The 57,671-nt window shown below is 28.7% G+C and carries 46 protein-coding genes, 1 tRNA gene and 1 other annotated feature (2 of these 48 cut by a window edge); of the genes, 40 read left to right on the forward strand and 7 right to left on the reverse strand.

Going from position 1 to position 57,671, the window contains the following annotated elements:
- The 6 genes from ABFX13_RS06145 to mprF form a co-directional block, all read left to right on the forward strand.
- Window positions 1-69 carry the 3' portion of a TrmH family RNA methyltransferase gene (locus ABFX13_RS06145; RefSeq protein WP_346043927.1) on the forward strand. The gene continues 729 nt to the left of window position 1, outside the view, so only the last 69 of its 798 coding nucleotides appear in the window; its start codon lies off the left edge, out of view; the stop codon is at window positions 67-69.
- A 61-nt stretch (window positions 70-130) separates the two neighbouring features.
- Window positions 131-366 (forward strand) — a binding site (T-box leader).
- 53 nt (window positions 367-419) lie between these two features.
- Window positions 420-1,439 (forward strand): phenylalanine--tRNA ligase subunit alpha, encoded by a 1,020-nt coding sequence (pheS, locus tag ABFX13_RS06150; protein ID WP_346043929.1) that lies wholly within the window; start codon window positions 420-422, stop codon window positions 1,437-1,439.
- Between the two features lie 15 nt (window positions 1,440-1,454).
- Complete coding sequence (pheT, locus tag ABFX13_RS06155; protein WP_346043933.1) at window positions 1,455-3,845, forward strand: phenylalanine--tRNA ligase subunit beta; 2,391 nt, start codon at window positions 1,455-1,457, stop codon at window positions 3,843-3,845.
- Window positions 3,846-3,873: 28 nt separating this feature from the next.
- Window positions 3,874-4,452 carry a cell division protein ZapA gene (locus ABFX13_RS06160; protein ID WP_346043935.1) on the forward strand — a complete coding sequence of 193 codons (579 nt, stop codon included), beginning with the start codon at window positions 3,874-3,876 and terminating at the stop codon, window positions 4,450-4,452.
- A 72-nt stretch (window positions 4,453-4,524) separates the two neighbouring features.
- Complete coding sequence (locus ABFX13_RS06165) at window positions 4,525-6,933, forward strand: U32 family peptidase (RefSeq protein WP_346043938.1); 2,409 nt, start codon at window positions 4,525-4,527, stop codon at window positions 6,931-6,933.
- A 522-nt stretch (window positions 6,934-7,455) separates the two neighbouring features.
- Window positions 7,456-9,990, forward strand: a complete 2,535-nt coding sequence (mprF, locus tag ABFX13_RS06170; protein WP_346043940.1) for a bifunctional lysylphosphatidylglycerol flippase/synthetase MprF — start codon at window positions 7,456-7,458, stop codon at window positions 9,988-9,990.
- Between the two features lie 37 nt (window positions 9,991-10,027).
- Here mprF and ABFX13_RS06175 read toward each other — a convergent pair whose 3' ends face one another.
- Window positions 10,028-11,476 (reverse strand): aminoacyl-histidine dipeptidase, encoded by a 1,449-nt coding sequence (locus ABFX13_RS06175; RefSeq protein ID WP_346043942.1) that lies wholly within the window; start codon window positions 11,474-11,476, stop codon window positions 10,028-10,030.
- 145 nt (window positions 11,477-11,621) lie between these two features.
- Here ABFX13_RS06175 and ABFX13_RS06180 point away from each other — a divergent pair, with 145 nt between their 5' ends.
- The 4 genes from ABFX13_RS06180 (at window position 11,622) to ABFX13_RS06195 (ending at window position 17,416) form a co-directional block, all read left to right on the forward strand.
- Window positions 11,622-14,000, forward strand: coding sequence for an endonuclease MutS2 (locus ABFX13_RS06180; protein WP_346043944.1), 2,379 nt, complete (start codon window positions 11,622-11,624; stop codon window positions 13,998-14,000).
- Window positions 14,001-14,016: 16 nt separating this feature from the next.
- Window positions 14,017-14,466, forward strand: coding sequence for a 2-thiouracil desulfurase family protein (locus ABFX13_RS06185; RefSeq protein ID WP_346043946.1), 450 nt, complete (start codon window positions 14,017-14,019; stop codon window positions 14,464-14,466).
- 70 nt (window positions 14,467-14,536) lie between these two features.
- Window positions 14,537-16,237 (forward strand): arginine--tRNA ligase, encoded by a 1,701-nt coding sequence (argS, locus tag ABFX13_RS06190; protein ID WP_346043948.1) that lies wholly within the window; start codon window positions 14,537-14,539, stop codon window positions 16,235-16,237.
- 255 nt (window positions 16,238-16,492) lie between these two features.
- Window positions 16,493-17,416 carry a hypothetical protein gene (locus ABFX13_RS06195; RefSeq protein WP_346043954.1) on the forward strand — a complete coding sequence of 308 codons (924 nt, stop codon included), beginning with the start codon at window positions 16,493-16,495 and terminating at the stop codon, window positions 17,414-17,416.
- On the opposite strand, the gene ABFX13_RS06200 is transcribed toward ABFX13_RS06195, so the two are convergent.
- Window positions 17,413-17,613 carry a hypothetical protein gene (locus ABFX13_RS06200; RefSeq protein ID WP_346043956.1) on the reverse strand — a complete coding sequence of 67 codons (201 nt, stop codon included), beginning with the start codon at window positions 17,611-17,613 and terminating at the stop codon, window positions 17,413-17,415. The genes ABFX13_RS06195 and ABFX13_RS06200 overlap by 4 nt on opposite strands.
- Before the next feature lie 182 nt (window positions 17,614-17,795).
- Here ABFX13_RS06200 and ABFX13_RS06205 point away from each other — a divergent pair, with 182 nt between their 5' ends.
- The 25 genes from ABFX13_RS06205 (at window position 17,796) to ABFX13_RS06325 (ending at window position 43,994) form a co-directional block, all read left to right on the forward strand.
- Window positions 17,796-19,556, forward strand: a complete 1,761-nt coding sequence (locus ABFX13_RS06205) for a B12-binding domain-containing radical SAM protein (RefSeq protein ID WP_346043958.1) — start codon at window positions 17,796-17,798, stop codon at window positions 19,554-19,556.
- Window positions 19,557-19,566: 10 nt separating this feature from the next.
- Window positions 19,567-20,712 carry a tetratricopeptide repeat protein gene (locus ABFX13_RS06210; protein ID WP_346043960.1) on the forward strand — a complete coding sequence of 382 codons (1,146 nt, stop codon included), beginning with the start codon at window positions 19,567-19,569 and terminating at the stop codon, window positions 20,710-20,712.
- Between the two features lie 163 nt (window positions 20,713-20,875).
- Entirely contained in the window at window positions 20,876-21,787 is a 912-nt protein-coding gene (locus ABFX13_RS06215; protein ID WP_346043962.1) for a bifunctional enoyl-CoA hydratase/phosphate acetyltransferase, read from the forward strand.
- Window positions 21,788-21,951: 164 nt separating this feature from the next.
- On the forward strand, window positions 21,952-23,880 hold the full coding sequence (gene cooS / locus ABFX13_RS06220) for an anaerobic carbon-monoxide dehydrogenase catalytic subunit (protein WP_346043964.1): 1,929 nt from the start codon (window positions 21,952-21,954) through the stop codon (window positions 23,878-23,880).
- Between the two features lie 182 nt (window positions 23,881-24,062).
- A complete protein-coding gene (locus tag ABFX13_RS06225; protein ID WP_346043967.1) occupies window positions 24,063-24,836 on the forward strand; it encodes an ATP-binding protein in 774 nt (257 codons plus the stop codon).
- Window positions 24,837-24,885: 49 nt separating this feature from the next.
- Window positions 24,886-26,565: a formate--tetrahydrofolate ligase gene (locus ABFX13_RS06230; RefSeq protein ID WP_346043969.1), complete on the forward strand. Its 1,680-nt coding sequence runs from the start codon at window positions 24,886-24,888 to the stop codon at window positions 26,563-26,565.
- Window positions 26,566-26,738: 173 nt separating this feature from the next.
- On the forward strand, window positions 26,739-27,371 hold the full coding sequence (locus ABFX13_RS06235) for a cyclodeaminase/cyclohydrolase family protein (RefSeq protein ID WP_346043971.1): 633 nt from the start codon (window positions 26,739-26,741) through the stop codon (window positions 27,369-27,371).
- A gap of 51 nt (window positions 27,372-27,422) precedes the next feature.
- Window positions 27,423-28,295, forward strand: a complete 873-nt coding sequence (locus ABFX13_RS06240; protein ID WP_346043974.1) for a bifunctional 5,10-methylenetetrahydrofolate dehydrogenase/5,10-methenyltetrahydrofolate cyclohydrolase — start codon at window positions 27,423-27,425, stop codon at window positions 28,293-28,295.
- 26 nt (window positions 28,296-28,321) lie between these two features.
- Window positions 28,322-28,993, forward strand: coding sequence for a methylenetetrahydrofolate reductase C-terminal domain-containing protein (locus ABFX13_RS06245; RefSeq protein WP_346043976.1), 672 nt, complete (start codon window positions 28,322-28,324; stop codon window positions 28,991-28,993).
- 32 nt (window positions 28,994-29,025) lie between these two features.
- Window positions 29,026-29,907, forward strand: a complete 882-nt coding sequence (locus ABFX13_RS06250) for a methylenetetrahydrofolate reductase (RefSeq protein ID WP_187006487.1) — start codon at window positions 29,026-29,028, stop codon at window positions 29,905-29,907.
- A gap of 23 nt (window positions 29,908-29,930) precedes the next feature.
- Window positions 29,931-31,325: a dihydrolipoyl dehydrogenase gene (lpdA, locus tag ABFX13_RS06255; RefSeq protein WP_346043979.1), complete on the forward strand. Its 1,395-nt coding sequence runs from the start codon at window positions 29,931-29,933 to the stop codon at window positions 31,323-31,325.
- A gap of 43 nt (window positions 31,326-31,368) precedes the next feature.
- Complete coding sequence (locus ABFX13_RS06260) at window positions 31,369-32,139, forward strand: ATP-binding protein (protein ID WP_147547103.1); 771 nt, start codon at window positions 31,369-31,371, stop codon at window positions 32,137-32,139.
- Between the two features lie 18 nt (window positions 32,140-32,157).
- Window positions 32,158-33,102: an acetyl-CoA decarbonylase/synthase complex subunit delta gene (acsD, locus tag ABFX13_RS06265; RefSeq protein ID WP_147547106.1), complete on the forward strand. Its 945-nt coding sequence runs from the start codon at window positions 32,158-32,160 to the stop codon at window positions 33,100-33,102.
- A gap of 28 nt (window positions 33,103-33,130) precedes the next feature.
- A complete protein-coding gene (gene acsC / locus ABFX13_RS06270) occupies window positions 33,131-34,507 on the forward strand; it encodes an acetyl-CoA decarbonylase/synthase complex subunit gamma (protein WP_346043982.1) in 1,377 nt (458 codons plus the stop codon).
- Window positions 34,508-34,540: 33 nt separating this feature from the next.
- Entirely contained in the window at window positions 34,541-35,353 is an 813-nt protein-coding gene (gene acsE / locus ABFX13_RS06275; protein WP_147547110.1) for a carbon monoxide dehydrogenase/acetyl-CoA synthase methytransferase subunit, read from the forward strand.
- Window positions 35,354-35,384: 31 nt separating this feature from the next.
- Window positions 35,385-37,520, forward strand: a complete 2,136-nt coding sequence (gene acsB / locus ABFX13_RS06280; protein WP_346043985.1) for an acetyl-CoA decarbonylase/synthase complex subunit alpha/beta — start codon at window positions 35,385-35,387, stop codon at window positions 37,518-37,520.
- Window positions 37,521-37,547: 27 nt separating this feature from the next.
- Window positions 37,548-37,922, forward strand: a complete 375-nt coding sequence (gene gcvH / locus ABFX13_RS06285) for a glycine cleavage system protein GcvH (RefSeq protein WP_346043988.1) — start codon at window positions 37,548-37,550, stop codon at window positions 37,920-37,922.
- A 179-nt stretch (window positions 37,923-38,101) separates the two neighbouring features.
- A complete protein-coding gene (acsV, locus tag ABFX13_RS06290) occupies window positions 38,102-40,030 on the forward strand; it encodes a corrinoid activation/regeneration protein AcsV (RefSeq protein ID WP_346043990.1) in 1,929 nt (642 codons plus the stop codon).
- A gap of 4 nt (window positions 40,031-40,034) precedes the next feature.
- Window positions 40,035-40,901 carry a LipS1 family lipoyl synthase gene (gene lipS1 / locus ABFX13_RS06295; RefSeq protein WP_346043993.1) on the forward strand — a complete coding sequence of 289 codons (867 nt, stop codon included), beginning with the start codon at window positions 40,035-40,037 and terminating at the stop codon, window positions 40,899-40,901.
- Window positions 40,898-41,854 carry a LipS2 family lipoyl synthase gene (lipS2, locus tag ABFX13_RS06300; RefSeq protein ID WP_346043995.1) on the forward strand — a complete coding sequence of 319 codons (957 nt, stop codon included), beginning with the start codon at window positions 40,898-40,900 and terminating at the stop codon, window positions 41,852-41,854. Before lipS1 ends, lipS2 begins: the two co-directional genes overlap by 4 nt.
- A gap of 1 nt (window position 41,855) precedes the next feature.
- Window positions 41,856-42,671 (forward strand): lipoate--protein ligase family protein, encoded by an 816-nt coding sequence (locus ABFX13_RS06305; protein ID WP_346043998.1) that lies wholly within the window; start codon window positions 41,856-41,858, stop codon window positions 42,669-42,671.
- A 154-nt stretch (window positions 42,672-42,825) separates the two neighbouring features.
- Window positions 42,826-43,017, forward strand: coding sequence for a CooT family nickel-binding protein (locus tag ABFX13_RS06310; RefSeq protein WP_346044000.1), 192 nt, complete (start codon window positions 42,826-42,828; stop codon window positions 43,015-43,017).
- A 46-nt stretch (window positions 43,018-43,063) separates the two neighbouring features.
- Window positions 43,064-43,480 carry a DUF3842 family protein gene (locus ABFX13_RS06315; RefSeq protein WP_147547127.1) on the forward strand — a complete coding sequence of 139 codons (417 nt, stop codon included), beginning with the start codon at window positions 43,064-43,066 and terminating at the stop codon, window positions 43,478-43,480.
- 17 nt (window positions 43,481-43,497) lie between these two features.
- On the forward strand, window positions 43,498-43,785 hold the full coding sequence (locus ABFX13_RS06320) for a DUF8180 domain-containing protein (protein WP_346044003.1): 288 nt from the start codon (window positions 43,498-43,500) through the stop codon (window positions 43,783-43,785).
- A 117-nt stretch (window positions 43,786-43,902) separates the two neighbouring features.
- Window positions 43,903-43,994: transfer RNA gene (locus tag ABFX13_RS06325), tRNA-Ser, on the forward strand.
- Window positions 43,995-44,025: 31 nt separating this feature from the next.
- Here ABFX13_RS06325 and ABFX13_RS06330 read toward each other — a convergent pair.
- Complete coding sequence (locus tag ABFX13_RS06330; protein WP_346044006.1) at window positions 44,026-44,943, reverse strand: ribonuclease H-like domain-containing protein; 918 nt, start codon at window positions 44,941-44,943, stop codon at window positions 44,026-44,028.
- Window positions 44,944-45,021: 78 nt separating this feature from the next.
- Here ABFX13_RS06330 and ABFX13_RS06335 point away from each other — a divergent pair, with 78 nt between their 5' ends.
- Window positions 45,022-47,067 (forward strand): ATP-dependent helicase, encoded by a 2,046-nt coding sequence (locus ABFX13_RS06335; protein WP_346044008.1) that lies wholly within the window; start codon window positions 45,022-45,024, stop codon window positions 47,065-47,067.
- A gap of 91 nt (window positions 47,068-47,158) precedes the next feature.
- Here ABFX13_RS06335 and ABFX13_RS06340 read toward each other — a convergent pair whose 3' ends face one another.
- Entirely contained in the window at window positions 47,159-48,154 is a 996-nt protein-coding gene (locus tag ABFX13_RS06340; protein WP_346044011.1) for an asparaginase, read from the reverse strand.
- A 682-nt stretch (window positions 48,155-48,836) separates the two neighbouring features.
- Here ABFX13_RS06340 and ABFX13_RS06345 point away from each other — a divergent pair.
- Window positions 48,837-49,988 carry a cysteine desulfurase family protein gene (locus ABFX13_RS06345; protein ID WP_147547138.1) on the forward strand — a complete coding sequence of 384 codons (1,152 nt, stop codon included), beginning with the start codon at window positions 48,837-48,839 and terminating at the stop codon, window positions 49,986-49,988.
- Window positions 49,989-50,004: 16 nt separating this feature from the next.
- The gene (thiI, locus tag ABFX13_RS06350) at window positions 50,005-51,183 is read left to right on the forward strand and encodes a tRNA uracil 4-sulfurtransferase ThiI (RefSeq protein WP_147547140.1); all 1,179 of its coding nucleotides are present in this window, start codon (window positions 50,005-50,007) and stop codon (window positions 51,181-51,183) included.
- Window positions 51,184-51,221: 38 nt separating this feature from the next.
- On the opposite strand, the gene pflA is transcribed toward thiI, so the two are convergent.
- Together pflA and pflB are read right to left on the reverse strand one after the other, a co-directional pair.
- Window positions 51,222-51,956 carry a pyruvate formate-lyase-activating protein gene (gene pflA / locus ABFX13_RS06355; RefSeq protein WP_346044015.1) on the reverse strand — a complete coding sequence of 245 codons (735 nt, stop codon included), beginning with the start codon at window positions 51,954-51,956 and terminating at the stop codon, window positions 51,222-51,224.
- A gap of 239 nt (window positions 51,957-52,195) precedes the next feature.
- Complete coding sequence (gene pflB / locus ABFX13_RS06360) at window positions 52,196-54,427, reverse strand: formate C-acetyltransferase (protein WP_147547144.1); 2,232 nt, start codon at window positions 54,425-54,427, stop codon at window positions 52,196-52,198.
- A gap of 293 nt (window positions 54,428-54,720) precedes the next feature.
- On the opposite strand from pflB, the gene ABFX13_RS06365 reads away from it, so the two are divergent.
- Both ABFX13_RS06365 and ABFX13_RS06370 read left to right on the forward strand, forming a co-directional pair.
- A complete protein-coding gene (locus ABFX13_RS06365) occupies window positions 54,721-55,677 on the forward strand; it encodes a calcium/sodium antiporter (RefSeq protein ID WP_346044018.1) in 957 nt (318 codons plus the stop codon).
- Window positions 55,678-55,827: 150 nt separating this feature from the next.
- Window positions 55,828-57,417 (forward strand): DEAD/DEAH box helicase, encoded by a 1,590-nt coding sequence (locus tag ABFX13_RS06370; RefSeq protein WP_346044021.1) that lies wholly within the window; start codon window positions 55,828-55,830, stop codon window positions 57,415-57,417.
- Between the two features lie 41 nt (window positions 57,418-57,458).
- On the opposite strand, the gene ABFX13_RS06375 is transcribed toward ABFX13_RS06370, so the two are convergent.
- A protein-coding gene (locus ABFX13_RS06375) for an LL-diaminopimelate aminotransferase (RefSeq protein WP_346044023.1) crosses the window boundary here: on the reverse strand, window positions 57,459-57,671 show its end. It continues 1,023 nt past the right edge of the window; only the last 213 of its 1,236 coding nucleotides appear in the window; its start codon lies off the right edge, out of view — the gene reads right to left on this strand; it ends in the stop codon at window positions 57,459-57,461.

A 57,671-nucleotide genomic window follows, 5' to 3' on the forward strand; every position in this document is an offset into this window, starting at 1 on the left:
GCTGAGTCTTTAAATGCAGCTATAAGCTCAGCGATATTAATGTATGAGATTAAAAAATATATGATATAATAGAGCTATATTGAAAAAATATGGCATATATGATATAATCTACAATTAAAAGTTATATATTTTAAATACAATGAAAGAGAAAAGTATTTTAATAAAACTTAGTACAGAGATAAGTGCCTAGGCTGAAAGTACTTTCTAAGCTATTAAAAGAAGTTCCCTCTGGAGTATCATAGCTGAAAATAAAGTAGGTTATGACGTTATAAAACGCGTTAAGTTTTTCGAGTGGTTTGCATAGTTTATTTAAGTAAAGCAAACTACTAGGGTGGTACCGCGAAATAATAGTCTTTCGTCCCTAGATAGGGATGAAGGGCTTTTTTTATATGAAAAATTAAATTGAAAGGGTGACTATAGTGCAAGAAAAATTACTTAATTTACAAGAAACAGCATTAAGTGAAATAAAAGACATGCAAAGTATAGAACAAGTAGAGTCTTTAAGAGTTAAGTACTTAGGAAAAAAAGGTGAAATAACATCTATATTAAAAGAAATGGGTAAATTATCAGCTGAGGAAAGACCTGTAATAGGAAAGGTTGCTAATGAGGTTAGAGAAGCAATAAATGATGCTATAAGTTCTAAAAAAGAAGAATTAAAAAATATTGAAAAACAAAGAAAATTAGCTGAAGAAGTTTTAGATGTAACTATGCCAGCTAAAGAATTTAGAGTAGGTAAAAAACATCCTATATCTAAAATAACAGATGAAATAAGTGATATATTTATAGGTATGGGATTCTCTATAGCAGAAGGTCCAGAAGTTGAAACAGTTGCAAATAACTTTGATGCATTAAATGCACCAAAAGACCATCCATCAAGAGATATGAGTGATACTTTCTATATAAATGAAGAATTATTACTTAGAACTCAAACTTCTCCAGTTCAAGTTAGAACTATGAAAAATGAAGAGTTACCAATAAAGATAATATCTCCAGGTAGATGTTTCAGATTTGATGCTCCAGATGCTACACATTCACCGATGTTCCATCAAATAGAAGGTCTTGTAGTTGGTAAAGATGTTACAATGGCTCAATTAAAAGGAACTTTAGATATGTTTGTTAAAAAGCTATTTGGAGAAAATACAAAAACTAAATTTAGACCACATAACTTCCCATTCACAGAGCCAAGTGCAGAAGTAGATGTTACTTGCTTTAAGTGTGGCGGAGAAGGATGTCCAATGTGTAAAGGTGAAGGATGGATAGAAATATTAGGTGCTGGTATGGTACATCCAAATGTACTTAGAAACTGTGGAATAGATCCAGAAGTTTACAGTGGATTTGCTTTTGGTATGGGACTTGATAGAATAACAATGCTTAAGTATGAAATAGATGATATAAGATTATTATTCGAAAATGATATGAGATTTTTAAATCAATTTTAATTAGGAGGAATTAATATGTTAGTACCTTTAAAATGGCTTAGAGACTACGTTGATATAGATAGAGAAACTCAAGAATTTGCTGATATGATGACTATGACAGGGTCAAAAGTTGAGAAAGTAGAATTCTTTGGAAAAGAAACTAATGGAGTTGAAGTATGTAAAATACTTGAAATAGAACAACATCCAGATGCAGATAGATTAAAAGTTACTAAAGTTGAAGTTGCTGATGGTCAAATACTTCAAATAGTAACAAATGCAACAAATATAAAAGTAGGAGATTTTGTTCCTGTTGCTAGAATAGGAGCAGTATTACCTGGTGATTTTAAAATAAAAAAAGGTAAGTTAAGAGGAGTTTTATCAGAAGGGATGTTTTGTGGAGCTGAAGAACTAACTATACCTTCTCAATACGTTGAAGAACATAAAAAAGATGGAATATATATACTAGATCATCAAGATTCATTCGAATTGGGTATGGATGTAAGAGAAGTTTTAGGTATAAATGATGCTTTAATAGAGTTTGAAATAACTTCAAATAGACCAGATTGCAGATCTATATTAGGAATAGCTAGAGAAGCTGCTGTTACTTTAGGTAAAGAATTAAAATTCCCAGAAATAAAAGTAAATGGTTCAGATGAAGAAATGCAGTTTGAAATAGATGTTCAAACTGATTTATGTAAAAGATATTGTGGAAAGATTGTAAAAGATGTAAAAGTAGGACCTTCTCCATATTGGATGCAAAGAAGACTTATAGAAGCAGGAATGAGACCAATAAACAATATAGTGGATATAACAAACTATGTTATGTTAGAATTAGGTCAACCACTACATGCTTTTGATTTAGATGATATAAAATATAATAAAATGACAGTTAAATTAGCTCAAGAAGGTGAAAAGTTTACAACTTTAGATGGTGTTGAAAGAATATTAACATCAGATATGCTTGTTATAGGAAACAAAGATAAAACTTTAGATTTAGCTGGTATAATGGGTGGAGAAAATTCAGAGGTAAAAGATACAACTACTTCTATATTCTTAGAAGGTGCAAGCTTTGCTAAAGAAAATATAAGAGCTACATCTAAAAAATTAAGCTTAAGAACAGAAGCATCATCTAGATTTGAAAAAGGAATAGATGTAAACTTAACAGAAGTTGCTGTAAATAGAGCATGTCAGTTAATAGAAGAATTAGGTTGTGGTAGAGTTCTTAACGGTATGTTAGATTATTATCCTAAAAAAGAAGAAGTACAAAAAATAACAGCTAATCCAGAAAGAATAAATAAATTATTAGGTGTTAATGTGCCTATGGATCAATTTATAAATATATTAGAAAGATTAGAATTTAAATGTAACTTAATATCTTCTGATAAGTTAGAATTAGAAGTTCCAAGTTTTAGATTAGATATAACTGAAGATGCAGATATATTAGAAGAAATAGCTAGAATATATGGATATGATAATATACCATCAGCTACATTAGAAGGAAATGCTACAGCTGGTGTTAAAACAGAAAAACAAAAATTCATAGATGATATAAAATTCAACTCTATAGCAGTAGGTTTAAATGAAATATTAACATATTCATTTGTAAGCCCTAGAGGAGTAGATAAAATAAACTTAGCTCAAGACGATGAAAGAAGAGAGTTTGTTAAGATAATAAATCCATTAGGTGAAGAAACTTCTGTTATGAGAACTACTTTAATACCTAATATGATAGATGTAATATCAACAAACTTATCTCATAAAGTTGAAGAAGCTTATGCTTTTGAGTGTGGAAATACATTTAAACCACAAGAAGGATTACCTGTAGAGACAAAGAAAATGTCTATAGGAATGTACGGAAAAGATGTAGATTTCTTTGCATTAAAAGGTACTGTTGAAACTATATTAAATAACGTTGGATTTAAAGGTTATGAAATTGAACCTGAGACTAAAAATTTAACATTCCACCCTGGAAGATGTGCTAAATTAGTGTATAATAATATATGTATAGGTACTTTTGGAGAATTACATCCAGATGTATTAGAAAATTACGATTTAAATCAAAGAGTTTACATTGCTGAAATAAATGTAGACTTAGTATTTGAGAACTTAAACAATACGAAAGTTTATAATCCATTACCTAAATATCCATCAACTACTAGAGATATAGCTTTATTAGTTAAAGATGAAGTATTTGTTAAACAAATAGAAGATATAATAAAAGCAAATGGAGAAGATATATTAGAAAGTTACCAATTATTCGATGTTTATAAAGGAGCTCAAATAGAACAAGGACATAAATCTATAGCATACTCAATAACATATAGAAGTAAAGATAAAACTTTAACAGATGAAGAAGTAGCTAAAGTTCATGATAAAATAGTAAGTGAACTAAGTGAAAAACTAAATGCGAACTTAAGATCAAACTAATTACGTAGCAAATGTAGGGGGGGTTAGGATGAATAAGGTCACAGTAAAGATACATGGATCTGAATATCCTATGGTGTCTGAGAAATCTAAAGATTATATGATAAAAATAGCTCACTATGTAGATGAAGAAATGAGTAGGATTTCAGAAGCAAATTCACTACTTAGTACATCTCAAGTAGCCATATTATCAGCTTTAACTGTTACAGACTTATTATTTGAATGCTCAGAAGAAAATGATAAGTTATCTAAAGAAAATGAAGAGTTAGTTAAAAAAGCAGAAAAACCTAACCAAGAAGTTCAACTAGAGATGAAAAAATTAAAGTTAGAACTTAATAAAAAAGTTGAAGAACTTGGAGCAAAACAAACTGAGATAGATACTTTAAGGTCAGAACTAGAAAATAAATCAAATGACTTAGAAGAAATGAATCCTCTGAAAAAAGAAATAGAGGAACTTAAAAATAGTTTAGCTGAAGCAAATGAAAAAACTGAAATAGCTGAGAAACTTGCATCAGATTTTCAAAATAAATTATATGACTTACAATTAAAAAATATTGAGTTAGAACAAGAGTTAAATTATATAAAAGCTTCAGGAAAACTATTAAAATAATAGAATACTTTAAAAAACCTTCAGGAAAACTAACCTGAAGGTTTTAGTTTTTAATGACTTAAGGAGGTAGTTATGAATACAGAATTGCTGGCACCTGTAGGTAGTTTTGATGCATTAAAAGCTGCAGTACAAAATGGAGCGAATGCAGTTTATCTAGGTGGAAAAGAATTTAGTGCTAGAGCCTCTGCTAATAACTTTGACAGAGAAGAGTTAAAAGAAGCTGTTAGATATGCTCATATAAGAAATGTAAGAGTATTTGTAACAGCAAATACACTTATAAAACAAAATGAAATAGAAGATTTTTTAGAATATATAAAATATCTATATGATATAGATATTGATGCAGTTATACTTCAAGATATAGGTATGGCAAAATTGATAAAATCTATGCTTCCAGATTTTGAATTGCATGCAAGTACTCAAATGGTAGCACATTCTCTTGAAGATACTCTATATCTTCAAAACCTTGGATTTGATAGAGTAGTTTTAGCAAGAGAACTTAATATTGATGAAATAGAATATATATGTAAAAACTCTGATGTTGATATTGAAATATTTGTTCATGGAGCACTATGTGTATGTTATTCAGGGCAATGCTTAATGAGTAGTATGATTGGAAATAGATCAGGAAATAGAGGTAGATGTGCACAACCATGTAGACAAAAATATGAATTAATAGATATAAACTCAGGACAAACTATAAATACAGAGGGTGATTATTTATTAAGTCCTAGAGATTTAAATACAATAGAAGAGATAGATAGAATAATTGATGCAGGCGTACATTCTCTTAAAATTGAGGGAAGAATGAAAAGACCTGAATATGTAGCTACAGTTATAAGTAGTTATAGAAAGACGATAGATGAATATATAAATAAAAATAAAGTAAGTGTATCTGATGATACAATGAATAATTTATATACTATATTTAATAGAAAGTTTACTAAAGGATATTTATTAGGTGAAGTTGGAGAAGATGTAATGAACTCAAATAGACCTAATAATGTAGGGCTTTATATTGGAAAAGTATTAGATTATAATCGAAAAGCTAAAAGACTTAAGATAATGTTAGAAAATACACTTAAAAAAGGTGATGGAATAAACTTAGGTGGAGGTACTATAGGAAGAATTATAAAGGCTAATAACCAAATTAGTGACAGAGGAGAAAAAGGAGAACTTATAGAATTAGATTTTATAGGAGATGCAAAAAGAGGTCAAATAGTATACAAAACATCAGATAGTGATCTTTTAAATAGTGTTAAAAAAACTTTCGAAGAAGACATTGAAAATATAAAAATACCTATAGATGCTAAAATAGAACTAAAACTTGGTAAAATGCCTTTGTTAAGTTTAAAAGATGGAAATGGTAATATTATATCAGTTAATGCAGATAAAGTTGTAGAAAAAGCTATAAAAGTTTCTTTAAGTAAAGAAAAAGTAATATCTCAAATAAGTAAGTTAGGTAACACACCGTATTTTATAAATGATATAGAAGTAGATATTGATGAAAATATAAGTTTACCTATAAGTATACTAAATCAATTAAGAAGAGATGCTATAGATAAATTAAGTAATGAAAGAATATCTATAAAGAAAAGAGTTTATAAAAATCAAACTTTAATATATACTCCTAAATCTGTAATTAGAGACAAAGATATAAAGCTTAGAGTAAAAGTTAAAAATATAGATCAATTAAAATCTGTATTAAAATATGATATAGATGCAGTTTATTATGAAGATATAAATACTTTAGATGAAGCTATTGAAATTTCTAATAGTAAAGTAAAAATAATATATTCGCCACCAAGAATACTTAGAAATAAAGATTACAAAATTTTAGATAAATTAAAAAGTGATAGTAAATTATCAGTACAAGCAGAAAATTTAGGTTGCGTTAGTTTATTTAAAGAAAATGAGTTATATATAGATACTTATTTAAATTCATTTAACAGTGAAACAATAAATCATTATAAATCTGAGGGTGCAAGAACTGTGTGTATTTCTCAAGAGTTAAATTTAACAGAAATTAAAGATATGGTAAGATACACAGATGTCGATATAGAAAGTATTGTTTATGGATACACTCCTCTTATGATTAGTGAATACTGTCCTATGGGAGTTTTAGTTAGAAATTGTAAAAAAGATAAAAGAAGTGCTATATGTAATAAGAGTATGTATGCATTAAAAGATTCTAAAGATGAAATATATAGATTATCACAAGATATATTCTGTAGGACAAGTATATATAATTCAAAACCTATATGTATGTTAGAAGACTTAAATGAACTAAAAAATTCATATATAAATATATTTAGATTAGATTTCACACTTGAAGATAATGAACAAATAGAAAAAATAATAGAAGCATATATAGAAACTATAGAAAATAATTTTATTATGGGAAGTAAGTCTAAAAAGTTATTTAATAATTTAGATAAGATAGGAACTACAACTGGTCATTACTATAAAGGTGTTGAATAGATTATAATTAATATAGTATGTAAGTTTAAAAAGTTATGCTTATATACTATATTTTTTTGTAATCACTTTATTAAATATAGTAAACTTGAAAAAATGAAATAAATATCATATAATTTCTTTAGAAAAAATTTAGATTTATATATTGATTTTCTTTAGAAAATATTTTTACAATAAATTTAGATATACCAATTAGATTTTAATATTTTACAAAAATACAAATAATAAAATGCTTTTATACATAAAATGTATTTAAAATAAAGCATAGAGTATTAAATTTTCTCTATGCTTTATTTTATTTAATTAATGAATAGTTTACATATAAATTTGTAAAATATAAGAAATGATGTACATAATTTATAGCTTACAATTATGTAAGTGGATTTTATAAATTAAATTTTATAGAATTATATAAAATAAGGTATAATATAAGGTATTGAGAAAGTAAAAATTTGTAAAAATATATATGAAAATGTATAAAAAAGAGTTTTTAGGTGAAAAAATTATTGAGGAGGGATTTGTTAGATGAATAAGCATAAATTGCTAAAATGGATAAAAATAATTTTTGCCTTAGCAATTTTCATTATAGTAATGAAAGAATTTAAAAACATATTTACATCTTTTGATATGGAAGTATTTAAAAGATATGCAGATAAATTAACTATATGGAATATGCTAATTATAGCTATTTTAGGTATGGTTTCTTATCTACCTTTAAGTTTTTATGATTTTATACTTAAAAAAAGGGTTGGAATAAAATTAAGTAATATAAAATTATATAAATACTCATGGATAGCCAGTTCTATAGCTAGTATAGCGGGGTTTGGAGGTAGTACAGCTATAGCTCTAAAAACTAATTTTTATAAAGACCATGTTAAAGATACAAAGCTATTAGTAAAAGAGATATCTAAAATAGTAGCATTAAACTTAACAGGTTTTTCTATGGTTTGTTTTGTTTATGTAATAACAAATTTTAGTAGTTTAAGAGTAAATGAGTTTGTAAGTATAATGACAGTTCTAATAAGTACTTATTTTCCTATTTTATCAATATATTTAGGATTTAAATATATTAAATCTACTCAAGAAGAAAAAGTAGACATTATAGATGCTGTTAAAATAATGATTATATCAGCTTTAGAATGGGCTACTACTATATTCTTAATTTATAGTATAATGAGAATTTTAGGAGAACCAGTTCCAATTTCTAAATTCTTACCTATATTTGTAGTAGCTATAGTGGCAGCTATTGTAAGTATGGCACCAGGAGGAATAGGTTCATTTGATATAACTCTTTTATTAGGATTACAAGCTTTAAATATCTCATCAGAGAAAGTTTTACTAGCAATATTTTTATATCGTGTGTCTTACTATATAATACCATTAGTTATAGGGCTAATATTATATGGACAAGAATACTTTGTAAATTTAGATGAAGATGTAAAAGATATAATAACAACAGTATTATCAAAAATTGCACATATAGGTATTATGTTACTAGTTTTAATATCAGGAGTAACTTTACTAATATCAGAAGCAACTCCAGATTTAGCTAGGAAGTTTAATATTGTAAATAAATTTTCATATTTTTCTATAGTTCATATTCCACAGAAAATATCTATAATAATAGGATTTTTATTAATAGCAATTTCTAGGATAATGAGTTATAAATCAAAGGGAATATACAAAATAACTTTAGGATTAATAATAGGAGCTGTATTGTTAACTTTAGTTATAGATCCTAATTATTATAGAAGTATATACCTAATAATAGTTGCAATACTTATATGGGTTAGTAAAAAACAATTTTATAGAGAAAGTTTTGTAATGAGATGGGGAGTATTTATACAGGATATAATCTTGTTACTATCTTTCCAAATATTATATATATATACAGTATATGCGAACTTAAGTGGTAAAATAGGAAAACTTCCTGTTGCCAATTATAAAATTCAATCAATCAAACATTATGGAGCATCATTATTAGGATTTAGTATAAGTGGATTTATAATAGCTATATTTTTAATATGGATATTATACAAAATAAATAAAGATAATGATTTTCCACGTAAGAAATTAGAAGAATGTGAAGATCAAGTTAAAGAAATAATAGATAAGTTTGGAGGATCACCAGTAATACATTATATATATTTACATGATAAATATGTATATATAAATGAATCTAAAGATGTATTGTTACAATATCAAATATCTGCCGATAAAATTGTAATACTTGGAAATCCTGTAGGTAATAAAGAAAAAATATTTGAAACGATACAAGAATTTTATAATTTAGCAGATAAGTATGGATATGTTCCAGTATTTTGTGCAATAGATAAAACTATGATGCCAAATTTACATGAGACAGGTTATGAATTTTTAAAGCTAGGAGAAGATGCCTTAGTTGATTTAACTAAGTTTACTTTAGAAGGAAGAAAAATGAAAAGTGTAAGAAATGCACTATCTAGAGTAGAAAAGGAAGGGTACAGCTTTGAGATTGTAAAACCACCTTTTACAGATGAGTTTTTAAATGAACTAAAATCAGTTTCGGATGAATGGTTATCAGGAAGACAAGAAAAAGGATTTTATATAGGATTTTTTGATAAAGGGTATTTAAGTAGACAGCCTATTGCGATAGTAAGAAATAAAGATAATGAAATAAAAGGTTTTAGTAACTTAATGCCTATGTATGATAATAAAAATACGTTATCTATAGATCTAATGAGATTCTCCCATGACACTTGTAATGGTATAATGGATTTTATATTTGTAAATCTATTTAAATGGGGTCAAGAAGAAGGTTATTCTAGGTTTAATATGGGTATGGCACCATTATCTAATGTAGGTAGATCTAAATATTCATTCTTATCAGAAAAAGTAGCATCACAAATTTATTCACATGGACAAAATTTTTATTCTTTTAAAGGATTAAAGAGATTTAAAGAAAAATATTGTGATATATGGGAAGGTAAGTATATGGCATATAGAAAGAAAACATCTATACTTACAACAGCTTTACAAATCATAATAGTAGCTGAAAAACCAATAGATAAAATAAAGTAAATAAAAAACTCCTCTGATTAGAGGAGTTTTTTATTTATTATTTTATAGATTTTAATACTTCTAATAAGTATTTCCAAGTATTTTCAGTTGAAGATATACTTAAATGTTCATTTGGAGTATGTACATCATACATATTAGGTCCAAATGATATAGCTTCAGCATTAGGTATTTTGTCTAGTAATAAACCACACTCAAGACCTGCATGTAAAGCCATTATTATAGGTTCTTTTCCAGTAAGGTTTTTATACGCTTCTATACATACTTTTTCTAAATTAGAATCTTTAGCATATTCCCAAGCTGGATAGTCACTTATTAATTCAAGATTTCCACCAAGCTCAGTTACTAAAAGTTCCATTCTAGCGGTTATATCTTCTTTAAGAGATTTTACAGAACTTCTAACTGCACATTCAAAAGTAACTGTAGAATCTGTAGTTCTAAGAACTCCTAAGTTAGTAGAACTTTCAACTAAGTTTTCTATATCCATACTCATAGTTTGTATACCATTAGGTATTAAATTAAGCATTTTTATAACTCTATCTTTAGAAGTTGAATTAAGAATTAATTCTGGAGTAGCAGTTTCAGAACATACTATTTCAAGTCCTGGGTCAGAAGTTCTTAATTCATGTTTAAATATATTAGTTATATCTTTTAATTGAGTTGTAAATTCATCTATTTGATCGTTATTAACCATTATTACACAATCAGCTTCACGAGGGATAGCGTTATTTTTTGAACCGCCTTCAACCTTAGCGATATCAAAATCAACATTTAATAAATTTAAAAGTCTTCCTAATAATTTATTAGCATTACCTCTTTGTTTTATTATATCCATACCAGAGTGTCCACCTAATAATCCTTTTATCTCTAAAAGATAAGCTTTTTTAGTAGATTCTGGTTTTACAAATTCAACAGGTAAAGTTGATAGGGCAGTTACACCACCAGCACAACTTACTAAAAGGTAACCTTCTTCTTCAGAATCTAAGTTTAGTATATATTTACCTTTTACTAAGCTTCCATCTAATGCCATAGCACCAGTCATTCCAGCTTCTTCATCTACAGTTACAAGAAGTTCTAAAGCAGGATGAGCTATATCATTAGAAGCAAGTATTGCAAGTCCCATAGCAACAGCTATACCATTGTCAGCACCTAAAGTTGTATCAGTTGCATATACATAATCTCCATCTATTCTTAGTTTTATTGGGTCTTTCATAAAGTCATGATTTGTACTTTTATTTTTTTCACATACCATATCCATATGACCTTGAAGTACTACACCAGGTGCATTTTCATATCCAGGAGTTGCTGGCTTTCTGATTATTATATTTAAACTTTCATCTTGTATAGTTTCTAAGCCTAAGCTTTCACCAAAGTTACGTAAGTAATCGCTTATACCTTTTTCATTTTTTGATCCTCTTGGTATTTGAGATATCTCTTCAAAATACTTAAAAACTAAACCAGGTTGTAAATCATTTAAAACTCTGTTCATAAAAAACATCTCCTTAATAAAAATTAAATTAGATTAAATTATATTACAAAATAGTATTGATTATGTATAATATATAAATAGTATAGTACAAATTTACATAAAATACACTTAAAATTTATATAAAAATTTTACTTAAGGAGGAAGCATGAATAAAAAATCATTAAAAGCTTTAGAATTTGATAAGATAATAGCACTACTAAAAGAAAAGGCTTCATCTTCTTTAGGATTAAGATATATCAATGAGTTAGAGCCTAGCTCTGACTATGAAGAAGTAAAATATATGTTAGAAGAAACTAGCGAAGCACAATCTATACTTATAAAAAAGGGCGGAGTAAATTTACAAGGTTTATATGATATAGAAGATAAGGTTAAAAGAACTAAAGTAGGAGCCTCTATAGATGCAGGAAGTTTACTAATGATAGCTGATACTCTTAGAGTTGCTAGAATTTTAAATAATACTTTATCATCATCTGAAGAAGAGGATTTTAATTATCCGATAATACAATCTCTATCTAATTCATTATATATACATAGAGATATTGAAGATAAAATATTTAATTCTATAGTTAGTGAAGTTGAAATATCAGATAATGCTTCAAGCGAACTAAGAGGATTAAGAAGAAAAATTATACAAAAAAATCAATCTATAAGATCTAAATTAAATGGGATAATAAGTTCATCAACGTATCAAAAATATTTACAGGATGCAATTATATCAATAAGAGGAGATAGATTTGTTATTCCAGTGAAAGCGGAGTATAGATCTCAAGTTTCAGGTATTGTACATGATCAATCATCATCAGGAGCTACATTGTTTATAGAACCTATGAGTATAGTAGAAATGAACAATGAGCTTAGACAACTTAGATTAAAGGAAAAAGAAGAAATAGAAAGAATATTAAGTGAACTGTCAGCTCTTGTAGGAGATATAAGTGATGATTTATTAAGTAATCAAGAGATTCTAGGAAAAATAGATTTTGCTTTTGCAAAAGGTAAATTATCTATACAAATAAAAGGTGTAGAACCAAAGTTAAATAAAGAAAAGTATATAAATATAAAAAATGGTAGACATCCATTATTAAATGCTAGCTCTGTAGTGGGAAATGATATACGTTTAGGTGAAGAATTTCATACATTAGTTATAACTGGACCTAATACTGGTGGTAAAACAGTAACTATAAAAACTGTAGGATTATTTGCGTTAATGACTCAAAGTGGTCTTCATATTCCAGCAGATTATGGAACTAGTATGTGTGTATACGATAATGTTTTTGCAGACATAGGAGACGAACAAAGTATAGAACAAAGTTTATCTACATTTTCATCACATATGACTAATATAGTTTCTATATTAGATGAAGTTACTGAAAACTCACTAGTAATATTTGATGAGCTAGGAGCAGGAACAGATCCTGTAGAAGGAGCAGGACTTGCGATAGCTATACTTGAAGATGTAAATATGGCAGGAGCAAAATGTATAGCGACAACACATTACAGTGAAATAAAACACTATGCACTTACAAAAGATGGTGTAGAAAATGCAGCAGTAGAGTTTGATTTAGAAAACCTAAGACCTACGTATAGATTATTTATAGGTGTTCCAGGAAAATCTAATGCTTTTGCTATATCAAAGAGATTAGGATTAAGTGAATATGTGATAAGTAGAGCAAAAGAGTTTATAGATACGGATACTATAGCTGTTGAAGATGTTATTCATAGCTTAGAAAAATCTAGAGTAGAAGCAGTTGAAGAAAAGGAAGAAGCAACAAGACTTAGAAAAGAAATTCAAACTCTAAAAGAAGAATATGATGAAAAGCTAAGTAAAATATCACTTCAAAGAGAAAGATTATTAGAAGAAGCAAGACAAGAAGCTTTTAGAATAACTAGACAAGCTAAAGAAGAAACAGAGCTAGTTATAAAAGAACTTAGAAGATTAGAAAAAGAAAGTATGTCTAAAGAAAAAAATAGAAAGATTGAAGAATTAAGAAAAGAAATTTCAAGTTCTATGGGAGCATTACAACCAAGTGTTAAAAGCATGATAGTTCCTAAAACTGCATCAAAAGAAGTTAAAGATTTAAAACCTGGAGATGAAGTAAAAGTTATAACTTTAAATCAACAAGGTTCAGTAATATCTGCAGATAATAAGAAAAAAGAAGCAGTAGTTCAAATTGGTATAATGAAAATGACATTACCATATAAATCATTACAAAAGGCAAAGAAAGATGCAAAATCAACAGTTACTAAAGCAACTAGAAATGTCATTAAATCCAAATCAGGTAGAGTTAAGAGTGAAGTTGATTTAAGAGGAATGACATTAGAAGAAGCAAGAGAAGAAGTTGATAAGTACCTTGATGATGCTTGTTTAGCTGGATTAGAAAATGTAACAGTTATTCACGGTATAGGTACAGGGGTATTAAAAACTGGAATTACAGAAATGCTAAAAAGACATAAACATGTAAAGTCTCAAAGACCTGGACAATACGGTGAAGGTGGAATGGGAGTTACAATAGTAACTTTAAAATAATTAAGGGGATGAAAAAATGATATTAGTATCAGCTTGTTTATTAGGCATAAACTGTAAATATGATGGCGATAATAACAATCATGAAGGAGTTAAAAATTATCTAAGGGACAAACAATTTATATTAGTTTGTCCTGAGCAATTAGGTGGATTATCAACTCCAAGAATTCCTTGTGAAATAGTTAATGGAACAGGTAATGAAGTTTTAAATAATAAATGTAAGGTGAAAAATAAACAAGGAATGGATATGACAGAAAATTTCTTAAAGGGAGCTTATGAAACCTTAAAAATAGCAAAGTTATATAATTGTAAAAAAGCTATTCTAAAAGAAGGAAGTCCATCTTGTGGAAGTAACAAAATATATGATGGAACATTTCGAGGAAATAAGATTAATGGATTAGGAGTTACAGCTTCAATTTTAAAAAATGAAGGAATAGATATTATAAGCGAGAAGCAATTAGAAAAGTAGACATATACTTGAAAAAAAATACAATTTGTTTTATCATAAAGTGTTATAAGAATAAGGAAGGAGCACTAATATGCAAGATTTTAAAATAGAAGTAGCTAAATCTTTAAAAGAAAAAATAGAAGATTTAACATTAGAAGAAATAATTGGATTAATAGAAGTACCACCAAATAGTGAAATGGGAGATTATGCATTCCCATGCTTTAGATTAGCAAAAGTATTTAGAAAAGCGCCTAATATGATAGCAGCTGATATAGCACAAAGTATAGAAGCTAATGAAGCTATATCAAAAGTTGAACCAGCAGGAGGATATGTTAACTTTTTCGTTAATAAATCTCAATTAGCTAAAACTGTTATAAATGATGTTTTAACTAAAGGTAAAGATTATGGACACAGTGATTTAGGAAAAGATAAAACTGTAGTAATAGATTTCTCATCTCCTAACATAGCTAAGCCATTCCATATAGGACACATAAGAACTACAGTTATAGGTAATGCTTTATACAAAATATATGATTCTCAAGGATATAATACTGTAAGAGTAAATCATCTTGGGGATTATGGAACTCAATTTGGTAAGCTTATAGTTGCATTTAAAAAATGGGGAAGTAAGGAAGCTGTTGAAGCTAACCCAATACCTGAGTTATTAAAATTATACATACAATTCCATGATGAAGCTGAAAAACATCCAGAAATGGAAGATGAAGCTAGAGCTTGGTTTACAAAATTAGAAAATGGAGATAAAGAAGCTGTTGATTTATGGCAATGGTTTAGAGATGAAAGTTTAAAAGAATTCTCTAGAGTTTATGACTTACTAGATATAGAATTTGATTCATATGCAGGAGAAAGTTTCTACTCAGATAAAATGGATAGAGTAATAGATATAATAAAGGATAAAGATTTATTAAAAGAATCTGAAGGAACTAATATAGTTGATTTAGAAGAATATAATATGCCTCCAGCACTTATAACTAAAAAAGATGGATCTACATTATATATGACTAGAGATTTAGCAGCTGCATTATACAGAAAAGAAAACTATGATTTTGAAAAATGTATATATGTAGTTGGATCTCAACAAAGTTTACACTTCCAACAATTATTTAAAGTTTTAGAATTAGTTGGATTTGATTGGGCTAAAGATATGGTACATGTTCCATTTGGTATGGTTGCATTAGAAGAAGGTACTATGTCTACAAGAAAAGGTAGAGTAGTTTTCTTAGAAGATGTTTTAAAACAAGCTATAGAAAAAACAAAAGAAACAATGCTTGCTAAAAATCCTAATGCTAAGAATGTAGATGAAATAGCTAAACAAGTTGGAGTTGGAGCAGTAGTATTCCAAGAATTATCTAATAGTAGAATAAAAGATTATACATTCTCTTGGGAGAGAACTTTAAGCTTTGAAGGTGAAACAGGACCATATGTACAATATACACATGCTAGATGTTGTTCAGTTTTAAGAAAAGCTAATATGGAAGTAAGTACAGATATAGATTATAATTTATTAACTGATGCTGATAGTTCGGAAGTAATAAAATTAATAGCATCATTTAATAAAAATATATTAGTAGCGTTAAGAAAAAATGAACCACATATAGTAACAAGATTTGTATTAGACTTAGCTCAAGCATTTAATAAATTCTATCATGAAAATCCAATATTAGTTGATGATATAGAAGTTAAAAAGGCTAGAGTAGCTTTAGTTGCAGCTACTAAACAAACTATAGAAAATGCTCTTGCATTATTAGGTATGAGTGCACCAGAAAGAATGTAATATATCTTATATACATTTGTCGAAAAATAATGCTTTACATCTAAATTTCGGTTATTGTATAATTATATTAAGAAATAGCTCGATAGTTGAGCTAGTAAAAATCAAAAGAGATATATGGAAGTAGAGTATCGATAGTATTCTACTCCCCCCCTACATTTACGGCAGCTAACAGCTGCCTATTTTTTTTAAAAAGTATACTAAGTTAATTAATTGATAAAACTATAAAGTAGTTTATACGTTAGGAAGGTAGTATTTATGAAAGAGGATTTATTAAAGAAAGCATATATAAATGCATTTGGTATAGAGAATAAATATATTAAAGATATGATTATTTTAAATACTAAGTCTTTAGTTGATGATATAACTCAAAGATACGTAAAAATAGATAAAAATAGATTAAAAGATGAATTATTATATTATAAATTTTATGGACAAAAATTAAAAGATTTGAATATAATAAATATTTTACTTCCAATTATTATATCAAATACAAATATGAAAAAAAGTGAATTAGAAGTATTAAAGGTTATTAAATATCATGTTTTATATAATAAGGTTAATGAGTATATGAATGATTACATATTAGCTAGTTTAATATATAATACATTAATTCACTCTATAGTTGAAAATTCGGATATAGAATATGAAGATTTAATGCAAAAGATAAAAACTGTTATAATTGAATTTAATCATAATATGGATAAATCAGAAGTTATAAAATTTGAAATGAAGAGAATTCAAACTATACAAGCTATAGATAGATACATAGACCTTAAAGTAAGTGACTACGAAAATACTAATATAATAACAAACTTATTAAACTCTATATATGATGTTTACATAGAAGATAGAGAAGTTAGCTTAGATGGTATAAAAAGCATAAAAAAATCTATATTATCTATTCTCAATTTAAATATTGAAAGTAATATAGACAATATAGATTTTATAAACTCTATGTCAGAATATATTATAAAACTTAGGAAATATAAGATATCTAAAAAAGAATATAATATAAAATCTGACCCAAGATATTTAATAAACTTAGAAATTGGAGATGTAAAATCTGATCCAATACTAAACAATATAAAAGTTGTATCAAAAGATTTTTCTAACAATATATTGACTATTAATTTGGTATCAAAATCTGGTAATTATAGCTTTAAATTTAGAAAAGCTTAATTATCAGATTCTAAATATTCAACAAAAACTTCTTCTTTAGTGCTTGTTAGAAAACAAAGTTCTTTTATAAGGCTGTTTCTAAGGTCGATGAAATCTTCTAAATTAGTATTTTCATAGGTATATTCTAATGCTTTTACAATAAGCAATAAATCTCTTTTAGATAGTGCATCAATAGATACTTTGTCGAACAATTTCATAAAAAACTTCCTTTCATGTGTAATTTAGTGATTAAGAAAATATATAATAAGATATAATTCTACAACAATATAAAAAAACCTTCTTTTTATATACATAATATTATAAATAAAAATCATACATATAGTATTTTAACAAAAATAGACGATTAAAGCTAAAAAAATTAACAAAAGAGGTGAATTAATTGAAAATACTTTTAACTACGTTAAATTCAAAATTTATACACACAAACTTAGCAATAAGATATCTAAAACAAATGGTAAAAGATATTGAAGATATAAATGTAGATATAAGAGAATATACAATAAACAATGAACTAGATTTTATATTAAAAGATATATATACAAATAATTATGATGTTATATTATTTTCAACATATATATGGAATGTAAATGATATAGTTAAGTTATGCAATAACTTAAAGAAAGTTAAACCAAATATAAAAATAGCTTTAGGTGGACCAGAAGTAACTTATGACAGTGAAGAAGCTATGAAAAAATATGATTTTATAGATTATATACTTTATGGGGAAGGAGAACTTATATTTAGAGATTTTACAAAGCATCTTATAGGTGATATGAAAATAGAAGACGTTGATGGAATAGTTTATAGAAATAATGATTCTATTATAACTAATAAACCTATGAAACTTTTAGAAAATCTAGATTTAATACCTAGTCCTTATGAAGAATTAGATAAAAAAGAATATGAAAATAGAATTGTATATTATGAAACATCGAGAGGTTGTCCTTTTAACTGTCAGTACTGTTTATCTTCAGCAATAGAAGGATTAAGATATTTTAGTATAGATAGAGTAAAAAAAGATTTAAAGAAACTTATATATGCTAGAGTATCTCAAATCAAGTTTATAGATAGAACATTTAATGCAAATAAAAAATTTGCAATGGAAATAATGAAATTTTTAATGGAAAATGATAACGGGTATACAACATATCATTTTGAAGTTACAGCACACTTATTAACTGATGATATGTTAGAATTTTTAAAAGACTGTAAAGAAGGTCTATTCCAATTTGAAATAGGAGTTCAATCTACAAATGAAAAAGTATTAGATGCTGTAGGTAGAAGAGATGATTTTAAAAAATTATCATATGTAGTTCAAAAGATAGCATCATTTAGAAATATACATCAACATCTAGATTTGATAGCAGGATTACCATATGAAGATTATAGTAGCTTTGAAAACTCATTTAATGATGTATTTAATCTAGGAATAGAGCATTTACAATTAGGTTTCTTAAAAATGATAAAAGGTACAGGAATTAGAAATCAAGCAGATGAACATGAATTTAGATATAAAGATTATCCTCCATATGAAGTTTTATATAATAAATATATAAGTTACAATGAGATATTAAAATTAAAAGATATAGAAGAAATATTAGAAAGATACTTTAACTCTAAAAACTTTGTTCTTTCAATGAGATATATAATACATAATTATTATAAAGAAAGTCCTTTTAAGTTTTTTGAGGAGTTTGCAACATATTTCAATGATAATGGATATTTCAATGCATCACAAGGAAAGAATCAATTATATAAGATATTAGTAGATTTCTATACAGATAAAATTAATATAGAAACTGAATTATTTAAAGAAATTGTAAAGTATGATTATATATCTTTAGGAAAAACATCTAATGTGCCTGCATTTATGGATAAAGTAGAAGTAGATGATTTTAAGAATAGATGCCATTTATTTTTACAAAATGAAGAAAATATATTAAAATATATACCTAGATTTGAAAATACTCCTGCAAAACAAATAATAAAATATGTTCATTTTGAGACATTTAAGTATGATATATTACAATTAAAGAAAAATATAACTGCTAAATTACAACCAAAAGAAAGTATAATATTATTTGTTTATGATGATAAAAAGGTGTTTGAGAAATCTAAATCATACACGGTGGAAATATAGGAGGTATAAAGTGAGATTTAGAAGTGAGAAATATATACTAAAAAAAGCGGAAGAATTAGCATTTTTAAGAATAAAAAATGAAGCAGAATTTAATTTAAAAGGATATGAATTCCCTAAAGATGGGCTAGATGTACCTATAAAAAATGATGTATTAGTAAAAGGTATAAAAACTAACACAGCTCAAAATGGGTTAAGTTCAATGTCTATAGCTGACGCTATGATATATATTATGGGAATTGATAGTAAGTTTAAACTTAATGATGAGTATAAAAAATTTTTAGAGGCTATACAAAAGAATCTAGATTTAGATTTAAAAGCATATATGGGATATATGTCTAGAAAGTATTTTGAAGCTGGAGAATATACAGATTCTTTAATATACTTAAAATGTAGTGTAAGTTTATATCCTAATGATGTAAATGCTCTTTATCATTATGCTATAGTTTGCCAAGAATTAGCTAAACAACATCAAAAAAATGGTGATGAACAACCTATGGAAGCATTTTTACTAGATGCTATAGAAGCATTAGAAAAAGTTAGAGATTTAGATGAGTCATTTGCACTAGCATACTATCATTTAGGGTATCATTATTATAATCAAAATCAGTATATAAAAAGTAAAGTTACATGGGAAGAAGCAATCAAGTTAGGATTACCAGAAGACTTATGTGGTGAGATACAAGAACTTATAGGAAAAATGGATTTTAAAGTTCAATATGAAGAAGGATATAATTTAGTGTTCCAAGGGAAAAATGAAGAAGGACTAGAAAAATTGCTTCCATTAGCAGATGAGCATGGAGACTGGTGGAATCTTTTATTTATGATAGGATTAGCTTATAGAAATATGAATGATATAGGGCAAGCTCAAAAATATTTTGAAAAGATACTTATAATAAGACCAAATCAAGTGGATACATTAGTTGAGTTAGGTCTTTGTGAGGCTTCAAATTATAATATGAAAGGTGCTATAGAATATTTTGAGAAAGCTGCTAAGTTAAAAAAAGAAGACCCAGAAATACTTTGTAATTTAGGTATGGCTTATTTAAACGATGGAGATTTAGATAATGCTATTTATTACATAGAAAGAGCATATGAAATAAATCCGCAAGATGAAGTAACAGTAGCATGTTTAAGAGAACTAGATAGTTACAGATAATATAATCTAAATTTATAAAGCTATGAGAATTTATTCTTATAGCTTTTTTATTTAAATAAAAAGGAGTAGGAGTTAATATGTCAAATTAGGTTTATTATAAGTATTAAAAATTTATATACATATTTATAAGTTGAAAAAAATAAGAATATAAGGGGGTGTTATATTGATTAAAAATTTAAGCGATATAATAAATGAGCTAAAACTAAATGAAAAAGTTAAGTTAGCTGTAGCGGCAGCACAAGATGAAGAAGTTTTATGTGCTGTAGTAGAGGCTATGAATATGAACATAATAGAACCTATTTTAATAGGTAAAATTGATAAAATAAAAGAAATAGCTAAAAATTTAAATTTAAATTTGAATAATGTTAATATGATTGAAGCTAGCACTTATGAAGATTGTGCTCAAATAGCTGTTAAATTGGTAAGTAGCAAAAAAGCTGATTTTTTAATGAAAGGAATACTAGATACATCTATTTTATTAAAAGAGGTTTTAAATAAAGATTATGGATTAAGAACAGATAGTTTACTTAGCCATGTTATGATATATGATATACCAACTTATCACAAGCTACTTATACTTACAGATGGGGGCATGAATATAAATCCTTGTTATGAGCATAAAGAAAAAATTGTTGAAAATGCAATAAAAGCATGTAAGCCACTTAAGTTTGAAAAAATTAAAGTAGCAGCCTTAGCGGCAAAGGAAAAAGTAGATTCTAAAATGCAAGCAACAATAGATGCAAAAAAATTGCAAGAATCTAGTGAAAATAAAAAGTTTGGAGAAAATATTATACTGGAAGGACCATTAGCACTTGATTTAGCTATATCATCTGAATCAGCAAGAATAAAAGGCATAAACAGTAAAGTGTCTGGAGATGTAGATATTCTTTTAGCTCCAACAATAGAAGTTGGAAATGGAATTGGTAAATCTTTGACTTATTTTGCTGGTGCAAAATCTGCAGGAGTGGTTATGGGGGCAAAAGCGCCTATAGTTTTAGTATCAAGAGCTGATACACATGAATCAAAATTATACTCTATAGCTTATGGAGCATTAATAGCTATGATGGAGAAATAATATATAATGCTTGTTAAAAAATTACCTAAATTATAGTGAAAGTAAAAGATATTGTTGTTATAATTTAGGTAAATAAAATTATTTTAAATGTAGAAATATACAAAGCTCATATATAACAACATACTCAGCTCTATTAAAAATTTTATAAAAAAGGGGATAGAAGTATGGAGAAAAAGATGTTAACTATCGATTTAAACAGCCAAGAACTTATAGAAAAGGCTGAAAGAGATGGTGTAGAAACTATGTATGACAGAAAAGTTGCAATGAAAGCTCAATGTGGATTTGGGTTACAAGGAGTATGTTGTAGAATATGTGCAGCAGGACCTTGTAGAATAACTCCTAAAACACCACTAGGGCTATGTGGAGCTGATGAACATGTTATAGTAGGTAGAAACTTTGCTAGAATGGTTGCAGCAGGAACTGCAGCTCACTCAGATCATGCTAGAGGTATAGTACATACAATGGCTATAGCTAGCAGAGATGGAAATTATACTATAAAAGATGAAGCTAAATTAAAAAACTTAGCAAAAGAATGGGGAGTAGAAACAGAAGATAGAGATATATATGATATAGCTCATGAGGTTGCAGATATAGCTTTAATGGAATTTGGAAAACCTCATGGTACATTAAAGTTTTTAAGTCATGCTCCATATCAAAGACAAGATTTATGGAAAAAGCATAATATAGAGCCAAGATCTATAGATAGAGAAATAGTAACAATAATGCATTCAACTCATATGGGATGTACAGCTGATATAGATAGTTTAATTAACTTATCATTAAGAACTTCATTAGCAGATGGATGGGGAGGTTCTATGATAGGAACTATATTTAGTGATATTCTATTTGGCACACCAACAGTAAGACAATCAGAGGCAAATCTAGGAGTATTAGAAGATAATAAAGTAAATATAATATTACATGGTCATGAACCTTCATTGTCAGAAATGATAGTATTGGCATCTGAAGATCCAGAACTTGTGGCATTAGCTAAAGAAGTGGGAGCAGAAGGTATAAACTTAGCAGGAATGTGTTGTACTGGTAATGAAGTAACTATGAGACATGGTGTTAGAACAGCAGGGGATTTCCATCAACAAGAATTAGCTATAATAACAGGAGCGGTTGAGGCTATGATAGTTGATGTTCAATGTATATTCCCAGCATTAGCTAAAGTTTCTGAGTGTTACCATACAAAATTCATAACAACATCACCAAAAGCTAAGATATCAGGATCAACATATATAGAATTTAATGAAGAAACAGCATTAGATGATGCTAAAAAAATAGTAAAAGAAGCTATACTTAACTTTAAAAATAGAGATAGAGAAAAAGTTCATATACCTCAGCTAAAATCAAGTACAACAGTTGGATTTAGTGAGCAAGCTATAATCGGTCAATTAGATAGAGTTGTAAACTCTCAAATAGACCAAACAGGAACAGTTAAACCATTAGTTGACTGTTTAAAATCAGGAGTATTAAGAGGAGTAGTAGGAGTAGTTGGATGTAATAATGCAAGAAGTGTATCAAACAAAGCTCATGTAACTATAATGAAAGAGTTGATTAAAAATGATATCTTAGTTGTAACAACTGGATGTGGAGCTTCAGCTGCAGGTAAATTTGGACTATTAAATAAAGAAGCAAAAAGTATGGCAAGTAAAGGGCTTGCTACAGTTTGTGAATTAGTTGATATACCGCCAGTCATACACTTAGGTTCTTGTGTTGACTGTAGTAGAATATTAAGCGTTGTTTCAGAGGTTGCTAAATATCTAGATATGGATATGTGTGATATACCAGTAGCTGGTGTAGCTCCAGAATGGATGTCTGAGAAAGCTGTTGCAATAGGAACTTATGTTGTAGGTTCTGGTATAGACACTTACTTAGGTATAATGCCTCCTATAGGTGGATCATCAAAGACTGTAGAAATATTAACTCAAACATTACAAGATAGTGTTGGCGCAACATTTAAAGTCAATGAAAATCCAGAAGAATTAGCTCAAATGATAATAAATGATATAGAGAAAAAACGTGTACATTTTGAAGAATTAGTTGCACAAAAAAATGCTGAGAAAAAAGCAGCACCAGCAGAAGCTTAAAAATAACTTAATAATATATAAAACTAGGAGTACTACTTTGAAAAGATAGTATGTAAAATTAATTAGTTTATGAAAACTAGCTATAGTTTATTTTTCATGCAATAATAACTAATTATAAATTAAAACCAGAAGATAAAAAATATAAACTTAAATTAATTTGAGATAAACAAAAGGGGTAGAATATGAAAATAGCAATAACAGGTAAAGGTGGAGTAGGAAAGACAACTTTTTCATCTATGTTGTCAAGAATGTTTGCAGATGATGGTTATAGAGTAGTAGCTGTGGATGCAGATCCTGATGCGAATTTAGGTTTAGCTTTGGGATTTCCAAAAGAAGTTTATGAATCAATAGTTCCTATATCAGAAATGAAAAATTTAGTGTCAGAAAGAACAGCAGCTGAAAGTGGAACTTTTAATAAAATGTTTAAACTAAATCCTAAAGTAGATGATATACCTGATAATTTTTGCAAGGAACACAATGGTGTAAGACTTTTAACTTTAGGAACAGTAGATTCAGGTGGTAGTGGATGCGTATGTCCTGAGCATGTACTTTTAAAAAGATTGTGTTCTCACCTAATTTTACAAAATAAAGATGTTGTAATAATGGATATGGAAGCTGGTATAGAACATTTAGGTAGGGGGACTGCACAAGGTGTAGATGCCTTTATAGTTGTTGTAGAGCCAGGAGAAAGAAGCTTACAAACTTATAGAAAAGTTAAAAAATTGGGAACTGATATAGGTGTTAAACAAGTTTTCGTAGTAGGAAATAAAGTAAGAAATAAATCAGATGAAGAATTTATAACTAGTAATTTACAAGATGGAGAATTACTAGGCTTTGTTTACTACAATCAAGACGTTATAGATTCAGATAGAGCAAGTAAATCTCCATATGATGTAAGTATAGATACTAAAATACAAATAGATGAAATAAAAAATAGATTAATGACGAATTGTTAGTATATTAGTATAATAGATATAATAATGTAAAGTGAGAGGAGATTTAGTTATGGGATTTAAATCAGATATAGAAATTGCACAAGAAGCTAAGCCACAAGATATAAGAGAAATAGCTAAAAAGTTAGGATTAAGTGATGATGAAGTAGAACTTTACGGAAAATACAAAGCAAAAGTTGATTATAACTTACTAAAAAAAGATAATAAAAAGAAAAAGGCTAAGTTAATATTAACAACAGCTATAAATCCAACTCCAGCAGGAGAAGGTAAAACTACTACTACAATAGGTGTAGCTGATGCATTTGCCAAATTAGATAAGAATGTATTAGTTGCATTAAGAGAACCATCATTAGGTCCTGTATTTGGGATAAAAGGTGGAGCTGCTGGTGGAGGCTATGCTCAAGTTATACCTATGGAAGATATAAATCTACACTTTACTGGAGATTTTCATGCTATAGGTGCTGCAAATAACTTATTAGCAGCTATGCTTGATAATCATATTCACCAAGGTAATAATTTAGGAATTGATCCAAGAAGAATAACTTGGAGAAGATGTGTTGATATGAATGATAGACAGTTAAGAAATATAACTGATGGATTAGGCGGAAAAGCACATGGGGTTCCTAGGGAAGATGGATTTGATATAACAGTTGCATCTGAAATAATGGCTGCATTTTGTCTAGCTAATGACATAATAGATTTAAAAGAAAGACTAGGAAATATAATAGTTGGTTACACATATAATGGAGATCCTGTTACAGCTAGAGATTTAAAAGCTAATGGAGCAATGGCAGCTTTACTTAAGGATGCATTAAAACCAAACTTAGTTCAAACATTAGAAGGTACTCCTTCTTTCGTTCATGGAGGACCATTTGCAAATATAGCTCATGGATGTAACTCTGTAATAGCTACAAAAATGGCAATGCATTTTGCTGATTATGTAATAACAGAGGCTGGATTTGGAGCAGATTTAGGAGCTGAAAAGTTTTTAGATATAAAATGTAGAATGGCAGATTTAAAGCCAGATGCAGTAATAATTGTAGCTACTGTTAGAGCATTAAAATATAATGGTGGGGTAGCTAAAGATCAATTAAATGAAGAAAATTTAGGCGCTTTAGAGGCTGGAATTCCAAATCTTTTAAAACATGTTGAAAATATAACTAAGGTATACGGACTTCCAGCAGTTGTTGCTATAAATAGATTCCCTCTTGATACTGAGGCTGAACTTAAATTAGTTGAAGAAAAGTGTAAGGAATTAGGTGTTAATGTTGCACTTTCTGAAGTATGGGCTAAAGGTGGAGAAGGTGGAATTGAAGTAGCAAAAGAAGTTATGAGATTAATAGATGAAGAAGAAAATAATTTTAAATTCTGTTATGAAGATGATTTATCTATAAAAGAGAAAATTGAAGCTATAGCTAAGAAAATATATGGAGCTGATGGAGTTGATTTCACTCAAGCAGCTGAAAAAGAAATACAAAACTTAGAAAAATTAGGTTTTAGCAAATTACCAATATGTATGGCTAAAACTCAATATTCTTTAACTGATGATCAAACTAAGTTGGGTAGACCTACTGGATTTAGAATAACTGTAAGACAATTAACTGTTTCAGCAGGTGCTGGATTTATAGTTGCTCTTACTGGAGATATAATGAAAATGCCAGGGCTTCCAAAAGTTCCAGCAGCAGAAAGAATAGATGTTGATGAAAATGGTGTAATATCAGGTTTATTCTAATATAATTAACCGATCGGGGGGCGCTCGTTGCAATTGTAGTTTTCTTCTTCGCACAAAGTACTAAAAAGATGTACTTTAAGTGCTACGTCGACAACTACAATTACAACTTCGCTACTTCCGATTAATAAAATATAATAGAATAAACATAAGGTATTATGTATGGAGGAAATAAAATGAGAATATCAGAAAAAACATGTGTAGATTTTGTTGATGTGTTAGCTTCAAAATCAGCAGTTCCAGGTGGAGGTGGAGCAGCAGCTTTAACTGGAGCTATAGGTGTTGCTTTAGGAAGTATGGTGTGTAATTTAACTATAGGAAAGAAAAAATATGCTGAACATGAAGAAAGTGTAAAATCTATATTAGAAAAAGCAAGAGAATTAGAAAAAGATTTAATAAATATGATAGATGAAGATGCAGAATGCTTCCTTCCATTGTCAAAGGCATACGGGCTTCCAAGTTCTACAGAAGAAGAAAAGAAAATAAAAGCAGATACTATGGAAAGTGCATTAAAAAAAGCATGTGAAGTACCAATAAAAATAGTAAAAGTATGCTATGAAGCTATTAAATTACATGAAGATTTAGTAGATAAAGGATCAAGACTTGCCATAAGTGATGTTGGGGTTGGAGTTCAATGTCTAAGAGCGGCAATACTTAGTGGACAATTAAATGTTATTATAAATATAAATTCAATCAAAGATGAAGAATATGTAAAAAGTGTAAGAGATGAAGTTAATAATCTTGTTGAAGATGGAGTTAGAATTTGTGATGAAGTTTATAAGAAAGTAGAAGATGAACTAAGCAAATAAAACTCATATTATAATTTATTTAAGTTTTAATATATAGGGGGCGCAGATTAAATGAGCAATATAACAACTAAAGGACAAATAATAAAAGGTAAACCTGTCGCAGACAAAATAAGCGAAAATTTAATAAAAGAAGTTAATGACTTATCTAAGGAAGGTATAACACCTAAATTAGCTATAGTTAGAGTAGGTGCTAGACCAGACGATTTAGCTTACGAAAGAGGAGCACTTAAAAGATGCCAAACTATAGGCATAGAAACTGAAGTAATAGAGTTAGAAGAAAATATAACTCAGGAAGAATATATAAAAGCAGTACATAAGTTAAATGAAGACGAAAAAGTTAATGGAATATTGACTTTCAGACCACTTCCTAAGCATCTAAATGAAGATATAATAAAATATGAGATAGATCCTAATAAAGACATAGACTGTTTTAATCCTATAAACATATCTAAGATATTAGAAAATGATAAAAGTGGATATCCTCCATGTACACCTACTGCAGTAGTAGAAATATTAAAATATTATGATGTAGATTTATCAGGTGCAAACATAGTAGTGTTAGGTAGATCTATGGTAGTTGGAAAACCTGTATCGATGCTTTTATTAAATGAAAATGCTACTGTAACTATATGTCATTCAAGAACTAAAAACTTGCCAGAGATAACATCAAATGCAGATATACTTGTAGCAGCAGTTGGTAAAGCTAATATGGTAAAAGAAGAATATATAAAAGATGGAGCCATAGTAATAGATGTAGGTATAAATGTAGACGATCAAGGCAATTTATGTGGAGATGTAGATACTAATAATGTTTTAGATAAAGTTTCTATGATAACTCCAGTTCCAGGAGGAGTTGGATCAGTTACAACTTCTATATTAGCTAGTCATATAGTTAAAGCTTGTAAATTACAAAATAATAAATAAATGGAGATTTTCAAGGGGGAATAGAGATGATAATTTCTGAAAATAAGCCATTTGAAGAGATATTAGGTTATATGAAAAATGCTAATAAAATAGTGTTAGTTGGATGTAACCAATGTGCAGCTACGTGTAAAAGTGGTGGAGAAGAAGAAGTTTTAAAAATGAAGGAAAGATTAGAAGCTGAAGGAAAAGAAGTTTTAGGATATCAGATGTTAGACCCTGCATGTAATCTTTTAAAATCTAAAAAAGATTTAAAATCACTAAAATCAGAAATAAAAGAAGCTGATGCCATACTTTCTTTAGCGTGTGGAGATGGAACGCAAACAATAGTTAAAAACTTAAAAGATAAACCAGTATATCCAGCTAATAATACTTTATTTATAGGTGAAGTTAAAAGAGTTGGTGAGTTTGAAGAAGCATGTAAAGCATGTGGAGAATGTGAACTTGGATGGACTGGAGGAATTTGTCCAGTAACTATGTGTGCTAAAGGATTATTAAATGGAGCTTGTGGTGGAGCAAGAGATGGCAAATGTGAAGTAGACCCTGAAAATGACTGTGCTTGGGTACTTATATACAATAGATTAAAATCTATAAATCAGTTAGATAATCTATTAGATATAAAAGAGCCTAAAGATTACTCGAAAGCATGTAACCCTAGATGTCTAAGCTTAAAGAAAAAAGAATCTACGGCCAATGCTTAATTAGTTTTTTAAAGGTTAAAGGGGGATAAAAAATGAGCTTATTAAAAGAAGCTTTAGAAAATGGTAAGTTTGCAGTAACTGCTGAAATGGCTCCTCCAAAGGGAACAGATTTATCACACTTAATAGAATGTGCTAAAGCTGTTAAGGGAAGAGTTCATGCAGTTAATGTAACAGATTTTCAATCTGCAGTAATGAGAACAACTTCGCTTACTACATGTAAGTTATTAAAAGATGAAGGCTTAGAACCAGTACTTCAAGTAACTGGAAGAGATAGAAATAGAATTGCAATACAAGGAGAATTATTATCTGCTGGAGTATTTGGAATTACAAATATGCTAGCATTAACAGGAGACCACACCATAGTAGGAGATCATCCTCAAGCCAAACCTGTATTTGACCTAGATTGTGTTGGGATATTAAAAACAGCACAAAAACTTTCACAAGGAACAGATATGGTAGGTAATCAATTAAAAGGAGCACCAAATTTTTACTTGGGAGCATCAGTAACACCTAGATACACACCTATTGAAATTCAATTATTAAAAATGAAAAAGAAAATAAACGCAGGAGCTAAGTTTTTCCAAACTCAAGCTGTGTATGATATAGATACTATGAGAGAATTTAGAAAGCATACTAAAGATATGAACACAAAAGTTTTAGCTGGAATAATACCTTTAAAATCGCCAGGAATGGCTAAATTTATGAATGCAAATGTTCCAGGTATATATGTGCCAGATGAACTTATAGAAAGATTAAGATCTGTAGGTAAAGAAAATTGGGTAAGTGAAGGAATAAAAATAGCAGGGGAATTAATACAACAATTAAGAAATGAAGATTTATGTGATGGAGTTCACATAATGGCTATAGGGGCAGAAGAAAATGTACCAGCTATTTTAGATGCAGCAAATATATAAATTTATATTAGGGGGATTATAAAATGAAAATAGCAGTAATTGGAGGAGGTCCAGGTGGGTATGTAGCTGCTATAAAAGCTGCTATGCTTGGAGCTGATGTTACAGTTATAGAAAAAAGAAGAGTTGGAGGAACTTGCTTAAATGTGGGATGTATTCCAACTAAAGCATTATTAGCATCATCATCATTAATTACGTCTATAAAAGAAGCTAAAGATTTTGGAATAAGTATAGATGGAAATATTGAAGCAGATTTTGAAAGTATAATGGGAAGAAAAAATAAAATAGTAAATCAATTAATTAGCGGAATTGAATTTTTATTTGATAAAAGAGGTATAAAATTAGTTAATGGATTTGGTAAATTAATAGATAAAAATAAAATAGAAGTAAAAAAGGAAAATGGGACTATAGAGGTAATAGAAGCTGATAAAATAATATTAGCAAATGGATCTCAACCTGTTATATTACCGATGTTTCCTTATGATGGAGAGACTATAATAACAAGTGATGAGGCATTAAACTTAAAAGAAGTTCCAAAGTCTTTATTGATAGTTGGTGGAGGAGTTATTGGATGTGAATTTGGTCAATTCTTTAAAACTTTAGGAACTGAAGTTACTATAGTTGAGATGTTTGATCAGTTGCTTCCACTTGAAGATAAAGATGTGGCTAAACAGTTGCAAAGACAATTTAAAAAAGATAAAATTAAGGTAATGACAGGTATTAGAATCGAAAAATGTGAAATAGTTGACGATGAAGTAGTAGCAACTCTATCCAATGGAAAGCAAGTTAAAGCTGAAAAGGCGTTATTATCTATAGGCAGAAAACCTTATTTAGATAATTCAGGGGTAGAAGATATAGGAATCACATTAGAAAGAGGTAAAATAGTAGTAAACGAAAATTTAGAAACAAATATTGAAGGTATATATGCAATAGGAGATTTAATAAATACACCATTTTTAGCACATGTAGCATCTAAAGAAGGATTAATAGCAGCACAAAATGCTGTTTGTGGCAATTCAAAAACTGTAAATTATAAAGCAGTTCCAAGATGTGTATATACTGAACCAGAAGTTGCAGGAGTAGGGAAAACCGAAAAAGAGCTTCAACAACAAGATATAACATACAAAGTAGGACAATTCGATTTTAGAGCATTAGGAAAAGCTCAAGCAATAGGACACTTCCAAGGATTCATAAAAATATTAGCAGATCAAGAAGACAAAGTAATAGGCGCATCTATAGTAGGACCTCACGCAACAGATTTATTAACAGAATTATCTTTAGCAGTACATTTAGGATTAACAGTAGAACAAGTTGGAGATGTAATACATGCACATCCTACATTATCAGAAGGGATAATGGAAGCACTTCATGATGTTCATGGAGAATGTGTTCATGCAGCTCCAAAATTAGCAAAAGCATAAACAGGAAAAAGTCCTGTTTAGACGAAACAAAGGGGGAAATCTTATGGGATTTAATATTGCAGTGGCAGGAAAAGGTGGAACTGGTAAGACTAGTCTTACAGGGCTTTTAATTGACTGCTTAGTAAATGATAAGAAAGGACCAATATTAGTAGTTGATGCAGATGCAAATGCTAATATAAATGAAGTATTAGGATTAGACATAGATGTAACATTAGGCCAGATAAGGGAAGAGATAAACCAAAGAGAAAAACAAGGGAATTCATTCCCAGGAGGTATGACAAAAGCTCAATATCTACAATACAGATTAAATACTTCAGTAGCAGAAGGTCCAGGATACGATTTAATAGTTATGGGAAGATCAGAAGGAGAAGGTTGTTATTGTTATGTAAATGGAATATTAAGAGAACAAACAGATAAGCTTTCTGATAGTTATGATTATTTAGTTATAGACAATGAAGCAGGTATGGAGCATTTAAGTAGAAAAACTACTAAACATATAGATAAATTATTGTTGGTTAGTGACTGTTCAAGACGTAGTATACAGGCAGTTGCAAGAATAAGAGATCTAGCAAGGGAATTAAATTTAAATGTAGGGGATATGCAATTAATAGTAAATAAAGCTCCAAATGGAATATTAAATGATGGAGTAAAAGAGGAAATAGAAAAACATAAATTAGATCTTTTAGGTGTAGTACCTCTAGATGAGCTTATATATGAATATGATTCTTCTGGGATACCATTAGTAAAACTACCTGAAGATTCTAAATCGAGAGCAGCTATTAAAAATATAATATCTAAATTAGAATTAAATTAGGCTAAGGGGGAGAAAAATATGGCATTTAAGATGTCTGTTCAAAAGTACTCTGGTAAGATATCAGAGGTGGAATTAGGGTCAGGTGAAAGTTGTATAAAAATAGGAGGAGAAAATATACTTCCTTTTTATAACTTTGATGGAGAAAGTACAAATACTCAAAAAATAGGGGTTGAAATTTTAGATATATATCCAGAAAACTGGACACAAGAAATAAAAGATTTATATAAAGATGTAGCTAATGACAGTGTTAAATGGGCTAAATACATAGAGGAGAATATAAAGCCTGATTTTATATGTTTAAAATTTGAAGGAGCAGATCCTAATGGAATGGATAAATCGCCTGAAGAGTGTGCAGATTTGGCAAAAGAAGTTGCATCTAACGTTTCATTGCCTATAGTTATAGCTGGAACTGGAAACTTTGAAAAAGATGCTAAGGTTTTTGAAAAAGTGGCTCAATCAGTAGATGGATATAACTGCTTATTTATGTCTGCTACAGAAGAAAACTATAAAGGGGTAGGGGCAGCAGCTGGTATGGCTTATAATCATAAAGTTGGTGCAGAGTCTTCTGTTGATATAAACTTAGCTAAGCAATTAAATGTATTATTAACTCAGCTAGGAGTTAAGCAAGAAAATATAGTAATGAATGTTGGGTGTTCAGCTGTAGGATATGGATATGAGTATGTTGCATCTACAATGGATAGAATTAGACTTGCAGCATTAGGTCAAAATGATAAAACATTGCAAATGCCTATAATAACACCAGTTTCTTTTGAAACTTGGAATGTAAAAGAGTCGGTAGCTAGTATAGAAGATGAACCAGCTTGGGGATGCCAAGAAACTAGAGGAATATATATGGAGATATCAACTGCAGCAAGTGCTTTAGTTGGAGGAGCTAATGCAGTAGTACTTCGTCATCCAAAATCTGTAGAAACTATAAAAACTTTAGTTAGTGAATTAGCTTAATATAAGGTAAAGGTTAGGGGGAGAAAATATGGCTTTAAAAGCTTTAGATATATTTAAATTAACACCAAAAAAGAATTGTAAGGATTGTGGATTTCCAACTTGTATGGCTTTTTGTATGAAGGTTGCATCAGGAGCTTGTGAAATAGGTAAATGTCCTCATATGGCACAAGAATCGTTAGATAAATTATCAGAAGCTACTGCACCTCTTATGAGAACTATAAAAATAGGAACAGACAAATCACAATATGATTTAGGTGGAGAAACTGTATTATTTAGACATGAAAAAACTTTAGTAAATAGAAATAGATTTGCAGTTGAATTTTGTGACACTATGACAGAAGAAGAAATAAGTTCAAGAATAGAAAATATAAAGGCTGTTAACTATATAAGAATCGGTGAAGAAATGAAGATTGAGATAGCAGCTTTAAGATACAATTCCAATAAAGAATCTTATTTAAACTTAGTAAATAAGTTAAAAGAAAGTGATTTAAATGTAGTTTATATGATAATTTGTGAAGATGCACAAATAGCAAAAGAAGCTGTTGAATTGTTAAAGGAAACAAAGCCTATAGTTTATGGAGCAAATAAAGAAAATTATAAAGAAATGGTAGAAGTAGTTAAAAATGATAAGTTAGCATTAGGGGTAAAAGCATCTAGCTTAGAAGATTTATATGCTACAACAGAAGCTATACAATCACTTGGATATAAAGAATTAATATTAGATACAACAGGAGAAACTATAAAAGATACATTTACAAATACAGTTCAAGTAAGAAGAATATCTTTAAAAGAGCAAGATAGAACATTTGGATACCCATCAATAATATTTGCAAATAAATTATCAAAAGAAAGTCCTATGATGGAAGTAGCTTTATCATCAGTGTTTACAGTAAAATATGGATCTATAATAGTTTTAGATGATATAGATTACGCAAAAGCACTACCATTATTTGCACTTAGACAAAATATATATACAGATCCGCAAAGACCAATGAGAGTAGAAACTAAGATATATCCAATAAATAATCCAGATGAAAATTCTCCAGTTTTAGTTACTGTTGATTTTGCATTAACTTATTTCATAATAGCAGGAGAAATAGAAAGATCTAAGGTACCTGTATGGTTAGCTATACCAGATGCAGGTGGATATTCTGTTCTTACAGCATGGGCTGCTGGAAAATTTGGAGGAAGTTCTATAGCTAACTTTATAAAAGAAAGTAAAGTTTCTGACATGACTAAAAATAGAGATTTAATTATACCAGGAAAAGTAGCTGTATTAAAAGGTGATATAGAAGATAACTTACCTGGATGGAATGTAGTTATAGGTACTGAGGATTCAATGGAATTACCGAAATTCTTAAGAGAATATAAAGCTAGTAAAGAAGAAGCTTTAGCTAAAGCTTAATAAAAAATATAAATTAATAGGGGGATTAAATATATGGAAAAATTCATGGTAATAGGGGAAAGAATACACTGCATATCGCCATCAATAAGAAAGGCTTTAGAAGAAAGAAATCCTGAACCAATACTAAAAAGAGCTAAGGAACAGTTAGATGCTGGAGCTCATTATATAGATTTTAATATAGGGCCAGCTGAAAGAGATGGAGAAGACATAATGACTTGGGGTGTTAAATTACTTCAATCAGAATTTAACAATGTTCCATTAGCACTAGATACAGCTAATAGAAAAGCTATAGAAGCGGGACTTAAAGTTTATAATAGAGAACACGGAAAACCAATAATAAACTCAGCTGATGCAGCTGGAAGAATAGAGTTAATAGATTTAGCAGGCGAGTATGAAGCTAAAGTTATAGCCTTATGTGCAAAAGAAGGTATACCAAGAGATAACGATGAGCGTATGGCTTATTGTCAAGAAATGTTAGAAAGAGGGTTAATGGCAGGATTAGAGCCAGAAGATATGTTATTTGATCCACTATGTTTAGTTATAAAAGGAATGCAAGATAAGCAAATGGAAGTTTTAGAAGCTATAAAAATGATGACAGAGATGGGATTATTAACTACAGGAGGATTATCTAATGTATCAAATGGATGCCCTAAACATGTAAGACCTATATTAGATAGTGCATTTGTAGCTATGGCTATGGCTAATGGATTTAGTTCTGCAATAGTAAATCCATGTGATGAAGAATTAATGAGAATGATAAAATCTTGCGATATAATAAGAAATTCAAGCTTGTATGCAGACTCTTTCTTAGAATTAAATGAAGGTGGATTTGCATATAACGTATAAATAGATATATTCAATAAAAGGGGGAAATAGAGTGAAAAATTTGTACAGTACTGTTTTTAATGGATCTGAGCAAGCTTTAGAAGCTGCAAAAGGATTACTTAATGAAGCTATAGAAAAACATGGAAAAGATCATAAAGTAGAATTTCCTGATACAGCATATTCACTACCTTGTATATATGCCGCAACAGGAAAAAAAATGAATAATCTAGGGGACTTAGAAGCAGCTTTAGAAATTGTTGAAAGTTTAATAAACAAGACACATTTATTAGAGCATGTATTTAATGCTGGGTTAGCTACTGCACTAGCTGCTGAAGTTATAGAAGCTATAAAATATGCTACAAATGAAACTCCATATAATGAACCTTGTGCAGGACATATAACAGATCCAATAATAAGATCACTTGGAGTACCACTAGTTACAGGAGATATACCTGGAGTTGCAGTTGTACTTGGAGAATGTCCAGATCCAGAAACTGCAGCTAATGTAATCAAAGATTATCAATCTAAAGGGCTATTAACGTTCTTAGTTGGAAAAGTAATAGATCAAGCTATAGAAGCTGGAGCAAAAATGGGTCTAGAGCTTAGAGTTATACCTTTAGGGTATGATGTAACAAGTGTAATACATGTTGTATCTGTTGCAGTAAGAGCTGCATTAATATTTGGAAACTTAACTCCTGGTGATTTAAATGGATTATTAGATTACACTGCAAAAAGAGTTCCTGCATTTGTAAATGCATTTGGTCCATTAAGTGACCTGGTTGTATCTTGTGGAGCTGGAGCTATAGCATTAGGATTCCCAGTTATAACTGATCAAGATGTTTTAGAAGTTCCAATGAACTTATTAACTCAAAAGAATTATGATAAGTTTGTAGCAACATCTTTAGAAGCTAGAGGAATAAAAATAAAAGTTACTGAAATTCCAATACCAGTATCTTTTGCAGCTGCTTTTGAAGGTGAAAGAATAAGAAAAAACGATATGTATGCTGAGTTTGGTGGAAATAAAACTGAAGCTTGGGAATTAGTTAGAAAAAGAGAATTATCAGAAGTTGAAGACCATAAAATTGAAATAATAGGTAAAGATATAGACGAGTTAGAAGCTGCAAATGGAGTGGTGAGATTACCACTTGCTGTAGTAGTTGATATAGCTGGTAAGAATATGCAAGAAGATTTTGAACCTGTACTAGAAAGAAGACTTCACTATTTCTTAAACTATATAGAAGGTGTAATGCATGTTGGGCAAAGAGATATAACTTGGGTAAGGATATCTAAGGATGCATTTGAAAAAGGATTTAGATTAAAGCATATAGGAGAAGTTTTATATACCAAGATGTTAGATGAATTTGAATCAGTTGTTGATAAGTGTCAAATAACTTTAATAACTGATGAAAATGAAGTTGCTAAACTAAAAGAAAAATATGCAACTCCAAAATATACATCAAGAGATGAAAGATTAGCTTCACTAGTAGATGAAAGTGTTGAAGAATTCTACACTTGTAACTTATGTCAATCATTTGCACCAGCACACGTTTGTGTTGTAACACCTGAAAGACTTGGTCTTTGTGGAGCTGTTAGTTGGTTAGATGCTAAGGCAACTAAGGAATTAGATCAAACAGGACCATGTCAACCTATAGTAAAAGGTGAATGTTTAGACGACTTAAAAGGTATATGGCAATCAGTAAATGATGAAGTAGCTAATATATCTCAAGGTGCCGTTGAAAGTGTTACACTTTACTCTATATTAGAAGATCCTATGACTTCTTGTGGATGTTTTGAGTGTATATGCGGTATAATGCCAGAAGCTAATGGATTTGTTATAGTTAATAGAGAATATGCTGGAATAACTCCTGTTGGTATGACGTTTGGAGAACTTGCTTCTATGACAGGTGGAGGTGTTCAAACTCCAGGATTTATGGGGCATGGAAGACAATTTATATCTTCTAAGAAATTTGCTTATGCAGAGGGTGGACCATCTAGAATAGTGTGGATGCCAAAAGAATTAAAAGATTATGTTGCTGATAAATTAAATGCTACTATGAAAGAATTACATGGAATAGAAAACTTTACAGATATGATATGTGATGAAACAATAGCTACTGATTCTGAAGGGGTATTAGCATATCTAGAAGAAAAAGGTCATCCAGCTTTAGCTATGGAATGTGTAATGTAAAAAAGTAAATTTTTAAGGAGTGAAAATATGAAGGTTGTACCAAGTTTAAAATACTGTAAGGAACATACATGGGTTAAACTGGAGAATGATTATGCTTATATAGGAATAACAGATTATGCACAAGATCAATTGGGAGAAATATTATTTGTTGAGATGCCTGAGATTGAAGATGAAATAACTAAAGGTGAAGATTTTGGAGTTGTAGAATCTTCTAAAGTTGCATCAGACTTAATAGCACCTATATCTGGAGAAGTTATTGAAATAAATGAAGCATTAGAAGATGAGCCAGAAGCTATAAATGAAGATCCTTATGAAGCATGGATAATAAAAGTTAAGATATCAGATAATGATGAATTAGAAAGTTTATTAAACTCTGATAGATATGAGTCTAGTTTAGAATAGAAATAAATAAGCTGTATCAAGGTAAAATTACTAAATAAAATTTACTTTGATACAGCTTTTTAGATAGCATTAAATTTTTAGCAATAATAAGGAAAAATCAAGGTAATACAATATAACATATAGAATATATAACTTATTAAAAAATTTAATATTAAATCGCTTTATAGGGGGGAGTTCTTTTGGCTAAGGTTAAGATAGCATCTCATAAAAAAGAGATTGAGTGTAGTAAAGGGGATAATTTATTAGATGTAATTAGAGATAACAAAATATTTATAGATGCTCCTTGTAATGGAAGTATAGTTTGTGGTAAGTGTAAGGTTAAATTAATACATGGAAATGTAGATTCTGAGATGAATGTACATATAAGTAATGAAGAAAGAAATCAAGGATATATACTTTCATGTGCGAGTAAAATTATTGAAGATATAGAAATTGAAATTCCTTCTAAACTATCATCGTCTATAAATGATATGAAAATAGAAGGGAGTGATAAAAATAATGATAAGAAAATATTTGAAAAATCTATAAATATGCTTAAGGAAAATGGATTAGAATTTACAAATAATGTATTAAAAAAATATATAGAGCTAGAAGAACCTAATTTAGATGACAATATAAGTGATATAGATAGGCTACAAAGATATATAAGAAATAATCTAGGCTATGAAAATATAGATTTTAGCATAGAATTTTTAAAAAAAGTTCCCATAGCACTTAGGAAAGATAAATTTAAAGTTACAATTACATATGAAGTAAAACCTAATTATATATATTTAATTGACATAGAATCTGGAAATACAGAAGACAGACTTTATGGTATTTCAGTTGATATAGGAACTACTTCTGTTGTTGTTTGCTTGGTTGATTTAAATAATAATGAAATTATAGATAAAGCATCATCAGGAAATGCTCAAATTAAATATGGAGCAGATGTAATAAATAGAATAATATACTCTACAAAAAAGGATGGCCTTGAAAATTTAAAAAAATCTATAATAGATGAAACTATAAATCCTTTATTAGAAACTATGTATGAAAGAAATAGTATAAATCAAAATAATGTTATTTCTTTTATAGTGGCTGGAAATACAACTATGAGTAGTTTATTTTTAGGTGTGTATCCAGATTTTTTAAGACAAGAACCATATATACCTCCATTTGTGAATTCGCCAAATCTTGAAGGAAAGGATGTAGGTATAAATATAAATCCTAATGGACAAATTTACTTAGCACCTTCAGTAGCTAGTTATGTTGGAGGTGATATAACATCGGGAGTATTATCAGCAGGAATTTGGACTAGTGAAGAAAATGTACTTTTTATAGATTTAGGTACTAATGGAGAAATAGTATTTGGAAATAAAGATTATATGATGACTTGTGCTTGTTCTGCTGGTCCTGCATTTGAAGGTGGAGGTATAAGTTGTGGAATGAGAGCATCTAATGGAGCTATAGAAAAGATAGATATAGATAAAATTAGCTTAAAACCTGAATTGAAAATTATAGGAGATTGTAAGCCAGTAGGTATATGTGGTTCAGGAATAATAGATCTTATATGTAAAATGATGATTAATGACATAGTTGATAGAAGAGGTAAGATTAATAGAGATTTAAATAATAATAGAATAAGGTTTAATGAACATGATATAGGAGAATATGTTCTTGCCTTTAAAGATGAATATAATATAGAAAATGACATAACTGTAAATGAAGTAGATATAGATAACTTTATAAGAGCAAAAGGTGCTATATACTCAGGGGCAGCAACTCTTATAGAAAGTTTAGGTATGGATTTTAGCGTAGTAGATAAGGTGTTAATTGCTGGAGGAATTGGAAATAGTTTAAATATAGAAAATTCAATTATGATTGGATTACTTCCAGATATAGAAAGAGAAAAATTTAATTATATAGGAAATAGTTCGTTAATAGGAGCATATTTAACTTTAATAAGTAATGATGCTAAAAACAAACTAAAAGGGATAGGCAATCAATTAACATATGTAGAGTTAAGTGTATATCCAACATATATGGATGAGTTTATATCTGCTTGTTTCCTACCTCACACAAATATAGAACAATTTCCAACAGTAAAAAAGATGCTAGGAGAATAAATATATGAATACAAATGAAAAAATTAAACTAGCATACGAAACAAAACTTAAAAATTTTGGATATGATATAGAATTTGCTTATCCAAATCAAACACTAGCTTTAAGTACAACAGATAATGAATGTAGATTAGGGTGTGCGCATTGTAACGGACAGTATTTAAAAAATATGATTCCTATAAGTGATTATGAAAAAAATTTAAACAAAAGATATATTACCAGTATCTTGTTAAGTGGAGGTTGTAATCATGGTGGAGATGTACCTATAGAAATATATATTGATATTATAAAAAAATTAAAAGATAAAGGATATAAACTTAATTCGCACATAGGACTTATGAACAAAGAAAATATAAAAAAAATATGTAAGTATTTAGATTATGTATCTTTTGATTTAGTATTTGATGAAGATACAATAAAAGAAGTTTATAAGATGAATAAAAGCAAAAATGAATATATATCTACCTATGAATATATACAACAATACACAAATGTAGCACCGCATATATGTATAGGATTGAAAGGTGGAAAAATAAAAGGAGAATATGAAATTATTGAGTACTTAAAAGAAAATCGACCAAATCAGTTAACTTTTATAGTTTTAATTCCAACTAAAAATACTGAATATGAAAATGTGAAACCTCCTCAAATTAGTGAAGTCGCAGATTTATTATGTGAAGCTAGGTTAAACCTTCCTAAAACAAAAATAAATTTAGGGTGTATGAGGCCTAGAGGAGAATATAGGAATTTATTAGACAGTATAGCATTAGAATGTGGGATAAATAAAATTGTTTTACCATCAAGAAAATGTAGAGAATTAGTAAAAGAAATGAAACTAAACGTTATAGAGAGCAAGGAGTGTTGTATATTATGATTAGATTATCTATTGGGACTGCTATAGAGCTTGAAATGAAAAAAGGTAAGAGTGATATACCTCCTACTACTGCATATATAATGATAGGTAATAAGTGTAGTAATAAATGTTCTTTTTGTTCTCAATCAATAGAAAGTAGTAGTAGGAAAGATAAGTTATCTAGAGTAATATGGCCAGAGTATGATAAAGAAGATATATTAGATGCATTTATAAATTATAAAAAGGATAATATTAAACGTATATGCATACAATCTATGGCTAGTGATGAATCATATGATGAAGTAACAAAATTTATAAAATATATAAATCAATATCTAAATATTCCTATATCTTTATCTGCTAAGTTAGAAGATATGGAGGATTTAGATAAGTTTTTTGAACTTGGAGTAGACAAAATAGGAATAGCAATAGATGCTGCAAATAAAGAATTATATGAAAATATAAAAGGAAATAATTTTGAAGAAAAAATAGATTTTATTAAAGAAGCTGGGATTATGTATCCTAATAAAATAAGCACGCACATAATAGTTGGATTAGGAGAAACTCATAAAGATATATATGATTTATATAAAAATTTAAAGAGTTATAGTATAACAATAAGTTTATTTGCTTTTACGCCTGTAAAAGGTACTAAAATGGAAAATGTGTGCCAGCCTAATATAGAAAGTTATAGAAGGATTCAATTAATGACATACATGATTGATAAAGGATATAACAGGGATTATTTTAAATTTAATAAACATGGATATTTGGAATTTGTAGAAATAGATGATTATATGAAACAAGATATTTTAAAAGGACTACCATTTGAAATAAAAGGATGCAAAGACTGTAATAGACCATATTACAATGAAAGACCAGGGCACACAATATATAATTATTCAAAAAAACTAAATAAAGATGAAATAGATTTAGCAATAAAAGAATTGAATTTTAAAATAGGGGAAATTTAAAATGCAAAATTGGAGATTAATAAGAAATAAAGCTTTCAATGGAGCAATGAATATGGCAATAGATGAAGCAATCATGATAGCTTATAAAGAAGGAAAAAGTAAACCAACTTTAAGATTTTATACTTGGGATCCACATTGTTTGACTATAGGATACTTTCAAAGCTTAGAAAAAGAAGTTGATTTAGAAAAATGTAGAAAATTAAATATTGATTGTGTTAGAAGAATAACCGGGGGAAGAGCTGTATTGCATCAAAATGAACTTACATATTCTATAATAGTAGGTGAAGATAATAACTTAATGGATAAAAGTATAAACGCTTCATATAAATTTATAAGTGAAGGAATTGCAAAAGGATTAAATATTGAAGGCGTAAATATTGATAATTTAAGTAAGGGAGAAAGGATAAATAGAGAAAAACTTTCGGCAGCTTGTTTTAATGCACACTCATCATATGAAATAACAATAAATAATAAAAAGGTTGTAGGTAGTGCTCAACACAGAAAAGAAGGTATTATATTACAACATGGGTCTATAGTACTAGATTTTAATGTAGATGATTTATTTGAAGTTATAAAAACTAAAACACCAGAGTTAAAAGAAAGAGCAAAGAAATTTACTCTAAGTAAAGCTAGTGGTATTGAAAATGAATTAGGAAAAAATATTGATATTACAAGTTTGGAAAATTCATTGATTAAAGGTTTTGAAGATGTGTTTAATGTAAGTTTTGAAGAAGATGGTATAAGCGATTATGAATATGAATTAGCTAATGAATTATATGAAAAATATATATCGGAAGAACATTTAAATAAAAGGTAAATAATGTAAATTAATCAATTGACTTTGTATTATTTTCAATGATATACTCAAAGTAGATAGTTAACTGAAATCATGAAGGTTTCTTTGAGGGACTTGAAGTGCCTTGAAGAAATCTTTTTTTGATATAAAAATAGATTAAAAGGGGGAAAGTATTATGTGTGAATCAGCAGCTTATGTTATAAGGGGAGAAAAACTTGAAAGAGTTATGGACAATGTAGTGAGCATAGACCCATATGAAGGAAAAGTATATCTTACAGATTTATTAGGAGATCAAAAAATAATAGATGGAGAAATAAAAGAAATAAAACTTATGGATCACAAAATAATAATAAATGAATATAAGTAAAATATGTAAAGCTTACATAGCGATGGATAAAACAAGGAGATAAATTATGGTAATAGCAGTTATTGATGGTATGGGTGGAGGAATAGGAGCTCAAATAGTAACATCTTTAAGAGAAGAATTACCATCTTATATAGAAATCTATGCACTAGGGACTAACTCAATAGCAACAAGTTCAATGATGAAATCACATGCAAATAAGGGAGCAACAGGAGAAAATGCTATCATCGTTTCTACAAAAAAGGCAAGTATAGTTGTAGCGCCTATATCTGTAGTTATACCTAATTCTATGATGGGAGAAGTAACATCTAAAATAAGTGAATCTATAGCAACTAGTGAGGCATTAAAAATACTTTTACCTATTATGCCGGAAGACATAGAGATGGTAGGTTTAGAAGGAAAGCCATTAGCACTTTTAATTAAAGATGCAGTTAAATTAATAAAAAAAGAATTTAATATAAAATAATTTAGGGGGAGATTAATATGATTTTAAATAAAGATAGTATTAGATATCATCATGGAACTCATGAGCATGAACATGGTCATTATCATTCTCAAGGAGCATCACAAGAAAATAAATATGAGAAGACTTTAAATATACTTTTAGTACATTGGGTAAATCATAATGAATCTCATGAAGAAGGATTTAGAGAATGGGTAGATAAAGCAAGGGAAATGGGTAAAGAAGAAACTGCGGTTAATATAGAAAAAGCTATAGAGTGTTTAAGACAAGCAAATGAGAATCTGTTGGAAGCTAAAAGACATATGTAATAATAAAAGGGAGAGATTCTCCCTTTTATTATTACATAAATTTAAATAAAATTTTACAAAAAACGTTGACAGATTAATATTAAGATTATATAATTTAAATATAGTAATGATGAATACGGAGAAGTACTCAAGTGGCTCAAGAGGATCCCCTGCTAAGGGATTAGGCTGGGTTAACCGGTGCGAGGGTTCGAATCCCTCCTTCTCCGCCAGTTAAGACTGTTGATAAAATCAACAGTCTTTTTAATTTATATAATTAAATTCTTTAGAAAATATGTATTTAGATAAAGCTAATATATTTTCAGTTATAAATTCATCATTTATTTTGATTGGTATAATAGAACCTAGATTATAAAATAAAATTTTATTACTTTTAGAATCTATTGCAGTATGAAGATTAATATTAAGATATAAGTTATATTCATCAGATGCAATAGTATAGTTTTCGCTAAATAAGTTTACATTTAAATTAAACTTATCATTAGATATAAAGGTTAGACTTAATATGGATTTAGAAATCTTATATTTAGTTAATAAAATTTTGTATACAAAATCATTTATTGATATATTTATATAATGAAGCTTTTCATCTAAAACATCTTTAATTTTAAATATTTTACCTAAATAAAAAATATCTTCATAATTATGTAGTAATATTTTTTCTTTTAATAACTTATCTTTAGTTAAAATAAATTCTTTATATAATTGAACACTTTCTTTTCCAGATATAGTATCTTCCCTTTCTATACCTAGGTATTTTTCTATAGTTTTTAGTTTACAATCAGATAGAGATAGTTTTTCTTTATAAGGCTTTATAAGGCGTAAAATATCAATATCTTTAGATTTATCCATATTATAATCAATTTTATGTTTTTCAAATCTAGAGTTTAAAAAAGGTATATCAAAAGAAATTCCATTGAAGGTTATATGTCCTTTGAAACTTTTTATATCTTCTATGAAAGTTAATAATATATCTTTTTCTTTTTCCTCTGATGAAGCAAAGTATTGTTTTATTATAGTTTTATTTTTATGATTATAAAGGATACCTATTAAAATTACTTTAGAAAATTTAGGACTTAATCCTGTAGTTTCTATATCGAATATGAAGTGGTTTTCAGGTATATCTATTAAATCATCTAAAGTTTTAGTAATAACTTGCATAGTACTACTCCTTTTTAAAAAATATGATATATAATATTAATTATAAAATAATATAAAGATAGTTCAAGGTGATAAATTATGATAGATATAAATAAATTAAATGACAATCAAAAAAGTGCTGTTATGCATATAGACGGACCTTGTATGGTTTTAGCTGGACCAGGATCGGGAAAAACTAGGGTGATAACATATAGAATAGTTAATATGGTTTTAAATAATAATATAAATCCTAAAACTATTTTAGCTATTAGCTTTACAAAAGCATCATCTACAGAAATGAAAAACAGAGCTATTAGTTTAAGTCATGATGCTAGATTAAACAGTGTAAACTACGGAACATTCCATTCTGTATTTTTTAGAATACTAAGATTTTTTGAGAAATATGAGTTAGATTGCATACTAGATGAAAAGAGTAAGAAATTTGCTATAAAAGGTATTTTAAAAAATTTAAACGTAGAAAATGCAGAAGATGATGATACTATACTAAGTGTTATAAATGAAATATCTTATGTGAAAAATGAGCTAATGGATAAATCAGATTTTGATTCTGAGATACTTAGCAAGGATGAGTTTATAAAAACTTACAATATGTATGAGGAGTATAAAGAAAGTTTAAAAAAAATTGACTTTGATGATATGCTTATAAAAACATATTACTTATTAAAAAATAATAAAAGAGTTTTAGAAAGAGTAAGAAATGTATATAGATATATTTTAGTAGATGAATTTCAAGATATAAATAAAGTACAATTTGAGGTGCTAAAGTTAATTTCAAGTCCTAATAATAATATATTTGTAGTAGGAGATGAAGATCAAAGTATATATGGATTTAGAGGATCTAGACCTGACTTTTTATTAGAATTTGAACAGTATTTTAAAAATAGTAAAAAGTATATATTAGATATAAATTATAGATCTAAAAAAGGAATAACAGATATTGCTAATAAGCTAATACAAAATAATGAAAATAGATATGAAAAGTCAATAAAGTGCGATAGAGATGAAAGGGGAATAGTTAAATATATAAGTACAGAAGATTCAGAAGAAGAGGCGAAGTTTATCGCAAAAGATATATTAAATAAATGTGAAGATAATTGTGTTAACTATGATGATTTTGCTGTTATATATAGAACTAATATACAGTCTAGAGCTTTAGTTGATGTATTTATGGATATGCATATACCTTTTGTAGTTAGAGATTCTATAGTTACAATATATGATCATTGGGTTGCTAAAGATTTGTTAGCATATTTAAGGTTGGGAATAGATACAACTTTAAATGAAGATTGGATAAGAATTATAAATAAACCATTTAGATATATATCTAAGGAAAGTATAAAATTAGCTAGTGAAGATAGAGATTTTATAGGAGCTTTAATAAACAAAGGAGGTTTACATCCTAAACAAGTAAAAACATTAAACGATTTAGAAATAGATTTAAGTTACTTAAAGACATTATCGCCAAAAAATGCAATATCATATATAAGAACTAGTTTAGACTACGATAGATATGTATTAGATTACTGTAGTAATAGAAAAATAAAACCAAATGGATTAATTGAAATATTAAACGAGTTAGAAAGTTCTTCTACACATTTTAAGACTATAAATGATTATTTAGAACATATAGAAAAAGTCAAATCAGAAATAGTTGAAAATAGAAACAATAAAAATTCAGAAGGTGTAATATTTACAACTATGCATAGTGCTAAAGGTTTAGAGTTTCCATATGTATATATAATAGGTGCAAATGAAGGTACAATACCTCATGAAAAATCTTATGATATAGAAGATGAAGATAAAAGAAAATCAGCTATAGAAGAGGAAAGAAGGTTATTATATGTGGGAATAACTAGAGCACAAGATGAGCTTTATATAAGTTCTCCTAAAAATAAATATGGCCGTAAGGTATTTCAATCTAGATTCATAGATGACATTAAATCTCCTACAAAAGAAGATATTAAAGCTATAAAAATAGGTGATAATATAGTTCATAGGAAATTTGGTAATGGAGTTATAACAGGCAAGGATGGAAAAATGATAGAAGTTAAGTTTAAGTGCGGGACAAAAGACTTAGATTATTCTATTTGTTTTAAAAATGGGATTATAAATAAATCAGAGTAAATAAAAAGAGATATATTTAATATATCTCTTTTATTTATATAAATAGTTAAAGGCTATTATAAAATACAAAACTTTAGATAGTTTATAAATTTTAATAATAAATACCTTTTTCGAATATATCTTTCAATTCATTTAAATCATTAGTCTTACCTAAGGCAACCATTAATTTTATTCTAGCTTTTTGACCTGGTAAATCTCCTGCAAATATACATCCTAAATTTCTTAAATCTCTACCAGAGCCTAAATAACCATAACTGTCAAAGACTCTACCTGAATGACATCTAGTTGCTATAACAACTGGTATATTTTTGCTTCTAGCATATTCTACACCTTTAAGCATTCCTGGAGGGATATTACCTCTACCCATAGCTTCGATAATTATACCCTTGCATCCTTTATCAGCTGCAAATTTAATAAAAGATTCATCCATTCCTACACCAGATTTTATAAGTGCAACATCAGGTTCAACCTTATCAACAACTATAGTTTGTCTATTAACAATGTCCCTAGATAATACAAGTTTATCACAATCTATTATACCTAAAGGACCACATGTTAAAGACTTGAAAGTATTTAAAGTAAGTGTATTAGTTTTAGTAGCTTCTGATGCTAATAAAACTTCATTGCTTAAAACAACTAAGACACCTTTATTATAAGCCTCATCAGATATAGCAGTACAAACAGCTGCTGCAAGATTGCTAGGACCATCATAACCAAGTTCATCGCTACTTCTCATAGCTCCTGTAACTATTACAGGCTTAGGTGAATCTAATGTTAAATCTAAGAAATATGCAGTTTCTTCTAAACTATCAGTACCGTGTGTAACAACAACACCTGAAATATCTTCACTTAAAAGTATATCATTTATGAAATTTCTTAAGTTTAACATTTTCTCTGGAGTCATGTGAGGTCCTGGAATTTCATCAAAATTGTACACCTCTATATCAGCAACTTTATCTATATTAGTTACCATAGACATAATTTGCTCCCCAGATAAAGATGGTATAGCAGCTCCTATCTTTTCATCTACAGTCATTGAAATTGTACCACCTGTAAAGACTATTGCTACTTTTTTCTTATTGTGCATATTATTGCCCCCCCTTAGTTTTTTATATATATTAAATTATATCAAAAAAACATAAATAAATGTAGAATTAAGCACAAAAAAAGAGCTTGGGGAAGCTCTTTTTGCATTAAACTAACTTCCGTTGTTAGTTTAATATTGGATATAAAGTCTATCCGTTCAAAAGGGGTATTGGGAATAGAGATTTTAATTAAGGTTATCAGGGGGATAACCATATATATATAATAACAAGATTCGACAGAAAAATCAATAGTTTTCGAAAATATATTTAATTAAAATTAATTATTAATTTTAAGCATAAAAAAACCTACTTCTTTTCCGTTAAGAAGTAGGACTTAAATGAATGTAGTATATTCATTTAAAAGGGGTATTGGGAATAGAGATTTTAATTAAGGTTATCAGGGGGATAACCATATATATATAATAACAAGATTCGACAGAAAAATCAATAATTTTGACAAAAAAATTTAAAAAATATTGATTTAAGTCAAAATAATATATAAAAACTAGATTATACTGTAGTCAGTATTGGATTATCACGGCTTTAGTATATAAAAAAAGCTCAAATAGTGGTATAATAGTAAAAGTTTCACTAAATTTATATGATAATTTATAGTGTTAATTGGGACAATAAAATAAAGAATATAACAATAGAATTTAAATAAAAGAAAGTTGGTGTATTAGTATGGATATATACTTAGACAATAGTGCCACAACTAAGCCATACAAAGAAGTTGTAGATAAGATGGTATATGCACTTACTATAGACTATGCAAACCCTTCAGCTGTTCATAAAAAGGGTGTAGAAGTTGAAAAAAATATAAAGAAGGTAAGACAAGAAATTGCTAAAAGTATCGGATGTAAAGATAAAGAAATAATATTTACATCTGGAGGTACAGAAGCTAACAATACTATAATAAGAGGCGTTGCAAATCTTAATAAAAAAAGAAAAAATCATATAATAACCACAAATATAGAACATCCATCAGTATTAAGAACTATGGAGGATTTAGAAAATCAAGGATTTGAAGTAACTTATTTGAAAGTTAATGATAAAGGTGTAGTAGATATAAATGATGTAAAAAATGCAATAAAAGATACTACTATATTAATTAGTATGATGCATGTTAATAATGAAATTGGGAGCATACAACCTATAAAAGAAGTTGGAAAATACTTAAGTACTTTAAAGGAAAAAGTATACTTACATGTGGATGCAGTTCAGTCATTTGCAAAAATTAATTTTAAGCCATCTAGATATAATATAGATTTTATGAGCGTTAGTGGACATAAGTTACATGGACCAAAGGGTATAGGATTTATGTACATAAAAGATAGTAACAAAATAAAACCTATGCTTACTGGAGGAGGTCAAGAAATTGGAATTAGATCTGGTACTGAGAATGTAGCTGGTATATATGGATTAGGAGAAGCTGTTAATATAATAATGTCAGATTTAAATTCTAAAATTGAAAATATAAATGAGTTAAAAATTTTATTAAAAGACTATATAGTAAATAATATAGATGATATAAAAGTAAATTCTCCAGAAGACGGTGTATGTCATATATTAAATATATCTTTTAGAGGAGTTAGAGGAGAAGTGTTATTACATCATTTAGCTCAGCAAGGTATATTTGTGTCTACAGGGTCTGCATGTTCTTCTAAGAAAAAAGGAAGTCATGTTTTAAATGCGATTGGACTTACGCCTGAAGAAATAGATGGTGCTATAAGATTTAGTTTATCTGACATGACGACAAGAGATGAAATAAATCAAGCATGTGAGATAATTAAAAAATCAGTAGAAGAACTTAGAATGATAATAAAAAGAAGATAATCAAGAGGTGATAAATTTGTATAATATAGCAATTGTAAAGTACGGAGAAATAGGAGTAAAAGGAAAGAATAGATATATATTCGAAAATAAACTTATAAAAAATATAAAAAATATGTTATCTCCTATAGGAAAATTTAATGTTTATAAAGAATACGGAAGAATATATGTAGACTTAGGAGAGTATTCAGAAGATTACGAAGAAGTATTAGAAGAGATAAAAAAAGTATTTGGAGTTGTAGGTGTTTGTCCAGGTATAAGAGCTGAAAAAGACTATGATAAATTAAAAGAATTAGCTTTAAAATTATTAGAAGAAAAAATAGAAGAAGGTTCAAAATCATTTAAAGTTAGTTCTAGAAGAGGAGATAAAAGTCTTGAATTAACATCTCAAGAAATGAGTAGAGATATAGCAGGATTTTTAGTATTTAATGTTAAAGATAGAATAAAAGTTGATGTTAGAAATCCAGAAACAACTATACACTGTGAATACAGACAAAATCATGTTATGGTATATAGCGATACAGTTCCAGGTTATGGAGGACTTCCAGTTGGAACAAATGGTAGAGCAATGTCTTTATTATCAGGAGGAATAGATAGTCCTGTCGCATCATGGATGGTTGCAAAAAGAGGAGTTGAAATAGAAGCTATTCATTTCCACAGTTACCCATTCACAAGTGAAAAGTCACAAGAAAAAGTAAGAGATTTAGCACAAATATTAGCTAAGTACTGTGGGAAAGTAAGACTTCATAAAGTTAATATATTAGAAATACAAAAAGCTATAGGTATGTCATGTAAGGAAGAAGAGATGACTATTATATCAAGAAGATTTATGATGAAAATAGCTCAGAGAGTAGGAGAAATGAGATTTTGTGATGCATTAGTTACTGGAGAAAGTATAGGACAAGTTGCATCTCAAACAATACAAGGGTTAACATGTACAAATGCAGCTATTACTTTACCTGTATTTAGACCTTTAATAGCTATGGATAAATCTGAAATAATAAAAATAGCACAAAGTATAGGTACGTTTGAAACTTCTGTTATACCTGAAGAAGACTGTTGTACAGTGTTCTCACCAAAAAATCCTGTTACAAAGCCTAAGCTAGATAGAATAGAGAAATCAGAATCATCATTAGATGTAGAAAAATTAATACAAGATGCTATAGATAATATGGAAGTTGAAGTATTTGAATTCTAAATAAAAAAGTCGTAGTAATGTAACTACGACTTTTTTATTTATTTACTATGAACTTTAACTCCAAACTCAGCTAATACTTTAGCTGCTTTTTCAACGTCTTCTTTTGTTGCATCAGGAACACCTTTTAATTCATATTCAAATCCTAGGTTCTCCCATTTATGAACACCTAGAGTATGATAAGGTAAAAGTTCAACTCTGTCTACATTTTTTAGAGTAGATATAAATTTACCCATAAGTTCTAAGTTTTCTCTATCATCTGTTACACCAGGAACAAGAACGTGTCTTATCCAAACAGGTATATTTCTATCGCTTAAATGCCTAGCTAATTCTAGTGTTTTCTCAATTCCAACTCCTGTTAAATCTTTAGCTTTAGATGAAACCATATGTTTTAAATCAAGTAAAACTAAGTCAGTATAATCAAGTATTGGGTCGATAGTATCTATATTTACAAATCCAGATGTATCTAAGCATGTATGCACACCATCTTTTTTTGCTCTTTTAAATAATTCCTCTAAGAATTCTGGTTGAAGAGTAGCTTCGCCACCAGAAACTGTTAATCCGCCACCTGAAAACTTCATATAAGGTGCATATTTATTAACTTCAGTCATTATTTCATCTACTGTATACTCTTTACCACCTTTTACATCCCAAGTATCTCTATTATGACAGTATTTACATCTTAATGGACAGCCTTGCATAAATAATATAAATCTTATACCAGGACCATCTACAGTACCAAATGTTTCTATTGAATGAACTCTACCTTTTACCATTTTATCCACCTCTTCAATTATAAAAATTTATACTAAAATTTCATTTATCATTTTTAATCTTCTGTATACATTATACTTTATACCCTTATTATAATCCATTAAACTTATAATGTCTATTTAAATAGAATTTAATGTAAGTTTTAATAAAAAAAGAGTGCAAACTGATGAGGTTTGCACTCTGAATATACTTTGATAAATGATTGTTTTATAATATGTTTACAATTTTAACAAGTTATATACTAGCACATTTTTCCGTGGAATGTTCTGTTTATAACGTCTAATTGTTGTTCTCTAGTTAACTTGATGAAGTTTACAGCGTATCCTGAAACTCTTATAGTTAATTGAGGGTATTTTTCTGGATGTTCCATAGCATCTTCTAAAGTAGATCTATCAAATACGTTAACGTTTAAGTGATGAGCTCCTTGAGAGAAGTATCCATCCATCATTGATGATAAGTTGTTTATTCTTTCAGTCATATCTTTTCCTAAAGCACCTGGTACTATAGAGAAAGTATTAGATATACCATCTTGAGCATGCTCGTATGGTAATTTAGCAACTGATGCTAATGAAGCTAAAGCACCGCTGTTATCTCTTCCGTGCATTGGGTTAGCTCCTGGAGCAAATGGCTCACCAGCTTTTCTTCCGTCAGGAGTGTTACCAGTTTTCTTACCATAAACAACGTTTGAAGTTATAGTAAGTATTGATTGAGTATGATAAGAATTTCTGTAAGTTTTGTTCTTTCTTATCTTGTTCATGAAGTTTTCAACTAATTGAACAGCTATATCGTCAACTCTGTCATCGTTGTTTCCGTATTTAGGGAATTCTCCTTCAACTTCGAAGTCAACAACAACACCTTGTTCATTTCTTATAGTTTTAACTTTAGCGTATTTTATAGCAGATAATGAGTCAGCACATACTGATAAACCAGCTATACCACAAGCCATAGTTCTGAATACGTCTCTATCATGTAAAGCCATTTCTAATGCTTCATAAGAATACTTATCATGCATGTAGTGGATTACATTTAATGTATTTACATATAAGTTAGCTAACCAATCAGTAAACATATCGAATTTTTCCATAACTTCATCGTAGTCTAAGTATTCAGAAGTTATTGGCTCAAATCTTGGTCCAACTTGCTTTAATTTCTTCTCATCTATACCACCGTTTATAGCGTATAATAAAGTCTTAGCTAAGTTAACTCTAGCTCCGAAGAATTGCATTTGCTTACCTATTCTCATTGCAGATACACAACAAGCTATACCGTAGTCATCTCCCCAGTAAGGTTTCATTAAATCATCGTTCTCGTATTGAACAGAACTTGTGTCTATTGATACTTTAGAACAGAAGTTTTTGAATCCTTCTGGTAATTGAGTAGACCATAATACTGTTAAGTTTGGTTCTGGAGATGGTCCAAGAGTATATAAAGTATTTAACATTCTGAATGAGTTTTTAGTTACTAATGTTCTACCATCTAATCCCATACCACCTATAGACTCAGTTACCCAAGTTGGGTCTCCAGAGAATAAATCGTTGTATTCAGGAGTTCTTAAGAATCTAACCATTCTTAACTTCATAACGAAGTGGTCCATTATTTCTTGAGCTTGCTCTTCAGTTAATATACCAGCAGCTAAATCTCTTTCGAAGTATATATCTAAGAAAGTAGAAACTCTACCTAAAGACATTGCAGCTCCGTTTTGATCTTTAACAGCTCCTAAGTATCCGAAGTAAGTCCATTGAACAGCTTCTTTTGCATTAGTAGCTGGTTGAGATATGTCGAATCCGTAAGATGCAGCCATTCTCTTTAAAGCTTCTAAAGCTTTTATTTGATCAGATATTTCTTCTCTTAATCTTATTACTTCTTCATCTATACATCTAACTTCTAATGAAGCTTTTTGATCTAATTTATCTTGTATTAATTTATCAACACCGTATAAAGCAACTCTTCTGTAGTCACCTATTATTCTACCTCTACCGTAAGCATCTGGTAATCCAGTTATTATACCAGCACTTCTAGCAGCTCTCATGTCAGGAGTGTAAGCATCGAATACACCTTGGTTATGAGTTTTTCTATATTTAGTGAATATTTCACTTATTTCAGGATTTAATTTGTATCCATAAGCGTCACAAGAAGTTTCAACCATTCTTATTCCACCAAATGGCATTACAGCTCTTTTTAAAGGAGCGTCAGTTTGAACCCCAACTATTGTTTCTAAGTCCTTTTCTATATATCCAGGACCGTAAGCATCTATTAAAGATACTGTATCAGTGTCTACATCTAATGTACCATTGTTTTCTCTTTCTTTCTTGAAAAGATCAAGAGCTTGGTTCCATAATTTTTTAGTATTTTCAGTTGCTCCAGCTAAGAAAGAATCATTTCCTTCATATGGAGTGTAGTTTAATTGTATGAACTCTCTAACGTTTATTTCTTTAGTCCATCTACCAGTTTTGAATCCTTGCCATGCATTCATGTTGATAGCCTCCTTAAGTTTTATGTGTGTTCAAATTAATTTATATTTATAAAATCTAGCTAGATATTTTTTAAACAATATAATCATAACACAGAATTAGTATTTTGTATACAAAATTTTAAATCAAAATTTTGAATTGTGTTTTATTTTGACATCTTTTGTATATTCATATAATACCCAGGGAAAAGTGTGATAAACACGAATTTTAAGAATAATTTAAATTATTTTTAAATAGATTAAATATACATAAATAAATAAGTAAACTGAATATGTATATTATTAGGGGGGATAAAATGATATTTACAATTATCTTATTTTTATTAGGATTTGTATTAATAACTAAAGGTGCGGATATTTTTATAGAATCTACTATTTCTGTAGCAAAAAAAACGAATATACCAGAAATAGTTTTAGGAGCAACTATAGTTAGTTTAGCAACTACATTTCCAGAATTAACTGTATCAGCTTTTGCATCTATACAAGGACATACTACAATGAGTCTTGGAAATGCAATAGGCTCTATAATATGCAATACAGGATTAGCACTTGGATTAGTAGCATTGATTAAACCTTTCAAGGTAGATAAGAAGATTTTTAATTCAAAATCTGTATTGTTAATAATATCTGTTGCAGTATTGATTATTTTAGGTATGGATAAAACAATAGGAAAAGTGGATGCTATGGCTTTAGTTGGGTTATTAATTATTTACATGATAAGTAACTATAATAGTATTCCGAAAACAGGATCAAGAAGAACTAGTAATACTACAAATATAGAATATAATAAATCATCAGATATAATAAAATTATTATTCATGTTTGTAATCGGTATATCAATGATGATTATAGGGTCAAGATTATTAGTTAACAATGGAATTAAAATTGCAGAAGTTGTAGGAGTGCCACAAGCTGTTATAAGTTTAACTGTTATAGCACTTGGAACGTCACTTCCTGAGTTAGTATCATGTTTGACAGCTATAAGAAAAAATCACAATGCAATTTCTGTTGGGAATATACTTGGGGCTAACATATTAAATATAGTTTCAGTTGTAGGAGTATCAGCATTTATAAATGACATACCTATACTTAAGCAAACTTCGATGATAGATTTTCCATTTATGATATTACTTTTATTAATACTTATAATACCTACATTTATTAAGCAAAAAATTTATAGATTTCAAGGGTTATTTATGATACTTACATATATAATATATATATCAACTTTATACTTTACATATATAGATTAAAAAATAAGGTATGGTTTAAACATACCTTATTTTTTGATTTATACTGAATACCTTATTTACCATTAGGATAAAATATTAATTGCATAATATATGAAATAAATATATAATTGATAAAGTTAATATAAATTGATTACGGAAAGGAAACAATATATGAATATAGTTAAATTCGATGATTTACCAATAAATGAAAACATAAAAAAAGCTGTATTAGAAATGGGATTTGAAGAACCATCTCCAATACAAGCTCAAGCAATACCAAAAATAATTACAGGAGTAGATATTATAGGGCAAGCTCAAACTGGTACGGGGAAAACAGCAGCATTTAGTATACCTATATTAGAAATGGTAGACCCAGATGATAAGAGTCTACAAGCAGTAGTTTTATGTCCAACAAGAGAATTAGCAATACAAGTATCAAGTGAAATAAGAAAAATAGGTAAGTACATGCACGGGATAAAAACTTTACCTGTATACGGAGGACAACCTATAGATAGACAAATAAGATCTTTAAAAAGTGGAGTACAAATAGTTATAGGAACTCCAGGTCGTATTATAGATCATATAAATCGTAAGACTTTAAAGATGGATAAAGTTAAAATGGTTATACTAGATGAAGCGGATGAAATGTTAGATATGGGATTTAGAGAAGATATAGAGATGATTTTAGATAAGACTCCAGAAGATAGACAAACAACTTTCTTCTCTGCTACTATGCCAAAAGGAATTTTAGATTTAACAAAGAGATTCCAAAAAGATCCTGAGCATGTAAAGATAGTTAGAAAAGAACTTACAGTTCCGAATATAAAACAATATTATATAGAAACTAAGTCGGCTAACAAGTTAGAAGTATTATGTAGATTAATAGATGTATATAATCCTAAGTTATCAGTTGTATTTTGTAATACTAAAAGAGGTGCTGATGAATTAGTTAGCGATTTACAAGCTAGGGGATACTTTGCAGATGCATTACATGGAGATTTAAAGCAAACTCAAAGAGACATAGTAATGGATAAGTTTAGAAATGGAACAATAGATATATTAGTTGCTACAGATGTAGCTGCAAGAGGAATAGATGTTGATGATGTTGAAGCAGTATTTAACTACGATTTACCACAAGATGAAGAGTACTATGTACACAGAATAGGAAGAACTGGTAGAGCGGGTAGAACTGGAGTTTCATTCTCTTTTGTATTCGGAAAAGAAAAGAGAAAAATGAAAGACATAGAAAGATATACTAAATCTAAATTAGAAAAACACAGTATACCATCAATATCAGATGTAGAAGAGAAAAAAGTGAGTGTATTCTTTGAACAAGTTAAATCTACTATACAAGAAGGTCACTTAACAAAGCAAGTTCAATGGTTAGAAAACTTCTGCAAAGAAGAAGATTATGATACACTAGATATAGCAGCAGCTTTAGTTAAATTAGCCCTAGGGGATGAAGAGAAAGAAGAAATAGTAGAAGAATCATATGATACAGGCGCTGAATCAGGAATGACTAGACTATTTATAAATGTAGGTAGAAAACAAAAAGTTCAAGCTAGAGATATAGTTGGAGCTATAGCTGGAGAAGTTGGAATACCTGGAAAGTTAGTTGGAACTATAGATATATATGATAAATATACATTTGTTGAAGTTCCAAAGAAACATACTAGAAAAGTTCTAGACAAAATGAAAAACATAAAAATAAAAGGAAATAAAGTTAATATAGAAAGAGCAAATTCTAAGAGAAGAAAATAATAAATTAAAAGAGGATTTCTTTAAAGATATCCTCTTTTAATTTATTCAAATTCCAAATTAAGAGATAAAAGTCTGTTTTTTAAGTCATCCATAACTTTAAGTTCATCAGATAAAGAATTAGCATCATAAGTAACAGAAAATCTTAAAAAGTTACCACAATCATCCCAAGGAACTGTTGATATTAATGCATTTGAAAGTATATAAAGGCTAGCTTCCGCTGCATTTTTAAATCTTATTCCATCTTTAACGCCAAT

It is taken from the genome of Paraclostridium tenue, from assembly GCF_039521565.1.
Lineage (GTDB): Bacteria > Bacillota > Clostridia > Peptostreptococcales > Peptostreptococcaceae > Paraclostridium > Paraclostridium tenue.

Excerpts from the sequence above, each read along its gene's own strand:
- pheT (WP_346043933.1), top strand. The coding sequence starts at position 1,455 with ATGTTAGTACCTTTAAAATGGCTTAGAGACTACGTTGATATAGATAGA.
- ABFX13_RS06160 (WP_346043935.1), top strand. The coding sequence starts at position 3,874 with ATGAATAAGGTCACAGTAAAGATACATGGATCTGAATATCCTATGGTG.
- ABFX13_RS06165 (WP_346043938.1), top strand. The coding sequence starts at position 4,525 with ATGAATACAGAATTGCTGGCACCTGTAGGTAGTTTTGATGCATTAAAA.
- mprF (WP_346043940.1), top strand. The coding sequence starts at position 7,456 with ATGAATAAGCATAAATTGCTAAAATGGATAAAAATAATTTTTGCCTTA.
- ABFX13_RS06175 (WP_346043942.1), bottom strand. The coding sequence starts at position 11,476 with ATGAACAGAGTTTTAAATGATTTACAACCTGGTTTAGTTTTTAAGTAT.
- ABFX13_RS06180 (WP_346043944.1), top strand. The coding sequence starts at position 11,622 with ATGAATAAAAAATCATTAAAAGCTTTAGAATTTGATAAGATAATAGCA.
- ABFX13_RS06185 (WP_346043946.1), top strand. The coding sequence starts at position 14,017 with ATGATATTAGTATCAGCTTGTTTATTAGGCATAAACTGTAAATATGAT.
- argS (WP_346043948.1), top strand. The coding sequence starts at position 14,537 with ATGCAAGATTTTAAAATAGAAGTAGCTAAATCTTTAAAAGAAAAAATA.
- ABFX13_RS06195 (WP_346043954.1), top strand. The coding sequence starts at position 16,493 with ATGAAAGAGGATTTATTAAAGAAAGCATATATAAATGCATTTGGTATA.
- ABFX13_RS06200 (WP_346043956.1), bottom strand. The coding sequence starts at position 17,613 with ATGAAATTGTTCGACAAAGTATCTATTGATGCACTATCTAAAAGAGAT.
- cooS (WP_346043964.1), top strand. The coding sequence starts at position 21,952 with ATGGAGAAAAAGATGTTAACTATCGATTTAAACAGCCAAGAACTTATA.
- ABFX13_RS06225 (WP_346043967.1), top strand. The coding sequence starts at position 24,063 with ATGAAAATAGCAATAACAGGTAAAGGTGGAGTAGGAAAGACAACTTTT.
- ABFX13_RS06230 (WP_346043969.1), top strand. The coding sequence starts at position 24,886 with ATGGGATTTAAATCAGATATAGAAATTGCACAAGAAGCTAAGCCACAA.
- ABFX13_RS06235 (WP_346043971.1), top strand. The coding sequence starts at position 26,739 with ATGAGAATATCAGAAAAAACATGTGTAGATTTTGTTGATGTGTTAGCT.
- ABFX13_RS06240 (WP_346043974.1), top strand. The coding sequence starts at position 27,423 with ATGAGCAATATAACAACTAAAGGACAAATAATAAAAGGTAAACCTGTC.
- ABFX13_RS06245 (WP_346043976.1), top strand. The coding sequence starts at position 28,322 with ATGATAATTTCTGAAAATAAGCCATTTGAAGAGATATTAGGTTATATG.
- ABFX13_RS06250 (WP_187006487.1), top strand. The coding sequence starts at position 29,026 with ATGAGCTTATTAAAAGAAGCTTTAGAAAATGGTAAGTTTGCAGTAACT.
- lpdA (WP_346043979.1), top strand. The coding sequence starts at position 29,931 with ATGAAAATAGCAGTAATTGGAGGAGGTCCAGGTGGGTATGTAGCTGCT.
- ABFX13_RS06260 (WP_147547103.1), top strand. The coding sequence starts at position 31,369 with ATGGGATTTAATATTGCAGTGGCAGGAAAAGGTGGAACTGGTAAGACT.
- acsD (WP_147547106.1), top strand. The coding sequence starts at position 32,158 with ATGGCATTTAAGATGTCTGTTCAAAAGTACTCTGGTAAGATATCAGAG.
- acsC (WP_346043982.1), top strand. The coding sequence starts at position 33,131 with ATGGCTTTAAAAGCTTTAGATATATTTAAATTAACACCAAAAAAGAAT.
- acsE (WP_147547110.1), top strand. The coding sequence starts at position 34,541 with ATGGAAAAATTCATGGTAATAGGGGAAAGAATACACTGCATATCGCCA.
- gcvH (WP_346043988.1), top strand. The coding sequence starts at position 37,548 with ATGAAGGTTGTACCAAGTTTAAAATACTGTAAGGAACATACATGGGTT.
- lipS1 (WP_346043993.1), top strand. The coding sequence starts at position 40,035 with ATGAATACAAATGAAAAAATTAAACTAGCATACGAAACAAAACTTAAA.
- lipS2 (WP_346043995.1), top strand. The coding sequence starts at position 40,898 with ATGATTAGATTATCTATTGGGACTGCTATAGAGCTTGAAATGAAAAAA.
- ABFX13_RS06305 (WP_346043998.1), top strand. The coding sequence starts at position 41,856 with ATGCAAAATTGGAGATTAATAAGAAATAAAGCTTTCAATGGAGCAATG.
- ABFX13_RS06310 (WP_346044000.1), top strand. The coding sequence starts at position 42,826 with ATGTGTGAATCAGCAGCTTATGTTATAAGGGGAGAAAAACTTGAAAGA.
- ABFX13_RS06315 (WP_147547127.1), top strand. The coding sequence starts at position 43,064 with ATGGTAATAGCAGTTATTGATGGTATGGGTGGAGGAATAGGAGCTCAA.
- ABFX13_RS06320 (WP_346044003.1), top strand. The coding sequence starts at position 43,498 with ATGATTTTAAATAAAGATAGTATTAGATATCATCATGGAACTCATGAG.
- ABFX13_RS06330 (WP_346044006.1), bottom strand. The coding sequence starts at position 44,943 with ATGCAAGTTATTACTAAAACTTTAGATGATTTAATAGATATACCTGAA.
- ABFX13_RS06335 (WP_346044008.1), top strand. The coding sequence starts at position 45,022 with ATGATAGATATAAATAAATTAAATGACAATCAAAAAAGTGCTGTTATG.
- ABFX13_RS06340 (WP_346044011.1), bottom strand. The coding sequence starts at position 48,154 with ATGCACAATAAGAAAAAAGTAGCAATAGTCTTTACAGGTGGTACAATT.
- ABFX13_RS06345 (WP_147547138.1), top strand. The coding sequence starts at position 48,837 with ATGGATATATACTTAGACAATAGTGCCACAACTAAGCCATACAAAGAA.
- pflA (WP_346044015.1), bottom strand. The coding sequence starts at position 51,956 with ATGGTAAAAGGTAGAGTTCATTCAATAGAAACATTTGGTACTGTAGAT.
- pflB (WP_147547144.1), bottom strand. The coding sequence starts at position 54,427 with ATGAATGCATGGCAAGGATTCAAAACTGGTAGATGGACTAAAGAAATA.
- ABFX13_RS06365 (WP_346044018.1), top strand. The coding sequence starts at position 54,721 with ATGATATTTACAATTATCTTATTTTTATTAGGATTTGTATTAATAACT.
- ABFX13_RS06370 (WP_346044021.1), top strand. The coding sequence starts at position 55,828 with ATGAATATAGTTAAATTCGATGATTTACCAATAAATGAAAACATAAAA.